This window comes from Pseudomonas fluorescens, assembly GCF_005938625.1.
Taxonomy (GTDB): domain Bacteria; phylum Pseudomonadota; class Gammaproteobacteria; order Pseudomonadales; family Pseudomonadaceae; genus Aquipseudomonas; species Aquipseudomonas fluorescens_BD.
Genome location: NZ_VCNJ01000049.1, coordinates 113,261 through 170,931, shown reverse-complemented (window position 1 = coordinate 170,931; position 57,671 = coordinate 113,261). Strand labels below are relative to the sequence as shown.

Sequence of the window (57,671 nt, the reverse complement as noted above, 5' to 3'; positions counted from 1 at the left end):
ACCACCTTGGGTGGGGCCGCCGATGCAGGTCGAGCACTCTTTCGGGCGTTATGACTTGATGCTGAAAAAACTCGATAGCCCTTTACTTAAACAGCTACGACAACTGCCCGGACACTGGATGATCTCGATCAGACTCAGGCTGGCAACGGGTTTCGCCAGCGCCGTGGAAAGCCTCTCGGCGATGGGCTTCGTCTTCACCGGGATTGCCCCGAATGAACGTTGCGCGGGATGGCTGGCGTTGTTTCATCGTGGATATCAGCCGCGTACGCTGGAGTTGCATTGCCCGCACATCCAGCGATTGCATGATCAGGCGCAACAACACATCGCCCCGCGCGCCAGCGAGGCGTCGCCGCTGTCTTGAACCAGAAGTCTTTACCTCGACCAGCCCGTTCAAGCGTTGAACGGGCTACACCGGTTGGGCTCAAGCCTTGGCTTTGACGCCCTCGTCGACCGGTTTCGCGGCATTGCCTTCACCGTAGGTCTTGAGGTTCTGCAGAACATAGATCGCTTTCTTGAACTCGGGAATCAGGTTCTTGCCGTAGGCGTTGCCATTGAGCCCGTTGGTCTGGATGGCATCGAGTTGGGTGGCGAAATATTCCAGCGCATTGAATTTCGCATCGACATCGGTCGTCACGCCGAAACGGTCGAACTTGTCACCGGCGTTCATCAACGTAAACGAAGTGATCTCGGAGATCAGCCCGCGGCCACGCAGAAACGCGCTCAGGTTACCCAGTTGTTTAACCGACACATTCGCAGGATCAAAACCCTTGATCTGCTTGCGCAAACCTTGCTTGTCCATTTCAGCAGTATTCAGTGCGTTGGGATCGTTGCCGACCATGGTCAGCATCTGCTGCACCTTGACACTCTGGGCCACCTGTTTTTTTGCGCCGGTGTTACGAACCAGAACCCCTGCCTTGCTCTCCCAACCACCGACAATACCGATCGTCATGAGAAGACTCCCTGTGAAATGACCATGAAAATATCCGTGCCAGGCACCATTAATGGGCGCGAGTATCGACGGGCGAACTGATGGCACCAACCTCTTTCTGCACTTTTTTACAATTCTTGTACATTCTCGATACAAAAGCCAAACGCCCCCGCAAATCCTGCCCCAGAGCTGTCATGCCAATGAAATGAAAATCGTGGTGACGCGCACTTGGAAGCGCTGAGCTGCGTTTATGTATCGATCCTGATACTGACCAGTCATCGGCACCTGCACTTTTTAGGACGTGAGTACCTAAAGCTTCCCGCCACAACGACGATACGCTGTGGATACCCGCACTGTTTTACCCCGCCCCCTAATAAGAAACGCTGCTCAAGGACCGGTCTCCATGCCCGCATTCCGCACTATTCAGGCTCGCTACACGCTGTTTCTGGTTCTGTTCATCCTGCTGTTGTCGGTGTTGACCGTGGTCGGCATCAGCCAACTGGTCGCCCCGAAACTGCGCCATACCGAAGAACAGGTAGTCCTCAACCGCATCGCCGAAGTGGCCGAGCAGATTCAGGGCGAGTTGAACAAAGTGCAGGCGCAACAGCGCAGCATCACCCAGACCATCCCGCTGCTCGACAGCGCCGCCATCGACACGGTGCTGCCAGGCCTGGTCGATCAGTACGGTGAGTTGAAGGTATTCGGTGGCGGGATCTGGCCGCTGCCGGGGCAGCGTGAGGCCGGGCGCAACAAATTCAGTACGTTCTGGCACCGCGACGCGTCGGGCAAACTGGCCGTGAACACCTTCTGGAACAGTGACGCGGCCCCCAACTATTACGACCAGAGCTGGTACAAGGGCGGCATGGCCACACCGCGCGGCCAATGCGCGTGGGCGGCAGCGTATAAAGATGACGCCAGCGCCGAACCGCGTACCAACTGCGCCATGGCCATCCAGAAAAACGGCAGCGCCTGGGGCGTTTCGACCATCGACGTGACCCTCGGCTTCTTCAACGATCTGGTGGCGCGCAAGGAAAAAGACCTCAACGCCGAGATGCTGATCATTGAGGCCGACGGCAAGATCATCAGTAACAGCTCGCGCATCAGTGGCCCGATCGTGCTGAAGAACATCAGCGAACTGGCCGGCACGTCGACTTTCGCCAGCCAGGTCAAAGCCGCGTTGCAGAACCGCGATCAGGCGCAACGCATCGAGTTCGACAACAACGGTGAAGCCAGCACCTTCTTCATGCGCCCGATAGAAGGCACGCCGTGGTTCCTCGCCAGCGCCCTGCCAACGAAAATGCTCACCGCCCAGCGTGATGACGTCCTCAGCACCTTGAGTCTGTTGCAGATTCCGCTGGTGATCCTGCTGGTGCTGTTGCAGGTCTATGCGATTCGCCAGTTGGTGCAGCGCATGAAAGCCTTGAAAGCCAACATCGATTTGCTGTCCAGCGGCGATGCCGACCTGACCCGCCGCATCACCATTCGCGCCGAAGATGAACTCGGCGCCATCGGTCATTCAATCAACACCTTTATTGCCTACTTGCAAAACATGATCGGCGAAGTCACTCAGGCCACCGGCGCCATGGCATCGAGCCTCGACAACCTGCAGCGCACTTCGGCGCACACCAGCCAGATCCTGCTGCGCCACGCCTCGGAAACCGATCAGACCGTCACCGCCATCACCGAGATGAGTTCGACGGCAGAAAGCGTGGCGCAGAATGCCGCTGAAACCGCCGCTTTCACCCAGCGCGCCAACGAAAACGCCGACCGTTCGCGTGTGGTGGTGGGCGAAGCCACCAACAGTGTCGTGGCGCTGATCGATGAAGTGGCCAGCGCGACGCACAAAGTCGAAAACATGCAACAGGATGCCCAGCGCATCACCGAGATTCTCGGGGTGATCGGTGCGATTGCCGGGCAGACCAACCTGCTGGCGCTCAACGCCGCCATTGAAGCAGCGCGCGCTGGTGAACAGGGGCGCGGTTTTGCCGTAGTCGCCGATGAAGTCCGCGCCCTCGCCGCACGCACCCAGGCCAGCACTTCGGAAATCAACGAGATGTTGACGCGTCTGACGCAAGGCGTGAGCTCGTCGGTCAGCGCCATGGAGAACACTCAGGCCAGTTGCCAATCGGCTGCCGACGCGACTGCACGGGTCAACTCCGGTCTGGACGAAATGGCCGGCTCGGTCAGCCACATCAACAGCCTCAGCACCCAGATCGCCACCGCCGCCGAACAGCAAAGCGCCGTGACCGAAGAGATCAACCGCAGCATGGTGCAGATCCGCCACATGGTGGATGAGCTGGTGCAAAGTGGCAAAGCCAGCGAACTGAATACCCATCAGTTGCTTGAAGCCAATAGCCGCGTCAGCGCGATCATGGGACGTTTCAAAGTCCGCTGATCTCTGATTCCCACAAGGGTTTTCTGCCCGACAGATACCCCTTGTGGGAGCGAGCTTGCTCGCGAAAGTAACCTGCCAGTCGCTGCTTCAGTGGCTGAATGACCGCATTCGCGAGCAAGCTCGCTCCCACAGGGCCATACCATCGCCAGATGTGGCCACCTGACAACTTTGTCATCTCGCGCTCAGCAACCTGACAGCCTTGATCTACGATCATCCTGCCAGCCTGCCTTGCAACAACTGGAAACATTGCGTTGATGCCTGGCGGAAAAAACCGTTCAAAATGCGTTCTTTTCTGATCGTCAGCCGAGCCGAGAATCCGTTATGCGAACCCATCTGCGTCTGGTCGCCCTGAGCGCCCTGTTCATTTCTTCCATGGCGCAAGCCGCCGACCTGATCCCGATCGAAGTGCACCGCGACGCCAATTGCGGTTGCTGCAAAAAATGGATCAGCCACCTCGAAGCCAACGGTTTCAAAGTCGAAGACCACGTCGAAAGCGACATGAGCAGCTTCAAGCAACAACATGGCGTACCGCCGCGTCTGGCGTCGTGCCACACCGCGATCATCAACGGCAAATTCGTCGAAGGCCACGTGCCGGCGGAGCAGGTCCTGGCCCTGAGCAAGCGTGACGATCTGCTCGGCGTCGCCGCACCGGGTATGCCGATGGGTTCGCCGGGCATGGAAATGGACGGCATGAGCGATGCTTATCAAGTGATCGGCCTGAAAAAGGACGGCGCTGAGGTTGTCGTGGCGGACTACCCGGCCCATTGATCGGCGCCGCTTACTTCGGGCTGTTCTTTGCCGCGTTCGGTGCGGCCACCTTGTTGCCGTTGCAGTCCGAGGCAGTGCTGGTCGGTTTGATCGTCAGCGAGCGTTACTGGCTGTGGGGCCTGCTTGCGGTGGCAACGCTGGGCAATGTACTCGGCTCGCTGGTCAACTGGTGGCTGGGCCGTGGCATCGAGCGTTTTCAGGATCGACGCTGGTTTCCTGTCAACCCCGCGCAAATGGCCAAGGCGCGCAAACACTATGAGCGCTACGGGCATTGGTCATTGCTTCTGAGCTGGTTGCCGATCATTGGCGACCCGCTGACGCTGATTGCTGGCGTCATGCGCGAACCACTCGGGCGCTTTCTATTGATCGTCACCCTGGCCAAAGGCGCCCGTTACGGCGTGCTGGCCATGCTGACGCTGGGCTGGCTGGGTTGAACGCTCGGCCGCGCGCATTGCCTATGTTTAACGTCGGCATAATCCAGCCGTTCCAGCATCGGCCGATTTCAAACGGAGTTTGACCTAATGTCTGTCACGTTTTCCCGTTGGCTCCCCTCCCTGCTCCTCTGCGCCGCCTTGCCCCTGTCAGCTCAGGCTGTCACGACCGGCGAAGCCGCGCCGGAAGGCCCGGCATACGGCCCGGAACTGCAAGGTTTCGAGTACCCCTACACGCTTAAACACTTTGCGTTTCAGTCTCAGGGCAAATCCCTGCAAATGGGTTACATGGACGTCGCCGCCCACGGCAAGGCCAATGGCCGCACCGTGGTGCTGATGCACGGCAAGAATTTTTGCGCGGCCACCTGGGACAGTTCGGTCAAGGCCTTGAGCGAGTCCGGTTACCGGGTGATCGCGCCGGATCAGATCGGCTTCTGCACCTCCAGCAAACCTGACAACTATCAGTACAGCTTTCAGCAACTGGCGACCAACACTCAGCAGTTGCTCAAAGCGCTGGGCATTCAGAAAGCCACGTTGCTCGGCCATTCCACCGGCGGCATGCTCGCCACTCGTTATGCCTTGCTGTTCCCGGAACAGGTCGAGCAGTTGGCACTGGTCAACCCGATCGGTCTGGAAGACTGGAAAGCCCTCGGCGTACCGTATCGCACCGTGGATCAGTGGTATCAGCGTGAGTTGAAAGTCAGCGCCCAAGGCATTCGTGATTACGAACGCACCACCTATTACGACGGCCGCTGGAAACCGGAATTCGACCGTTGGGTGGACATGCTCGCCGGCCTGAGCAAAGGCCCGGGCAAAACCCAGGTGGCGTGGAACTCGGCGCTGATCTACGACATGATTTTCACCCAACCGGTGTACTACGAGTTCAAGGACTTGAAGATGCCGACCCTGCTGCTGATCGGCACCTCCGACACCACAGCCATCGGCAAGGATCTCGCGCCACCTGAGGTGAAAGCGAAAATCGGCCACTATGAGGTGCTCGGCAAACAAGTGGCCAAGCTGATCCCGCAGTCGACGCTGGTGGAGTTTCCCGGCATGGGCCACGCCCCGCAAATGGAAGAACCGGCGCAGTTCCACAAGGCCCTGCTCGACTGGCTCAATACATCCAATTCCGTTCGTTGAAGAGGTAAGGCTGATGGCGGTGCAGATTGCAGTGATCGATGACTGGCAGGACGTGGCCCGCGATGTGGTCGACTGGTCGGTGCTCGATAGCCTCGGGGAAGTGACGTTCGAGCATGATTACCCCGCCGACAACGCGACACTGGCCGAGCGGCTGGGCCGCTACCAGGTGATTTGCGTGATGCGCGAACGCACGCGGTTCGACGAAGACCTGCTCAAGCGCCTGCCCAACCTTGAACTGCTGGTCACCGGCGGCATGCGCAATGCCGCGCTGGACATGCAGGCGGCGGCAAAACTCGGGATCAAGGTCTGCGGCACCGACAGTTACAAGCACGCCGCGCCGGAATTGACCTGGGCGCTGATCATGGCGGCGACACGCAATCTGGTGAAAGAAGCCAACGCCCTGCGCGCCGGCCAGTGGCAGCAAGGGCTGGGCGGTGATTTGCATGGCAAGACCCTTGGCATTCTCGGTCTGGGCAGCATCGGCCAGCGCGTCGCCCAGTTCGGCCAGGTGTTCGGCATGAAGGTGATCGCCTGGAGCGAAAACCTCACGGCCGAACGGGCGGAACAGGTTGGCGTTACGTACGTGAGCAAACAGGCACTGTTCGAGCAGGCCGATGTATTGTCGGTGCATCTGGTCCTCAGCGAGCGCAGTCGCGGCCTGGTCGATGCGCAGGCGCTGGGCTGGATGAAGCCGACCGCACTGCTGGTCAACACCGCGCGCGGGCCGATTGTCGATGAAGCGGCGCTGATCAAGGCGTTGCAGAAACAGCACATCGCCGGGGCAGCGCTGGATGTGTTCGAGCAGGAACCACTGCCGGCGATGCACCCGTTTCGCACACTCGACAATGTGTTGGCGACGCCGCATGTGGGCTATGTCAGTCGGCAGAACTATGAGCAGTTCTTTTCGCAGATGATCGAGGATGTTCAACAATGGGCTGCCGGGGAGCCGGTTCGCCTGTTGAACTGAGAACTCCCATCATTGCGCTGGTGTAGCGACCAGCGCCTTCGCGAGCAAGCTCGCTCCCACATTGGATCTGTGCCAGGAACAGATTTCCCGTCCACTGAAGATCCCCTGTCGGAGCGAGCTTGCTCGCGAAGGGGCATTCACTGTCTCCCCATCAACAAACTGACCGCACCACAACAGTGCAGTCGCGCTCAGCACTAGCACAAAATCGTGACTACCCAGTCACCGTTTTAGCCCTTCCCTACAGAAAAACCTGCACTTCGTCGGTGCGTTTACCCTTCCAGACCACGATTTCCGTTAACGGCAAACCGATTGTCGAACAATTTACCCATTTGCTCTGGCCCGCTCTAGGATCTGGCCTAGACTGACTTTCGCGGGGTAAAACCGACCCGTCACATTGCGCAAAAAAACTCGAAACTTTTGCTCCGCGTGACGGGTCATCTGAAAGACAGGGCCAAAGCGACTGGTGCAATCCTTGCAACGGCCCGATCACCCATTCTGCTTGCGCGTGTTGGGTAGCGTTTGCTCACCGATGCGTGGCGCGTTTGCGCCCGGCCACAGGACTTGGCCATGGACATCGCTTGTTCAAGACAAGAATCAGATCAACGAGACGGGAGATTCATATGATCAGTGCGGCATTGGATATTCAGGGAGAGCGTGCTCAGCAGGCGGTTGGAGAATCGAGCACCGTCAGTGTTCCCGGCAGCCGACAGATCAACGTCCCCGGCACCAAAACGCTGACTCCGGTAGCGAGCCAGAACCCCAACAAGAAAAAAGTGTTGTTCGTCACCTCGGAAATCGCCGATCTGGTCAAGACCGGTGGGCTGGGTGACGTGTCAGCCGCCCTGCCCCGGGCGATGGCCCATCTGCACGACGTGCGCGTGTTGATCCCCGGTTACCCGCAAGTGATGCACAGCGAAAACCCGATCCACATCATCGGCGAACTCGGCGGCCATGCCGCACTGCCACCGTGCAAGATCGGGCGTATGGACATGCCGGACGGTTTGGTGATCTACGTGTTGATCTGCCCCGAGCTCTACGAGCGCGAAGGCTCGCCCTACGGCGCCAATAACGGCCGCGACTGGCCGGACAACCACATTCGTTTCGCCCGTCTCGGTCTGGCTGCTGCCGATATCGCCGCCAACCTCGCACAAATTCACTGGTGCCCGGATCTGGTGCACGCCCACGACTGGCCGGCCGGACTGGCTCCGGCTTATATGCACTGGCGCGGGCAGCGCACGCCGACCCTGTTCACCATTCACAACCTTGCGTATCAAGGCGTGACCAGCCTCGGTTCCTGCCCTGAACTGGGGATTCCCACCCATGCCCTGCAACAGGAAGGCATGGAGTTCTACGGCAAGATGTCGTTCCTCAAGGCCGGCATGGCCTATTCGAGTCATATCACCACGGTCAGCGCCACTTACGCGCAGGAAATCACCACACCGGATTTCGGCTGCGGCCTCGACGGTTTTCTCGCCGCCAAGACCCAGCAAGGCTTGCTCAGCGGCATTCCCAACGGCATCGACGAGAGCTGGGACGCCGCCACCGATCCGCACCTGTTCGCGCCGTTTGCCATTGGTGACTGGGAAGGCAAAGCGGTCAACGCCGCGCACGTGCGTGAGCTATTTGAATTGAATGACTCAGAAGGCCCGCTGTTCGCCGTGGTGTCGCGACTGGTCTATCAGAAAGGTCTGGACCTGACGATCGCGGTATCCGAGTACATCGTAAAAAACGGCGGCCAGATCGCAATCATCGGTCGCGGCGAACCGGAAGAAGAACAAGCCATGCGCGAGCTGGCGCTGCGCTTCCCAGGCCAGATCGGTGTGCGCATCGGCTTCAACGAAACCGACGCCCGCAGGATGTTCGCCGGCAGCGACTTCCTGCTGATGCCCTCGCGCTACGAGCCTTGCGGTTTGAGCCAGATGTACGCCCAGCGTTTCGGCTCGCTGCCGGTGGCGCGCAATACCGGCGGGCTGGCCGACACTATTGAAAATGGCGTCACCGGTTTTCTCTTCGACGAATCCACCGCTGAAAGCTATCAGGAAGCCCTGAGCCGCGCGTTCAAGGTGTTCGCCTTTCCGGAACTGCTCAATGCCATGCGTTGCCGGGCAATGGCGGCGCCGTTCAACTGGTGCAAAGCGGTTGAACCGTACGCCGAACTCTACGAACAACTGGTCGCCAAGGCGCTGGGTAAAGCTCACCACAAATAACCAGGGAGGTTCACCACGATGCCGTTACGGTCTACTGAAACCTGGCCCCACGGCGCGATCATGCTGGACGCCGAACACACGCAGTTTGCGCTATGGGCGCCGGATGCGTTTTACGTCAGTGTCGAGCTTGAAAACGGCCAGTCGCTGCCGATGTTGCCTCAGACAGACGGCTGGTTCGTGATCAAGACCCGCTGTCCGGCGGGCACGCGTTACCGCTACAACATCGACGGCGAACTGGAGGTGCCCGACCCGGCCTCCAGAGCGCAGGATGGCGACCTTGACCGCCACAGCGTGGTGGTCGATCCGCTGGCCTATCAATGGCGCCACACTGCCTGGCACGGTCGGCCGTGGAGCGAAGCGGTGATCTACGAGTTGCACGTCGGTGCGCTCGGCGGTTTCGCTGAAGTCGAACAACATCTGGCGCGCCTCGCGGGCCTGGGCATCACCGCCATCGAACTGATGCCGCTGGCGCAGTTCCCCGGCGAACGCAATTGGGGCTACGACGGTGTTTTGCCCTACGCACCGCAAGCTTCCTACGGTACCCCGGAACAACTCAAACACCTGATCGACAGCGCCCACGGCCACGGTCTGGCGGTGATTCTCGATGTGGTCTACAACCACTTCGGCCCGGACGGCAATTACCTGCATCGTTACGCCAAAGGCTTTTTCCGCGAGGACAAACACACGCCGTGGGGCGCCGCGATCGATTTTCGTCGCGACGAAGTGCGCGAGTTTTTTATCGAAAACGCCCTGATGTGGCTGCTCGAATACCGCTTCGACGGTTTGCGCCTGGATGCGGTGCATGCCATCGAAGACCCGGATTTTCTCACCGAGATGGCCCAGCGTATCCGCGCGCAGATCGACCCGAGTCGACATGTCTGGCTGACCGTGGAAAACGAACTCAACCAGTCGAGCCTGCTCGAATACGACTATGACGCGCAGTGGAACGACGACGGCCATAACGCCCTGCACGTGCTGCTCACCGGCGAAACCGACGCCTATTACGCCGACTACGCCGCGCAACCCACCGAACAATTGGTGCGCTGCCTCAGTCAGGGGTTTGTCTTCCAGGGTCACATCACCCGCCACGGCGAACCTCGCGGCGAGCCCAGCGAACACCTGCCTTCCACAGCGTTTGTGCTGTTCCTGCAGAACCACGATCAGATCGGCAACCGCGCGTTCGGCGAGCGTCTGCATCATCTGGCCGATCCGCGTGCCGTGCAGGCAGCGACTGTGTTGTTGCTGCTATCACCGATGATTCCGCTGATGTTCATGGGCGATGAATTCGCCGCCGAGCAGCCTTTCCTGTTTTTCACCAGTCACCACGGCGAACTGGCGAAACTGGTGCGTGAGGGTCGACGCAATGAATTCGCCGCGTTCAGCGCCTTCGCCGATCCGCACAAACGTGAGCAGATTCCCGATCCGAATGGCGAAAAAACCTTCCACGCCTCACAGCCAAGGCTGATCGGCCATGGCAGCGAAAAACAGCAGGAAACCCTCGCGCTGTACCAGAAGCTGCTGCAATTTCGCCATCAATACATCATTCCCCATCTGTCCGGCACGCAAGCGCTCGGTGCCCATATGCTCGGTTATGGCGCGGTCAGTGCACGCTGGCGTCTGGGCAATGGCAGCGAGCTGCGAATTGACCTGAACCTCAGCGACACGCCAGTGGTCAACCCTCCACAGACGGAGGCCGTGTGGTTGTTTCAACAGCCACCCACCGTCGATCTATCGGAATCGGGCGTACTGCCCGCGTATTGCGCGCTTGTCAGCCTCACGGCCGCAACCCCTTTGCAACCTCTGAATGGAGAGCGCCTATGAGCGATGCGCAACTGGAAATCCTTGCAAGCCGCGCCGGCCTTGCCGTCGACTGGATCGACGCCAACGGCCGCCCGCAGAAAGTCGCCCCGGCGGTGCTGCGCAATGTCCTCATCGGACTCGGCCACCCGGCCAGCACGGCGCAGGAAATCGACGCCAGCCTGTTGGAACTGCAAGCCGTACAACAAGACCGCCACTTGCCGCCGCTGTTGACCGCCGATGTCGGTGTCGGCGTCGATCTGGCGCGGTACTTCGCCCCGGAAACGCCGTGTGAAATCCACCTTGAAGACGGCTCGCGGCTGAACCTGAAACTTGATTCCGAAGCGATATTGCCCGGGCTGATCCCGGTCGGTTATCAACAGGTGCACATCAGCGATCAGTATTTCACCCTGGCCGTGGCGCCGGAGCGCTGCTTCAGCGTCGGCGATGCGGTGGATAATCCGATTCCCCGCGTGTGGGGCCTGAGTGCGCAACTGTATGCCTTGCGCCGCGCTGGCGACGGTGGCTTCGGCGACACTCAAGCACTGGAAGACTTGGTCCGCGTGGCCGGTGAACGCGGCGCCGATGCCTTGGCGATCAGCCCGCTGCACGCCATGTTTAGCGCTGATACCGGGCGCTATAGCCCTTATTCGCCATCCAGTCGGTTGTTCCTCAACTCTCTTTACGCAGCACCCGGGGCAATTCTCGGTGAGCGCGCCTTGCGAGATGCTATTGACGCGGCTGGCCTGGCCGAGCAGTTCGCGCAACTGGAAGACCTGACACTGATCGACTGGCCGAGCGCCGCCGACGCCAAGCAAAAACTCCTGCAAGCGTTGTACGAAGGTTTTATCGCCGGTGACCATCCGCTGCACCCGGATTTCGCCAGTTTCCGCCACGCCGGTGGCGAAGCACTGGAAAATCACTGCCGTTTCGAAGCCATTCAGGAAATGCGCGCCGCCCGTGGCGAAAACCTCGACTGGCGGCAATGGCCGGAACACTGGCACGACCCACGCGGCGCGGCGCTGGAAGCCTTTGCCGAGGAGTACGCCGAGCGCATCGGCTATTTCGCTTTTTGCCAATGGCTGATCCACCGTTGCCTGGAACGTGCGCAAACCGCCGCTCGCAGCGCCGGCATGGGCATTGGCCTGATCGCCGATCTGGCGGTGGGTGCCGACGGCGCCGGCAGTCAGGCCTGGAGTTTTCAGGATGAATTGCTCGCCTCGCTGACCGTCGGCGCACCGCCGGACATTCTCAATCGCTCGGGCCAGGGCTGGGGCATTTCCGCGTTCTCGCCCGAAGGCCTGATCCGCAATGGCTTTCGCGCCTTCATCGACATGCTGCGCGCCAACTTTGCCCACGCTGGCGGACTGCGCATCGACCATGTCATGGGCCTGCAACGTTTGTGGGTGATCCCCAACGGCGCCGCGCCGGCCGATGGTGCGTACCTGTATTACCCGGTCGATGACTTGCTGCGCTTGCTGACCCTCGAATCCCATCGTCATCAGGCGATCGTCCTCGGCGAAGACCTTGGCACGGTGCCCGATGGCTTGCGCGAAAAGCTCATCGCCCGCTCGATGCTCGGCATGCGCGTGCTCTTGTTCGAACAGGACAACACCCATTTCAAACCAATCCTCGACTGGCCGGACAACGCACTGGCAACCACCAGCACCCACGATCTGCCGACGCTCAACGGCTGGTGGCATGGCCGCGACATCGACTGGAATGCGCGGTTGGGTTTTGTCGATGCCAACGGTGAAATCGAATGGCGCCACCATCGTCAGCGTGAACGTGAAGGCCTGCGCAGTGCCTTGAGTCAGGACCCGCAGAATTTCCGCGAGGAATCCCACGAGGCCGATCAAGTGGTCGATGCCGCTGTGCGTTTCCTTGGCCACACCCGCGCGCCGTTGGTGCTGTTGCCGCTGGAAGATGCGCTGGGCATCAACGAACAAGCGAATCTGCCGGGCACCATCGACACTCATCCGAACTGGTCAAGGCGTTTGCCCGGCACCAGTGAGGCGCTGCTCGACGGCGCGGATGCGGCGCGACGTCTGGAGTTACTCGCCTGCGCGCGTCTTCAGGCTGCCGAGCGTGACCAATGAATCAAGCGCTCATTCAGCCCCTGCGCGCGACGTTGCGCCTGCAATTTCATAAAGGCTTTACCCTTGAACAAGCCGTGCCACTGGTGCCGTACTTTGCCCGGCTCGGCATCAGCCATATTTACGCCTCGCCATTGCTCGCGGCGCGGGCCGGTTCCATGCACGGTTACGACGTGGTCGACCCGACCCAAGTCAACCCGGAACTCGGTGGCGAGCCAGCGTTAAGGCGCTTGGTCAATACCCTGCGCGAACACGACATGGGGCTGATCCTCGACATCGTCTCCAACCACATGGCCGTCGGTGGCAGCGACAACCCGTGGTGGCTCGACCTGCTGGAATGGGGGCGACTCAGTCCGTACGGCGAATTCTTCGATATTCAGTGGCACTCGCCCGATCCGTTGATGGAGGGTCAGTTACTGCTGCCATTTCTCGGCAGTGATTACGGCGTGGCGTTGCAGGAAGGCACGCTGAAGCTGCTGTTCAAGGCAAACACCGGCAGCTTTTACGTCGAGCACTACGATCATCATTTCCCGATCTGCCCAAGTAATTACGGTGAGATCCTCAAACATCAAGAGACGCTGAAATCCCTCGCTGACCGGTTCAGCACGCTCAGTTATCAGACCGATGCACATTCGCTGGCGATGCCACTGAAGGAAGAGCTGCGCGAACTGGCGAACGATCCGCAGACGCTTGAAGCGATTCAAAGCAACCTGCAGCATTTCGACTCAACGACCGAAGCAGGCTTCCAGGCGCTGCATCAATTGCTCGAGCGCCAAAGCTATCGCCTCGCCAGTTGGCGCACCGCAGCGGATGACATCAACTGGCGGCGCTTTTTCGACATCAACGAACTTGGCGGCTTGCGTGTCGAACGTCCGGCGGTGTTTGAAGCCACCCACGGTAAAATCTTTCAGTTGATCGCCGAAGGCCTCGTCGACGGTTTGCGCATCGATCACATCGACGGCCTCGCCGACCCGCGTGGTTATTGCCGCAAGCTGCGCCGGCGAGTTGATCTGCTGGCTCCGGGCAGGCACTTGCCGATCTACGTCGAGAAGATCCTCGGCGCCGGCGAAACCCTGCACCGCGACTGGGCGGTGGACGGCACCACCGGTTATGAATTCATGAACCAGTTGTCGCTGCTGCAACACGACCCGGACGGCGAATACGTCCTCGGTGATCTCTGGCAACGGCGTACCGAACGCCCCGCCGCGTTCATCGAAGAAGCGCAACTGGCGCGTCAGCAGATCCTCAACGGCTCGCTGGCCAGTGATTGCGAAAGCGTCGCCCAGGCCCTGCTGCAAGTGGCTCGCGATGACCTGATGACCCGCGATTTGACCCTTGGCGCCATCCGCCGGGTATTGCAGGCGCTGATCGTGCACTTCCCGGTGTACCGCACTTACATCAGCGCGATGGGTCGCTCGGCGCAGGACGAGGTGTTTTTCCAGCAGGCCATGGACGGCGCCCGGCAAACGCTGAGCGAAGCTGATTGGCCGGTGCTCGACTGCGTCGCCGCCTGGCTCGGCGGCACGCCATGGCGACGCAAACCGCGCGGGCGCTCACGCAAGATTCTCAAGCATGCTTGCGTACGCTTTCAGCAACTGACCTCACCGGCAGCGGCCAAAGCCGTGGAAGACACCGCGCTGTATCGCTCGGCGGTGCTGCTGTCGCGCAACGACGTCGGCTACAACACCGAGCAGTTCAGCGCCCCGGTCAGCGACTTTCATGCAGTCAATCAGCAACGGCTTGACGAGTTCCCCGACAACTTGCTCGCCACCGCCACCCACGACCACAAACGCGGTGAAGACACCCGCGCGCGTCTGGCGGTGCTCAGTGAGCGCAGCCATTGGTACGCCGAGCAGATCGAGTTGTGGCGCGCCCTCGCCCGCCCCGTTCGGGTTGACGAGCAGATGCCGTCGAGCGGCGATGAGCTGATCCTCTATCAAGCGTTGCTCGGCAGTTGGCCGCTGCAACTGCGCGATGACGATCAGGCCGGGTTCGTCGACTACGCCAAACGTATCTGGCAGTGGCAGCAGAAAGCCCTGCGTGAGGCCAAGCTGCAAAGCAGCTGGAGTGCGCCGAACGAAGCCTATGAAAACGCCGCACAGGCGTTCACCGAAAAACTCCTCACCGGTGAAGAAGGCGAACTGCTGCGCGCGGCGCTGAGCAAGACCGTCAACAGCATCGCCGCCGCCGGCGCCCTCAACGGCTTGGCGCAAACCTTGCTGCGCATGACCGTGCCGGGGGTGCCGGATCTGTATCAGGGCAATGAGTTCTGGGACTTCAGCCTGGTCGATCCGGACAATCGCCGGCCGGTGGATTACGCCGCACGTGAACACGCTTTGCAGGAGCCATTGCCACCTGTGGCGTTGCTGGCGAACTGGCGTGACGGGCGCATCAAGCAAGCCTTGATCGCCGAAGTGCTGAACCTGCGTGTCGAGCATGCCGAGCTGTTTCGCCGGGGCAGCTACCAGGCCCTGGAAGTGCTCGGCAGTCAGGCGCACAACGTGCTCGCGTTTGCCCGTGAGCACGAGGGGAAGCAGGCCATCGTGATCGTGCCGATCCGTTGCGCAACCCTGCTGGAAAACGGTGCTGTACCTCAGGTCGATGCGCTGCGCTGGGGCGATACGCGGGTGGTTTTACCGTTCGCCGCCTCTGCGACAAACCTGAAGGGACTTTTTTCAAGCGCAGCAGTCACAAAAAACAGGGAGCTGAATATCAGCGACGCGCTGGGGGATGTCCCGGTCAATCTCTTTATCCAACACTTAACACAAGCATGAGTTCAGTTCAGGAGCATTGCGATGAGTACCGACGATAAACGCATCCGCGAATTCGCCTATCAAATCTGGGAATCGGAAGGCCAACCGGAAGGTCAGGACGCGCGCCACTGGGAGATGGCGCGCAAACTGGCCGAAGCTGAGGCGCTGGCGCCGAAGAAGCCACCGAAAGCGGCCGGCAGCAAAAACGCTGGCAAGGCTACTGAGGCCAAGGCCCCAGCCGCCAAACCGAAACCGGCGGCCAAAGCCAAACCGGCCAGCGCCGCCAAAGTGATTCCACCGGGCGAAAAAGCCCCCGAGAAAAAGCCTAAAGCGCCGCGAAAGCCTTCGGCGATCTGACGCTCTAACCGGATTATTGAACTGACTGAACGTGTGGCGGGTTCGCTCGCCACCGAGGGCTAACTCGCCCTGAAGAAATACACAAATCCCTTGTGGGAGCGAGCTTGCTCGCGAATGCGATCTGCCATTCAACATTGAAGTCGACTGACACTCCGCCTTCGCGAGCAAGCTCGCTCCCACAGGGGATTGGTGTTAACCGAACCATCCCGATTTTTGCAGGAGCAATCATGACCCGTCCAAAGAAAGCCGAGCCCACCGCGCACGCCGAGCCGTCGAGAATCCGTGAAGGCCTGCCCTTCCCGCTCGGTGCGACCTGGGATGGGCTGGGGGTGAACTTTGCCCTGTTCTCCGCCAACGCCACCAAAGTCGAATTGTGCATCTTCGACGATGCCGGCGAAGTTGAACTCGAACGCATCGAACTGCCGGAATACACCGACGAGATTTACCACGGCTACCTGCCCGATGCGCATCCGGGGCTGATCTACGGCTACCGTGTCTACGGCCCGTACGACCCGGCCAACGGTCACCGCTTCAACCACAACAAATTGCTCATCGACCCGTACGCCAAGCAACTGGTCGGCGAACTGAAATGGTCGGAAGCGCTGTTCGGCTACACCATTGGCCACCCCGACGCCGACCTCAGTTTCGATGAACGCGACAGCGCGCCGTTCGTGCCCAAATGCAAGGTCATCGACCCGGCGCATACCTGGGGCAACGACCATCGCGTCAGCGTGCCGTGGGACAAAACCATCATTTACGAAACCCACGTACGCGGCATCAGCATGCGTCACCCGTCGGTGCCGGAGAACGTCCGCGGCACTTTCGCCGGGCTGATGGTCGATGACGTGCTCGAACACATTCGCAAGCTCGGCGTGTCCACCGTCGAATTGCTGCCGATTCACGCCTTCGTCAACGACCAGCATCTGCTGCACAAAGGCATGACCAATTACTGGGGCTACAACAGCATTGCGTTTTTCGCCCCGGACCCGCGCTATCTGGCCAGCGGCAAAATCGCCGAGTTCAAGGAGATGGTTGCGCACTTGCACGAAGCCAATCTCGAAGTGATCCTCGACGTGGTCTACAACCACACCGCCGAGGGCAACGAGCAAGGCCCGACCCTGTCGATGCGCGGCATCGACAACGCCTCGTACTACCGCTTGATGCCCGACGACAAGCGCTTCTACATCAACGATTCCGGCACCGGCAACACCCTCGACCTGAGCCACCCGTGCGTGCTGCAGATGGTCACCGACTCGTTGCGCTACTGGGCCAGCGAAATGCACGTCGACGGCTTCCGCTTCGACCTGGCGACCATTCTCGGCCGTTATCACGACGGTTTCGACGAACGTCACAGCTTCCTCGTCGCCTGCCGTCAGGACCCGGTGCTGCGTCAGGTGAAAATGATCGCCGAGCCGTGGGACTGCGGCCCCGGTGGCTACCAGGTGGGCAACTTCCCGCCGGGCTGGGTCGAGTGGAACGACAAGTTCCGCGACACCGTGCGCGCCTTCTGGAAAGGTGACGACGGTCAGGTTGCCGACTTCGCCAGTCGCATGACCGCTTCCGGCGAGATGTTCAACCAGCGCGGGCGGCGGCCCTATTCGTCGGTGAACTTCATCACCGCCCACGACGGTTTCACCCTCAACGATCTGGTCTCGTACAACGACAAGCATAACGAAGCCAACGACGAGAACAATCAGGACGGCAGTAACAACAATCTGTCGTGGAACCACGGCGTCGAAGGCCCGACCGACGATCCCGAGATCAACGCGCTGCGCCATCGGCAGATGCGCAATTTCTTCGCCACCCTGCTGCTCGCCCAGGGCACGCCGATGATCGTCGCCGGCGATGAATTCGCCCGCACCCAGGACGGCAACAACAACGCTTATTGCCAGGACAGCGACATCGGTTGGGTCAACTGGGACCTGAGCGAAGACGGCAAGGCGCTGCTCAAGTTCGTCAAACGTCTGATCAAGTTGCGCCTGACCTATCCGATCCTGCGTCGCGGCCGTTTTCTGGTCGGCGAGTACAACGAGGACATCGGCGTCAAGGACGTCACCTGGCTGGCACCTGACGCCACCGAGATGACCACCGAACATTGGCACGATGCACACAACCGCTGCCTGGGCATGTTGCTCGACGGCCGCGCGCAGGAAACCGGGATTCGCCGCAAAGGTGCGGATGCGACCTTGCTGCTGGTGGTCAACGCCCATCACGACATCGTCAATTTCACCTTGCCGGAAGTACCGGAAGGCAGCTTCTGGACGTGCATGATCGACACTAACCAGCCGTCGATCCGTGGCCAGGAACGCTTCGATTTCGGCCACGAATACTCGGTGACCGGTCGCTCGTTGCTGCTGTTCGAACTGCAACGTGATGAAGAAGATTGATATGGACCTGCACAGTTATCTCGCCCGACGCCCAGCGGACTATCCGCACACCGTAGCCCTCGGCAATTGCCTGCGGGCGCTGGTCGAGGCCGGGCTGGATCGGTTGCCGTTGCCGGGCAGCGGCCACACGCTGGAACGCTTTCAGCGATTGGCGGAAGTCGGCGGGCATGATCTGGGTTTGTGCAAACTGTTCGAAGGCCACACCGACGCACTGGCGATCATCGAGCAACTGGGCGGCACGCCGACGCCGGGCAGCACGTGGGGCATGTGGGCGGCGGAACCGCCACAGGCGCGGGTCAAGGTCAGCCCCGCCGGGCACATGGTCGCGCTGCACGGGCGCAAGGCTTGGTGCTCCGGGGCCGCCGTGCTCAGCCATGCCTTGCTCACCGCGTGGGATGGCGATGACCAGCAACAACTGGTCGCCGTCGCCCTCGATCAACCGGGCGTCACCGTCACCGAACAAGGCTGGAAAGCGGTGGGCATGGCCGCCACTGGCAGCGTGGAGGTGCTGTTCGACGGCGCCGAAGCGCAGGCCATCGGCAACCCCGGCGACTATCTGCAACGCCCGGGTTTCTGGCAAGGCGGGATCGGTATTGCCGCGTGCTGGTTCGGTGCTGCGCGGCAAATTGCCGAGGCGTTGCGCACGCAATGTGAGCAACGCCCGGAACCGCACGCCCTCGCCCATCTCGGCGCGGTCGACAGCGCCTTGCAGGCAGCGGCCGATGTACTGCGCTTCAGCGCTTTGCACATCGATGCCCATCCCGAGGACGACGCCGAATTGCTCGCTCGCCGTGCCCGCGCGGTGGTCGAGCAATCGGCCGAACAGGTGATACGTGAGGTCGGTCGCGCCCTCGGCGCGGGGCCGTTTTGCAAGGATCGACAGTTCGCCCGGCTCAGCGCTGACCTGCCGGTGTTTCTGCGCCAGAGTCATGCCGAACGTGATCTGGCTGCACTCGGTCAGTTGATTGCCAAACAAAGCGGCGAGGCATGGACGTTATGAAAACCAACCCGATTGTCGGCCAAGGCACGAGTCTGCATCAGTGGCAGGCTTCGCGGCATCTGGCGGAGCTGGATAGCATCGACATCCTCAGCCTGGTGCCTCCCGGCGCACGGGCAGTGATTATCGCGCCACACCCGGACGACGAAGTGCTCGGTTGTGGTGGCCTGCTGCAATTGCTCGCCGCCGCAGGCCGGCCTCTGCAATTGATTTCGGTGACCGACGGCAGCGCCAGTCACCCCGGTTCCAGTCGTTGGCCGGTGGAACGGCTGAGCGTGGTGCGTCCGCAGGAGTCTGCCGAAGCGCTGCGCCGACTCGGTTTGCCAATGCATCGTATGAAGTGGCTGCGCGGTGGTTTCAGCGACACGCAGGTCGCCGCTCATGAAGATGAACTGGTCGATTTCATCGCGCGTCATCTGCGTCCCGACGACGTGCTCTTCACCACCTGGAGCGAGGACGGTCACTGCGACCACGAAGCTGTCGGCCGCGCCAGTACCGAAGCTGCGCGCCGGATCGGTGCAAGCTGCCATGAGCTGCCGGTGTGGACGTGGCACTGGGCAACCCCGGAAGACGCTTTCGTACCATGGCAACGAGCACGCAAGATTCTCCTGACGCCGGCGCAAGTCGCGCGCAAGCGCCACGCGGTGCACGCCTTCGCCAGTCAACTGGAGGGCGATCCTGACGCCGGACTCGGCCCGGTACTGGCGCCCTATGTGCTCGATCGCCTGCTGCAGCCTTTCGAAGTGGTGTTTCTATGAGTGTCGAAGACCGCTATTTCGATGGCCTGTTTGCCGGCAACGACGACCCGTGGGCCTTCCGCGAGCGCTGGTACGAACAGCGTAAACGCGCGATCACCCTCGCTGCCCTGCCGCGTCCGCACTATCGGGCAATCTTCGAACCGGGCTGCGCCAACGGCGAATTGAGCGCCGAACTCGCCGCGCGTTGTGATCGCTTGCTGTGCTGCGACACAGCCAGTGCCGCAGTGGCGTTGGCGCGCACCCGTTTGAGCCTGTTCGATCACGCCGAAGTGCGGCAAAACCGTCTTCCCGGCGACTGGCCGGAGGAAAAATTCGACCTGATCGTATTTAGCGAGATCGGCTACTACCTCGATGGCCAGGATCTGACAGAAGTGATCCGTCGGGCCAGTGATTGCCTGACTGCCGACGGCCAGTTCCTCGCCTGCCATTGGCGTCCGCCCATCGACGGCTGCCCGCTGAATGCGCGGCAGGTGCACGACCTGATCCACGAAAAACTGCATCTGCCGCGCCTGGTTTTGCACCAGGAAGCGGACTTCATCCTTGAGGTGTGGAGCCGCGAACCGCGCTCGGTAGCGGCGCTGGAGGGCTTGCGATGATCGGCATTCTGATCCCGGCCCACAACGAGGAAGATTTGCTCGACGAATGCCTGAACGCGGCCGTGCGTGCCAGCCGCCACGGTTTGCTGGCGGGCGAAAAGGTTGAAGTGTTGGTGGTGCTCGACAGTTGCACCGACCGCTCGGCGCAGATTGTCAGTCGCTATCCGGTGCTGAGCCTGCACATCGACGCGCGCAACGTTGGCCAGGCGCGGGCGGCCGGCGCACAGCTGTTGCTGGAACGCGGGGCACGCTGGATCTCCTGTTCGGACGCCGACAGCCGCGTGGCCGACGACTGGCTGGTGGCACAACTGGGGTTGGGTGCAGATGCAGTCTGCGGTACCGTCACCGTCGAACGCTGGCATGAGTCGTTCGATGCAGCGGCGCAAATCCGCTACCACCGGCATTACCGTGCCTGCGATGGCCATCGGCACATTCACGGCGCTAATCTGGGCATCAGCGCCGACGCTTATCGCTGGGCCGGAGGCTTTAAACCGCTGGCGTGCGACGAAGATGTGCAACTGGTGCGGGAGCTGGAACGGGACGGTGCCAACATCGCCTGGAGTCATCGCCCGCAAGTGCTTACCAGTGCTCGATTCGACAGCCGTGCGCGCGGTGGCTTTGGTGACTATCTGCGAAATCTGGCACAGATAGAGCAAAAAAAAGCGGATCAGATTGATCTGTGACGCGACGAAGTTCACTTCATGAGCAATACTCTGCTGCGCGGCAATCCAGGGTTCGGAGCGTCGCAGGGCAATCAACCAGCCTTCACGGGTCGGTAGCGTCTGACAATCACTGTCACGCGCACGACTGAGGGCGAGACAACACAAGGACGTCATACCATGAAACCGTTATCCCTCAGCGACAGCAGTCTGCCGGCGCAGATCTGGAACAGCGCCGCGCAACTGGACAACATCCCCGTCATCAATACCCGCAGTCTGGTGCCCGACGGTGCCCGCGCCGTGGTCATCGCACCGCATCCGGGTGATGAAGTGGTCACTTGCGGCGGTCTGCTGCAATTGCTCTCCAGCCTCGGTCATCCGCTGCAATTGCTCTCGATCACCGATGGCAGCGCCAGCCATCCGGGTTCGCGGCAGTGGTCGGAAAAACGCCTGAGCGTGTTTCGCCCACAAGAAAGCGTCGAAGCCTTGCGCCGCCTCGGCCTGCCGATGCACAGCCTGAAATGGGTGCGTGGCGGCTTTACTGACAACGCGCTATGCGACCAGCAAGCGCAAGTGACCGAATTCATCAGCCGCTACCTGCGCCCCGGCGACGTGGTGTTCAGCACCTGGCGCGGCGATGGCAATGATGACCACGAAGCAGTGGGTCGGGCCAGTGCGCAAGCAGCGGAACAGGCCGGCGCGATCTTCCATGATGTACCGGTCTGGGCCTGGCATTGGCCTGAGCGCGACCAGCAAATGATCCCTTGGGAACGCGCGCGCAAACTGCGCCTCGACACGTGGACCGTGGCGCGCAAGAGCCACGCCACTCATGCTTACGCCAGCCAGCTCAAGGGTGAACCGGCGATCGGCATCGCACCGATGCTGCCGCCGGTGATTCTCGAAAGAATGCGTTTGCCCTATGAAATCGTGTTTGTCTGAATCCCTGATTCCCTGTGGGAGCGAGCTTGCTCGCGAAGAGGCCGTCACATTCAATATTCGTATCGACTGTACCGACGCCTTCGCGAGCAAGCTCGCTCCCCCAGGGTTTGATGTGCAATCGAAATTATCCAGAAGGAACTGCCGCCCCTCCCCATCAGTCGCATGAATAAGCGGCCCGCAATCCAGAGGAGTGAACGTGTCCAGCGATCCCAAGCGTCATGTTGTCGACGCGCCCGTCATTCATCGTCTCCGGGTGTTGACGGTCAACACCCACAAAGGCTTCACCGCGCTCAACCGGCGCTTCATCCTGCCGGAACTGCGTGAAGCGGTGCGCAGCACCTCCGCTGACCTGGTGTTTCTGCAGGAAGTAGTGGGCGAACACGAACGGCATTCGAACCGTTACAACGAATGGCCGCAAACCTCGCAATACGAATTTCTTGCCGACAGCATGTGGAGTGATTTCGCCTACGGGCGCAATGCCGTCTACCCCGACGGCCATCATGGTAATGCGCTGCTGTCGAAATATCCGATCCGTGAATACCGCAACCTCGACGTCTCGATCACTGGCCCCGAGCGCCGTGGACTGCTGCATTGTGTGCTGGACGTGCCGGGGCATGCCGAGGTGCATGCGATCTGCGTGCATTTGAGTCTGCTCGAAAGTCATCGGCAATTGCAGTTGCAACTGCTCTGCCAATTGCTCGAATCGCTACCCGAGGACGCCCCGGTGATCATCGCCGGCGACTTCAATGACTGGCAGTTGCAGGGCAACGCTGCCCTCGCCCGTCGCGATTATTTGCACGAAGCCTTCGAGCGTCATCACGGGCGCCCGGCCAAGACCTATCCGGCACGTTTTCCGTTACTGCGGCTGGACCGGATCTACCTGCGCAATGCCAGCAGCCATGACCCGCAAATCCTCGGCAACAAGCCGTGGACGCATTTGTCAGATCATCTGCCGCTCGCTGTAGAGGTGCACTTGTAGCCGTAATAGTGACAGCAATACAGGACGGAATGGGGCAGCTCATTCGGCGTTTAAAAATTACCGGCAGACCATCTGTCGGTAACTGAATACCTCTGGACCGGGGGTTTCGCTGCGTTTTTCCATACAAACAACCACTTAGTTATGTGCAGAAAAACAAACGCTTGCGAAGCCTGATTTACCACTACCGCTCATCGTTCAATTTCTTGACGGGTTGCCCCCGCTCTTCTTATCTCTACCTTACTACCCCCGGAATCACTACCCGGGACGAGCCTTCGGACACTCGCGAAATCGAGCGGCCACGGTTCGCCCCGCTCCATTCGGTCGCCCCTCGTTCGGGGTAGGAGAGACGCCACACAGAGAGAATGCATGCGCCTGCAAGGTAGACCTCCATGAAAATTTCCATCAGCCCACACGAGATCAAAATCACTTTCTGCACAGTGTCGAGCTCTATCTTGCTGTGCTCATCCATGGAGGCGCAGGCCGGTCCTGCGGCGGATGAAACCACCCCGTGGTATCGCGCGGATGTGCCTGTCATGACCTTGCCTGCCACCGTCATCACCCCCGGCCCGCAACGTTTCAGCCCACGGCCGGACCTGAGTGGCGCCAACCTGATCACTGAAGACCTCGCACCCAACGCCTGGGATCAGCTCTACGGCCGTGCTGCCCGGCAAGCGCAAAGCGACGTGTTGTCTTCGGGGTTTGCCACACCCGGCAGCGGCGGGTTCAAAGGTCCGGCCGTGCTGACCCTGCAAAGCGGCGGCGGACATACCCAGACTATCGGCCTGATTGGCGGGCTCAACCAGATTCAGGCCAACGGCAATGGCTTGCTCACCAGCCGCGCCCTCGACGACCCGACCACCGACACCCTTAACCTGCAAGGCCAAAGTCTCGGCGCCTATTACAGCCTCAAAGGCGCACAGGGCTGGCATGTTGATCTGTCGGCCAGCGGCGGTCGGGTCAGCGGCTTCAGCCGCAACGAACAAGGCGCGCGACAAGCCACCGAAGGCAGCGCCATGACGTTCTCGGTGGAAGGCGGTTATCCGATTGGCTTGAGCGAAAACTGGGTGGTCGAACCGCAGGCGCAATTGATCAATCAGCGCATCACCCTCGACACGCCATACGCCGGTTCCGGCAATGCCTCATCAACGGATCTGAGCGCGTGGAGCGGTCGCGTCGGCGCACGTTTGAAAGGCAGTTACGACTTGAACGGTCTGCCGGTTGAACCTTACGTGCGCACCAACCTCTGGCACACGGTGTACACCGGCAACACGGTGACTCTGGATCAGGTCGACAAAATCAGCAGCAGCCGCAAGTCATCGACCGTGGAATTGGGACTGGGCCTGGTGGCGCGGGTGACGCCGGCGGTGAGTCTTTATGTGAGCGCGGATTACAGCAGTGATGTCGATGACAATGATCTGAACGGGATCATTGGCAGCCTTGGGGTGCGGATGCGCTGGTGAGCGTCAGGTCACCGAAGACCCCTGTGGGAGCGAGCTTGCTCGCGAAAGCGGTTGAGCATTCAACATCATCGTTGACTGACAAACCGCCTTCGCGAGCAAGCTCGCTCCCACAGGTTTTACTGTGCCTTGGATCAGTCCTCAGGTTTGAGGATCAACACCGCCAGCGGCGGCAGGTTCAATTCCAGCGACAATGACTGGCCATGGCTCGGCACTTCCTCGGTAAACGCCCCGCCACCATTGCCATAATTGGAACCGGCATAGGTGTCGGCATCGCTGTTGAGCAGTTCAGTCCAGCGCCCGGCAAACGGTACACCGACGCGATAAGCCTGACGTGGCACTGGCGTAAAGTTGGCCACCACCAGCACCGGTTTACCGTCCTTGCTCCAGCGCAGCCAGGCATAAACGCTGTTGATCGCATCGTCGCCGATCAACCACTGAAACCCCTGCGGCGCGTCGTCCTGATCGTGCAGCGCCGGTTCTTCGCGGTACAGCCGATTCAGGTCACCCACCAGTTTCTGCACGCCTTTGTGCTCGGAATACTGCAGCAGGTACCAATCGAGCTGTTGATCGTGATTCCACTCGCGCCACTGACCAAACTCGCAGCCCATGAACAACAGCTTTTTGCCCGGATGCGTCCACATGAAGCTCAGATAAGCGCGCAGGTTGGCGAATTTCTGCCAGCGATCGCCGGGCATCTTGTCGATCAGCGAATGCTTGCCGTGCACCACTTCGTCGTGGGAGATCGGCAGGATGAAACGCTCGGACCAGGCGTACACCAGACCAAAACTCAACTCGTTGTGATGGTGTGCGCGGTACACCGGATCCTGCTGAATGTAATGCAGCGAATCGTGCATCCAGCCCATGTTCCATTTGTAGGCAAAGCCGAGTCCGCCCTGCTGCGTGCTCTGGCTGACGCCGGGCCACGCGGTGGATTCTTCGGCGATGACCAGCGCGCCCGGCGCTTCCAGTTCGACCACGTCGTTCAAGTGCCGGAGGAAGTCGATGGCTTCGAGATTCTCGCGGCCGCCGTGGCGGTTTGGCACCCATTCGCCGGCCTTGCGTGAATAGTCGCGATAGAGCATCGAAGCCACCGCGTCGACGCGCAGGCCGTCGACGTGGAAATGCTTCAACCAGTGCAGTCCGGAGGCAAGCATGTAGCCGTGCACTTCGGTGCGGCCGAGGTTGTAGATCAGCGTGTCCCAATCCTGATGGAAGCCTTCCAGCGGGTTGCCGTACTCGTACAGTGCGGTGCCGTCGAATTGCGCCAGACCGTGGGTATCGGTAGGGAAATGCGCCGGCACCCAGTCGAGAATCACGCCGATCTCGGCCCGGTGGCAGGCGTCGACAAATTCAGCGAACTGCGCCGGCGAGCCATACCGCGCGCTCGGTGCAAATTGCGAGAGCAACTGATAACCCCAGGAACCACCGAACGGGTGTTCCATGATCGGCATCAGTTCGATGTGGGTGAAACCCAGTTCCTTGACGTAAGGAATCAAGCGTTCAGCGAGTTCGGGCCAGGTGTATTGGCGGGCGACTTCGCCGAGATCATCCAGCTCGCACTGCCACGAACCGGCATGCAGTTCGTAGATCGACAGCGGTGCCGAATGCTTGTGGCGGTCACGGCGGCTGTTCATCCAGTCGTGATCCTGCCAGTCGATTTGCAGCGGTTCGGCGACTTTCGACGCGGTGTCCGGCGGCAGACTGGTGGCCAGCGCCATCGGATCGGCCTTGAGCGGCAAAATCCCGTGGGCGCCAAGAATTTCGTATTTGTACAACTCCCCCGCTTGCAGGCGCGGAATGAACAACTCCCAGACCCCGGACGGATGACGCAAGCGCATTGGATGCCGACGCCCGTCCCAGACGTTGAAGTCGCCAACCACCGACACGCGTCGGGCATTCGGCGCCCACACGGCGAAACGCACGCCGTCGACTCCGTCCACGGTTTTCAGCTGCGCGCCGAGGCACGCGCTGAGGTCACGGTGATTGCCTTCGGCGAACAGATACAAATCCATTTCACCGAGTAACTGGCCGAAGCTATACGGGTCTTCTGCAACCTGCTCGCCACCGGCCCAACGCGTGCGCAACTGGTACGGCCGCGCCTGCTCGAAATGGCCGACAAACAACCCCGGCGTTTCGGTTTGCTCCAGCGCACCGCGTTCTTCACCGCTGTCCTTGTCCAGCACCACAACGCTCAACGCACCGGGCAGATAAGCGCGAATGAATTGCCCGCCAGCGCCATCGCCATGCGGGCCAAGAATGGAAAAAGGATCGTGATGTTCAGCACGCACCAAGGCATCGATATCTTTTGCCGAGGGCAATAATGCTTCTTTGACCAGACCCTGTTCCTTGTTCGAGAAACTCATGACTACTCTCCACCAAGATCGGAAAAGGGTTTAAGCCCCGTCAATAACCCGTACAAACCGTGCAACGGCACGGGCAGCCACGTGGGGCGATTTTCGGCTTCATAGGCCACTTCATAGGCCGCCTTCTCCAGACCGAACAACGCCAGCGCGGCGTCGGCACCTTCAGGATCTTGCCAGGCATGATCAAGACTAGCTGCCGCGCGGCGATATGCCTGCACAAATGCCTCACGGGCTTCACGCAGATAGCGCTCGGCGACCAGACGCCGTGCGGTTTCAGACTCGGCGCTGTGGTCAACGTTGTGCACGTTGATCGTCATCGCCGCTGCGTAATCGAAGGAGCGCAGCACACCGCTGACATCCTTGTAAGGACTGTGTTTGCCACGCCGCTCGCTCAATGGCCGCGCCGGTTCACCCTCGAAGTCGATCAGATAGGCATCGCCCTTGATCACCAGCACCTGGCCCAAATGCAGGTCTCCGTGAACGCGAATGCGCAAACCACCCGTGGCTTTTTTCGCCAGATCCTGCACATGCGCAAGAATGGTTTTTTTCTCGTCGATCAATCGCTTGACCAGTTTCTGATCCGCTGCACTGAGTTCGCCCTGATGCTGCTTGAGCAGCTTCAAAGCGTGCTCGACCTGAGCCACGACATCCTTGCCCGTCGCCTGCATGTCCTTGGCCGTCGACACCTGCGGCGCGAAGTCGGCGTTGTCGGTCGGTGCGGCGAGCACCTCGTGCATTTCGCCCAAGCGCTGGCCGAGCATGCCGGCAAAATCCTTCAACTCACCGAGGGCGTTGTAATGCTGCTCCTGCTCGGACATGGCATCGGCCAGCTCATCGCGCAGCGCCCGTTCGAGGTTGTTCTGCGTCCATTCCCAGGCGTCGCCCTGATTGCTCAGATAGCCTTGGGCAATCATCAGCAAGTTGTCTTCGCCCTTGGCATCGCGACGGATTACCGAGCCGAGCAGCGGAGAGATATTGGCAAATCCGGCCTCGGTCAGGTAAGCGCTCATCTCCAGTTCGGGGTGTACGCCAGAAGCGACTTTACGTATCAGCTTGAGCACCAGGCTGTTGCCGATCACCACCGAACTGTTCGATTGCTCGGCAGACAGATAGCGCACTTCCGACTCGGCACCGAGGCCGAGTTTTTCCAGCTGCGGCGTCGGCGCAAAGCGTATTTCGCCGTCGGTCGACTCCAATACCGTGTTGTTCTGCATGCCTTGCAGCACCGCACGAATAAACGCTTCGAGGCTGAACGCATCGGTGATCAGACCGACCTGTCGTACACGGCGTACACGCGACAAGGCCAATTGCTGCGGCAATGCCGGGCCAACCTGATCTTCGGCAATAAAGCCGAATGGCAGTTGATAGCGACTGGTCTGCCCGCCGCTGGTGACCTCGATTTCGCTGAGCAGCACCGGATGCTGCGCATCGCCGAAGCGCACGCCGTAGGCCAGATGCACCTTGTCGATGGCCGCATCCTTGCCGGCGAACCAGCGCCGGTTCTGCAGCCAGCTCGGCAGGATGCTCTGCTCCAGCGTCGTGCGCGACGGCGCTTCGAGCAGTTCTTCCATGCGTTTTTTCAGCACCAGCGTGGTGAAATCCGGCAGGCTCTGCGCGGGTTCCACGTGCCAGCTCGGCATCTGGTTTTCGGTGGCCAAGGCGAACCAGTAGAAACCGTACGGCGCCAGGGTCAGGAGGAAATTCAACTGGCCGATCGGCGGGAACGCATTACCGCCGAGCATTTCCACCGGCACCATGCCGACGTAAGCCGACAGGTCCAGTTCCACCGCTTGCGCACTGCGCGAGACGTTGGCAACACAGAGGATGATTTCGTGTTTGCCGTCGGCATCGGTGAATTCGCGGGTGTAGGCCAGCACGCGACGGTTGTTCGGCGAGAGCATTTTCAAGGTGCCACGGCCGAAGGCCTTGGACTGCTTGCGCACCGCGAGCAAGCGTCGGGTCCAGTTCAACAGCGAATGCGGGTCGCCCGACTGGGTTTCGACGTTGACCGACAGATAACCGTACTGCGGGTCCATGATCGGCGGCAGCACCAGACTCGCCGGATCGGCGCGAGAGAAGCCGCCGTTGCGGTCGATCGACCATTGCATCGGCGTGCGCACACCGTCGCGGTCGCCGAGGTAGATGTTGTCGCCCATGCCGATTTCATCGCCGTAATACAACGTCGGCGTCCCCGGCATCGACAGCAGCAGACTGTTGAGCAACTCGATGCGGCGGCGATCACGCTCCATCAACGGTGCCAAGCGACGGCGAATACCGAGGTTGATCCGTGCGCGACGATCAGCGGCGTAGTAATTCCACAGATAGTCACGTTCTTTGTCGGTGACCATCTCCAGCGTCAGCTCATCATGGTTGCGCAGGAAAATCGCCCATTGGCAGTTTGCGGGGATTTCCGGGGTCTGGCGCAAAATGTCGGTGATCGGGAAGCGATCTTCCTGGGCCAGCGCCATGTACATGCGCGGCATCAGCGGGAAGTGAAACGCCATGTGGCATTCGTCACCGTTGAGGCCGGCCGCGTCGGTGTCACCGAAATACAGCTGGGTGTCTTCCGGCCATTGGTTGGCCTCGGCGAGCAGCATGCGGTCGGGATAATTGGCGTCGATCTCGGCGCGGATCTGCTTGAGAACATCGTGGGTCTCGGGCAGGTTTTCGTTGTTGGTGCCGTCGCGCTCGATCAGGTAAGGGATCGCGTCAAGGCGCAGACCGTCGATGCCCATGTCCAGCCAGTAGCGCATCACCGAGAGCACGGCTTTCATCACTTGCGGGTTGTCGAAGTTCAGGTCGGGCTGGTGCGAATAGAATCGATGCCAGAAGTATTGGCCGGCGACCGGATCCCAGGTCCAGTTGGATTTTTCCGTGTCGAGAAAAATGATCCGCGTGCCGTCGTATTTCTGATCGTCATCCGACCACACATAGAAGTCACGCGCCGCCGAGCCGGGTTTGGCCTTGCGCGCACGCTGGAACCACGGGTGCTGGTCAGAGGTGTGGTTGATGACCAGCTCGGTGATCACTCGCAAACCGCGCTTGTGCGCCTCGGCAATAAAGCGCTTGGCGTCGGCCATGGTCCCGTAATCGCTGTGTACGCCACGGTATTCGGCAATGTCATAGCCGTCGTCGCGACGTGGCGAGGGATAGAACGGCAATAGCCAGATGGTATTCACGCCGAGGTCGGCGATGTAATCGAGTTTGGCGATCAGGCCGGGAAAGTCGCCGATCCCGTCGTTGTTGGAGTCGAAAAACGATTTGACGTGAACTTGATAGATCACCGCGTCCTTGTACCAGAGCGGGTCTTTGATGAAGGTGGCTGCCTTGGGTTTCTTCGCCATGTGAAACTCCTGCTGAATGCTTTAAAAGCGCCCCACGATGATCGTTCCCCTGCTCTGCGTGGGAATGCCGCCATGGACGCTCTGCGTCCGTTTCTGGAACGCGGAGCGTCCCGGGATGCATTCCCACGCAGACGGTTCGACGCCTCGACGTGGGTACGATCATTACGTAGCGGTGATTCGCCAGATGCCGAACGGCTGATAAGCCGGGTCCAGGCGCATGAACTGGTATTTGCCATGCCAGTCCCAGCGATGCCCGTTCATCAAGTCTTCGCCGTGGGTCGTCGCATCGTCGGACAGGCCCATTTCCCACAACGGCAGTTCGAAGTTCGCCTCCTGCACGTTGTGCGGATCAAGACTGACCGCGACCAGAATAAAATTGCTGCCGTCGAAACTGCGCTTGCCGAAGTACAGAATGTTGTCGTTCCAGGCGTTGTAGACCTTCAGCCCCAGGTGCGTGTGCAACGCCGGGTTCTGCCGACGAATGCGGTTGAGCTGGGCGATCTCGGCAATGATGTTGCCCGGTGCCGTGAAATCGCGGACGCGGATTTCGTACTTCTCCGAGTCGAGGTATTCCTCTTTGCCCGGCACTGGCGCCGACTCGCACAGTTCGAACCCCGAGTACATACCCCACAAGCCCGAACCCATGGTTGCCAGCGCCGCGCGGATCAGAAACCCCGCACGCCCGGATTCGTGCAGGAACGCCGGGTTGATGTCCGGCGTATTGACGAAGAAATTCGGCCGGTAGCATTCGCGCCATGGCGATTCATTCAGTTCAGTGAAATACGTCGCCAGCTCAGCCTTGGTGTTGCGCCAGGTGAAATAGGTGTAGCTCTGGGTGTATCCGACCTTGCCTAGCCGCGCCATCATTGCTGGCGTGGTGAAGGCCTCGGCGAGGAAGATCACTTCCGGGTACAGCGCGCGCACATCGGCGATCAGCCATTGCCAGAACGGCAGCGGTTTGGTGTGCGGGTTGTCGACGCGAAAGATCTTCACGCCCTCCTCGACCCAGCCAATGACAATATCGCGCAGCTCAACCCACAAACTTGGAATCGCGTCCGGCGCATAGAAGTCGACGTTGACGATGTCCTGATATTTTTTCGGTGGGTTCTCCGCGTATTTGATCGTGCCGTCGGGGCGCCAGTTGAACCAGCCCGGATGCTGCTTGAGCCACGGGTGGTCCTGAGAACACTGGATGGCGAAGTCGAGGGCGATTTCCAGGCCATGCTCGGCGGCAGCGGCCACCAGTCGGCGGAAGTCTTCACGGGTGCCCAGTTGCGAGTGAATCGCCTCGTGGCCACCCTCCTCACTGCCGATGGCGTATGGACTGCCGGGATCATCGGGGCCGGCGGTCAGGGAATTGTTGCGGCCCTTGCGATGGGCGCGGCCAATCGGGTGGATCGGCGTGAAATACAGCACGTCGAAACCCATGTCCTGAATCATTGGCAGACGTGAGTGCACATCGTTAAAAGTGCCGTGACGGTGCGGATCGTCGGTCATCGAGCGCGGAAACAATTCGTACCAACTGGCAAATTCTGCCAGCTCACGCTCGACGTCCATGGGGAATTCGGCGCTTACGCTCAAGTAGGCGCGGTGATCGGCTTCAGCCATCAATTGCGCACTGCGCGAGTGCAGAAACAGTGCGACCTGCTCGGTTTCGAGCAACCCGGACAATTCGTGGTGCAACGCCGCGAGCTGCTCACTGAGTAGGCCTTCGCTGCGTTCAGCGGCCTGCTGCACCATCGTGCGGCCTTCTTGCAACTCGAGCGAAACGGGTACGGCGGCGGTATGCTTTTTCTCCAGTTCGTACTGGAAACTGGCGAAGTGATCGATCCAAGCTTCTATGCAATAGAGAAAACGACCCTGATGTTCAGGGCGGAACTGGCCTTGCCAGCCATTGTTGCCCTGATCGGCCATGACTTCGCTTTGCCAGGTCTCCTGGCCTTCCTCGCGCCAGCGGATGCGCACCGCGAGCTTGTCGTGACCGTCGGCAAATACCTTGCTGGTGACCACCACTTCGCGGCCGGCAATCGACTTCACGGCAAACTGCCCGCCATCGAGCGTCGGCATGGTGTTTTCAATGACAATGCGCGGCAGCAGCAGCGCCTGCGACAGCGGCATGTGCGGGTTGTAGCTTTGTTCAGAGGGTTTTTCAGCAGTCATTGAGCATCTCTCCTTAACGCCCAAAGGACGCTCTTGTGCCGGTTCGGCGTTCACAATCGAGCGCCTGCCCGGAATGAACTCACTTAGGTTCCGAGCGACTGACGCCGGGAAAAGTTCAGATGAAATTACCGTGTCAGAAAAGCGGATCGAATTACGTGCAGGGTGGTCAATCCACTTAAGCACTTCTCACGCCATGTGCCACACGGAGGTCCACCGATGAACATCCCGATCCCGGCCGAAACACCTGATCCGAACATCGACAAACCCACCCTGCCCGAGACCGAGCCGCAGCCGATTCCGGAGCAGGAACCGCCCGGCACCACGCCACCACCCAAGGAAGAACCACCAACGACCATGCCGCCAGTCATCGTCTAACTGATCGTGATTGATCGTTGATTGATCGTTGATTGATCGTTGATTGATCGTTGATTGATCGTTCCCACGCTCCGCGTGGGAATGCAGCCCGGGACGCTCCGCGTCCCAAAGCGGACGCGGAGCGTCCATTGAGACATTCCCACGCGGAGCGTGGGATCGATCATCCGGCGCAGGAATGATCAGTGGTCATCAGTCTTTTCTTCGTCCTTTTCGAAAAGCTTCACGATTCGTGGCATCACGCTGAAAATCCCCAGCGCCAAAAAGGTACTGAGCAGCGCCGTCGCTTCCTTACCCAACCCGGCGGCCACACCAATGGCCGCGGTCATCCACAGCCCGGCAGCCGTGGTCAGTCCTTTGACGTGACCTTCATCGCCTTCCTTGTTTTTCAGGATAGTCCCGGCACCAAGAAAGCCGATTCCGGCAATCACCCCTTGCACCACGCGACTCATCGCATCCGATTCCGCCCCTGACGTCTGCGGCACCAGCACAAACAGCGCGGCGCCGAGCGCCACCAGCATGTGCGTACGCACCCCTGCAGCCTTGCCCTTGTGCTCACGCTCGAAGCCGAGAATGCCGCCCAGAATCGCCGCCATCAGCAGGCGCACGGTAATCCGCGTCAATTGCGAAGCATCGCCAACGTCGGCGAATTCCGCTTGCAGGGTTGCCCACACTTCATGCCACCACGCGTTCATCGTGCAGTCCTTGTTATTGGCTCGTAGACGATGGACAGCGGCGACCATTAATCAGTTGCGCAGAACGATCAGCGCAGCGTGCGCCCTAACCTTGCAGACCTCCCTGAAAAAAGGACTGCTCCCATGCCTCTTCGAGTCGATGAATCCAATCCCGAACAAAAAGTGTGTTTTTTCACTGTCGAGAATGGCGAGGAAATTCGCATTTGCGACACCCTGGAAGTTCGCACGGATAGCGACAAGGCCATGTCGTTCGTGGAAATCGAAGGTCGCCGCGTCTATGTGACCGAATCAGAAGCCGACGCCCTCACCGTTGCCGGTGCCAGGGACGGTCGCAAACACCTGAAAGCCGACGAGAGTGATTCGGTGATTTGACTGACCTTGATCAACACCCCGCGCAAACGTCTGCGATAGGCGTTTGCGCCTTTGTCTGCGGGCTGCTTCAAGTTGTCGCAGGCGTTGCGCAAAACCTCATCTGATCCGCTTTTTATTGAAATACCTGAGTCTGTTATGCAAACAGATCGGCGCTCATAGTGCTCTGGCCTGATGGAGGCTGATGAGCGAATAACCATGAGCGAACAAATCCCCGTCCGAACCGTAGAAGCAACTCCCACTATCAAGAGTGTGCCCGCGCGCCCAATGAAGGCGACGGCCAAATCCAGCGACAACCAGATCCACACCCGCAGCTTCACCGGCCTGTTCCGCACCCTGCGCATGAGTGGCGCGGGATTTCTGTTCGTGTTGTTTTTCGGCACGGTGTGGCTCAACTGGGGCGGACGTCAGGCGGTGCTCTGGGATCTTTCCGAAAGCAAATTCCACATCTTCGGCGCGACGTTCTGGCCGCAGGATTTCATTCTGCTCTCGGCACTGCTGATCATCGCCGCGTTCGGCCTGTTCGCCATTACCGTATTCGCCGGCCGGGTCTGGTGCGGCTACACCTGCCCGCAGAGTTCGTGGACGTGGATCTTCATGTGGTGCGAGAAGATCACCGAAGGCGAGCGCAACCAGCGGATCAAATTGCAAGCCGCGCCGTGGAGCCTGAACAAACTGGCCCGGCGCGCGGCCAAGCACACCTTGTGGCTGGCGATCAGCGTGCTGACCGGCCTGACCTTCGTCGGTTACTTCACGCCGATCCGGCCATTGGCCGAAGAACTGCTGACCCTGCAGATCGGCGGTGTCAGCCTGTTCTGGGTGCTGTTTTTCACCGCCGCCACGTACATCAACGCCGGTTGGCTGCGCGAGGCGGTGTGCATGCACATGTGCCCGTATGCACGCTTCCAGAGTGTGATGTTCGACAAAGACACCCTGGCGATTTCCTACGACGTCGCCCGTGGCGAAAACCGTGGCCCGCGCAAACGCGACGTAAAACCGCTCGAGGCCGGCCTGGGTGATTGCATTGACTGCCAGTTGTGCGTGCAGGTCTGCCCGACCGGCATCGACATCCGCGACGGCTTGCAGATGGAATGCATCGGCTGCGCCGCGTGCATCGACGCCTGTGACTCGATCATGGACAAGATGAACTACCCGCGCGGCCTGATCCGCTACAGTTCCGAGCGCGAATTGCAGGGTGGCAAAACCCACCTGCTGCGCCCTCGCTTGATCGGTTACACCGTGGTGCTGGTGGCGATGATCGGCGCATTGGCGCTGGCGTTGGTCGAGCGGCCGATGGTCTCGCTGGACGTGACCAAGGATCGCGGGTTGTTCCGTGAAAACGGTCGGGGCCAGATTGAGAACATCTATAGCCTGAAAGTCATCAACAAGACCCAGCAACGCCAGGACTACAACCTGACGCTGGTGGATGGCGATGGCTTCCAGCTGCAAGGCAAGACCGAACTGAGCCTGGCGCCGGGGGAAATTGTCGATGTGCCGGTGTCGGTGGCGATGACCACGGAGCGCCCGGCCAGCAGCTCGCAGACCTTGAGCTTCAAGATTGCCGACAGCGATGAGCCTGAGGTTTACAGCGTGGCGAAGAGCAGGTTTGTTGCGCCGATGAATCGTTGAGCCGTTAGAATCCGCTCCCTCACCCCAGCCCTCTCCCAGGGGTAGAGGGGGCCGACCGAGGTGTCTGTCGCTATACATCGACCTGACAGACCGAGTCGATTATGGATTCAGCAAAGCACTTTCAGGTCGAGTCGATTATGGATTCAGCAAAGCACTTTCAAGCCGAGTCTATTGTGGATTCAGCAAAGCACTTCAGGCCGAGTCGATTGTGGATTCAACAAAGCACTTTCAGGTCGGTGTAGTTCACAAGCATCCCCCAATCAGTCCCCTCTCCCTCTGGGAGAGGGTTAGGGTGAGGGGCAGTTCTCCTGACACACCTCATCATCAACCAGCACCAAGGCTCCTCGATGAAACGCTACGAAAAATTCGCCGACGACATCGCTGAACTGATCCGCTCCGGCGTCCTTGGCCCCGGCCAGCGCGTGCCTTCGGTGCGCTACGCCAGCCAGACTTACGGGGTCAGCCCGTCCACAGTGTTCCAGGCCTATTACCTGCTCGAACGCCGCGGCCTGATCCGTGCGCGGCCGCGCTCAGGCTACTTCGTCAACACCCACGCGCCGAGCCCGTTTTCCGAGCCGGTGATCAGTAGCCACGTCAACGACTCCACCGAAGTCGACGTCAGCGAACTGGTGTTCTCGGTCCTCGAGTCGATCAAGGACCCGAGCACCGTCCCGTTCGGCTCGGCATTCCCCAGCCCCACCCTGTTCCCGCTACAGCGCCTGTCGCGCTCACTGGCCAGCGCCGCCCGCGAGATGGACCCGCGCATGGTCGTCACCGACATGTCGCCGGGCAATCCGCAACTGCGTCGACAAATCGCCCTGCGCTACATGGTCGGCGGCCTGATGCTGCCGATGGAAGAATTGCTGATCACCAACGGCGCGCTCGAAGCGCTGAACCTGTGCCTGCAAGCCGTGACCGAACCCGGCGATCTGGTGGCCATCGAGGCCCCGGCCTTCTACGCCAGCCTGCAAGTACTGGAACGGCTGAAACTCAAAGCCGTGGAAATCCCCGTGCACCCGCGCGACGGCATCGACCTCGGCGTCCTCGCGCAAACCCTCGAACGTCACCCGATCAAGGCCTGCTGGTGCATGACCAGTTTCCAGAACCCGATGGGCGCAACCATGCCCGAGGCGAAGAAACAGGAATTGGTCGAACTGTTGCGTCGTCATCAGGTGCCGCTGATCGAGGACGACGTTTACGCCGAACTTTATTACGGCCAACAGGCACCGAAACCGGCCAAGGCCTTCGACACCGAAGGTCTGGTGATGCACTGCGGTTCGTTTGCCAAGAGTCTGGCCCCCGGTTATCGCATCGGCTGGGTCGCCGCAGGGCGCTACGCGCAGAAAATCGAACGATTGAAATTGATGACCTCGCTGTGCGCCTCGATGCCGGCGCAAGCGGCGATTGCCGATTATCTGCAACACGGCGGCTACGATCGGCACCTGCGCAAACTGCGCTACGCACTGGAAGAACAGCAGAGCGCGATGTTAGCGGCCATCGCCCGTTACTTCCCGGCACAGACGCGGGTCAGCCAACCGGCGGGCGGCTACTTTCTGTGGCTGGAATTACCGCCGCAGATGGATTCGCTGAAGTTGTTTCAGATGGCACTGGCGCAAGGCATCAGCATCGCCCCGGGGCCGATTTTCTCGCCGACGCAGCGGTTCAGGAATTGTATTCGGTTGAACTATGGCAGCCCGTGGACCGAGGATTCGGAGAAAGCGATGGAGACGTTGGGGCGGATTGTGCGGTCGTTCTGACAGATAGATGGTGTTTATTTTGGCCTCTTCGCGAGCAAGCTCGCTCCCACATGGGTTCTGTGCCATTCACACATCCAATGTGGGAGCGAGCTTGCTCGCGAAGGGGGCGGTGCTATCGAAACAAATCCGGGCGATTAACGCCCGCCACCCAAATCAACAAACGTCCCGGTCGCATAAGAAGCCTTGTCCGACAACAGCCAGACAATCGCCTCCGCCACCTCATCCGGCCGCCCCCCACGGGCCATCGGAATCGCCGACTCCAGCTTGCTGACCCGATCCGGGTCGCCGCTCAGCGCGTGGAAATCGGTATAGATAAACCCCGGGCGCACCGCGTTCACCCGAATCCCCTCGCCCGCCACTTCCTTGGACAAGCCGATAGTGAAGGTATCAAGCGCGCCTTTGGACGCGGCGTAATCGACGTATTCGTTCGGCGAGCCAAGACGCGAGGCTACCGACGACACGTTGACGATACTGCCGCCCTGCCCGCCGTGCTTGGGCGACATGCGCAGGATTGCGTGCTTGGCGCAGAGGATCGGCGCCAGGACATTGGTTTTCATGATTTTCAGAATGCGGAATTCGGACATTTCATCGACCCGCGACTTTTGCCCGACGGTGCCAGCGTTGTTCACCAGAGCGGTGACGCGGCCCAATTCAGTATCGACGCGATGGAACAGCGCGATCACTTCGTCTTCGATGCTGACGTCGGCACGTACGGCGATGGCTTGGGCGCCCAGTGCACGGACTTGCTCCAGCACACTTTGCGCAGCCTGCTCGTCTTGCTGATAGTTGATGCAGATCCGATAGCCTTGCTCGGCAGCCAACAACGCCGTAGCGGCGCCAATCCCGCGCCCGCCACCGGTGATCACAATGACTTTATCCATGCTGGCCTTTCCCCCAAATGCACACGTAACAGTCGGGGGGAAGAATAACCGCCATTGACGGGTTTTGCATGGAGTCTGTGGAGTCTGGGCAGACGCCTTCGCGAGCAAGCTCGCTCCCACAGGGTTCTGTGTTGTTTACACAGTCAATGTGGGAGCGAGCCTGCTCGCGAAGAACGATAACGCAGTCGATCAGACCGCCGCTAACTGCTCACCCCGCGCAATATCCTGCATGAATTTGTCCGCCGGCATCGGATACCCCAGCAGATAACCCTGCAACGAATCACAGCCCAGCTCAGTCAGAAACGCCTGCTGCACGCCGGTTTCGACACCCTCGGCAACAATCCGCAACCCAAGCGCCTGCCCCAACGCAACGATCGCCGAGACAATCGCCGCATCATCACTGTCATGCTCAAGATCGCGCACAAAACCACGGTCGATCTTCAGCTCATTGGCCGGCAAACGCTTGAGGTACATAAGGCTGGAATAACCCGTGCCGAAGTCATCGATCGACAGATCGACGCCCATGTCCGACAACTCCTGCAATACCGTCATGCTCGCATCGGCATCGCTCATGGCCGTGGTTTCAGTGATTTCCAGAGTCAGGCTGTTCGCCGGCAAGTGGTGAGTGGCCAGCGCCTTGGCTACGCTGCGCACCAGCCCGGTGTGGCAGAACTGCAACGCCGACAGGTTCACCGCAATCCGCCAATCGGTGTAACCGAGCACGTACCACTCGCGCATCTGCCGGCAGGCTTCATTGAGCACCCATTCACCGATCGGAATGATCAGCCCGGATTTCTCCGCCAGCTCGATGAACTTGTCCGGCATCAGCATGCCGTGAATCGGATGCTGCCAGCGCAACAGCGCTTCAGCGCCGACCGGACGGCCATTGGCGGCGTCGAACTTCGGCTGGTAATACAGACTGAACTGGCTGTGTTCCAGCGCCGCGCGCAGGTCTTGCAACAACTGCAACTGCTTGCGCGCGTTGTTGTTCATCGACGCGTCGAAAAAGCTGTAACCATTTTTGCCGCCGCCCTTGGCGTGGTACATCGCCGCGTCAGCGTTCATCAGCAGTTCCTGCGCGTTCTGGCCATTGCCCGGGTACAGGGCGATGCCGACACTGGCGGAGATCTGCAAGTCATGTTCGGCGACGCGGAAGGATTGCGCGATCAGACCGACCTGACGTGCCGCCAACCCCAGTGCGTCATTGGGTTCGGTCAGGCGCACCAGCAACACGAATTCATCGCCACCGATGCGCGCCAGTGTGTCGGGGCCGCGCAAGTCTTCACGCAGACGCAACCCCACTTCACGCAACAACTGGTCGCCCATGTGGTGACCGAACGCATCGTTGACCGGTTTGAAGCCGTCCAGATCGATGAACATCAAGGCAAAACAGCCGCCCTGCTCGTGGACCTTCTTCATTGCCTGATTGATGCGGTCGTCCAGCAACATGCGGTTCGGCAGGCCGGTCAAGGTGTCGTGCAGGGCCAGTTGCGTGAGTTCGCGATTGGCCACAGTCAATGAGTGTGCCAGGTCGGCCGTGCGCGCTTCGAGGCGTGCGTCGAGAATCGAGGTCAGCAAGGCAATCGACAGCACTGCCAACGTGGTGATCAGCACCAGGCTGTCGAGGCCATTGCCCTTCAAGCCATTGACGGTGGCGCCACAGAAACTGCCGTCAGGGAACTGCGCGGCGGCCATGCCGGTGTAATGCATGCCGACAATCGCGATGCCCATGATGATCGCCGCCCCGCCCCGGATCAGCCGCACATAAGGCGAGTGCTGACGCAGGCGGAAAGCGATCCACAGTGCCGCCGCCGAGGCGCCGACGGCAATCAGCAACGAAGCGCCAAACAGCGTCGGGTCGTAGTCGATACCCGGGGTCATGCGCATCGCCGCCATGCCGGTGTAATGCATGGCACTGATCCCGGTGCCCATGATCAGCGCACCGAACGCCAGCTGCAGAATCGGCAGTTTCGGCTGGCTGACCAGCCACAAGGCGAACCCGCAGGACAACACGGCAATCAGCAGCGACAGCGCGGTCAGGGTGATGTCGTAGCCCAGATCGATCGGCAACTTGAAGGCCAGCATGCCAATGAAGTGCATCGACCACACGCCGACACCCATGGCAAATGCACCTCCGGCCGTCCAGAAATGCACCGCACGACCCTTGGCCGTGGCAATGCGACCGGTGAGGTCGAGGGCAGTGTACGAAGCGAGAATCGCCACACACAACGAAATGAAAACCAGCGTGGAGGAATAACTACCGATGAGCATGAGAATTCTCGTGGCCACCCAACGCGGATTGCGTCCGTTCCCGGTCGGGCAAATGCGGCGATTGTACTGATTGCACCGAAGAACGCACTGACAAAGTAAGCAATTGGCCATCAAGCCGATGAAACGCTTGTTCGATCGTCCGACAAGGCTCTGGCGCGGCGCTCACGGCTTTACCCGATCGTTCCCACGCTCTGCGTGGGAATGCCTCAGCGGATGCTCTGCGTTCGGCTCTGGATGGGACGCGGAGCGTCCCGGACTGCATTCCCACGCGGAGCGTGGGAACGATCAACAATCAGTGACTGCACGGACGCCTTCGCGAGCAAGCTCGCTCCCACAGGTTCTGGACCATGGATTGATTTATTGGGCGTCACTGACATCCAGTTGCCCGTCCCAGCCACCGCCCAGCGCAGCGATCAATTGCACGCTGGCGATCAAGCGGCTTTGCAGGATATTCAGCACGCTGCGCTCGTTGCTCAACGCCGTGGCTTGCACCACCACAACATCGATGTAAGCAATCAGACCGGCCTTGTACTGGTTTTCCGTCAGGCGCAATGAGTCGCGGGCGGCATCGAGGGCTTCCTGGCGCACCGCCGCTTCGTCCTCATACACCTTCAACTGCACCAGATAGTTTTCCACTTCGCGGAAACCGTCGAGCACGGTTTGCCGGTACTTGGCCACGGTCTGGTCGTAAACCGCTTCAGTGCGGTCGACTTCGGCCGAACGGATGCCGCCATCAAAAATCGGCAACGACAGTTTCGGCCCGACCGACCAGAAACGGTTCGGCAGGCTGATCAGGTTCTGCGACGTACTGCTGCTGTAGCCGCCGCTCAGACTCAAGCTCAGGTCCGGGTAATACGCGGCTTTGGCCACGCCAATGTTGGCGTTGGCGGCTATCACCGAACGCTCCGCCGAGGCGATGTCCGGGCGCCGTTCCAGCAACTGCGAAGGCAAGCTCAATGGCACCTGCGGCAGCTTGGGAATGGTCTGCACTTCGGCAATATTGAAATCTGCCGGCGCTTGCCCGGTCAGCACGGCAATCGCATTTTCGAACTGCGCACGCTGCCAGATCAGGTCGACCAGATCGGCCTGGGTGCTTTTCAGTTGCGTCTGCGCCTGTGCTACCGCATCGCGCCCGGAAACCCCGGCGCGGTACTGGTTCTGAGTCATTTTCAGCGAGCGTTCGTAAGCGGCAACCGTGGCTTCGAGCAGACGTTTCTGCTGATCGATCACCCGCAATTGCAGGTAGTTCTGTACCAGCTCCGACTGCTGACTCAGGCGCATCGCCGCCAGATCGGCAAAACTGGCCTGGGCGCTGGCCTCATCGGCTTCCAGTCCACGGCGCAGCTTGCCCCACACGTCCGCTTCCCAACTGACGCCCAGTTCGGCGTTATAGGTGTCGCGGATACCGCTGGACGAACTGCTCAGACTCGAACTGCTGCTGCCGGTGCCCTGGCTGGAGCGGGTCTTGCCCAGGCTCAGGTCAACGCTGGGATAGAACGCCCCGCGAGCACTGCGCACCAAGGCCTGGGCCTGACGGTACTGGGCTTCCGATTGCGCGACTGTCTGGTTGGCGTTGTTGAGCTTTTCGATCAACCCGTTGAGCTGCTGATCGCCATACAGTTCCCACCAGGCACCACGGGCCAGCGAATCGCTCGGGTTGGCCTGGGTCCAGCCTTCGGCTTGCTTGTACTGAGCGATTTCAGCGGTTTGCGGACGTTGGTAATCCGGGCCGACAGCGCAGGCACTGAGCATCGCCACACACAGCGACAGGCTCAGCAGACGCGAGCCTCGAACAGTGGCCAGATTGAAAAGCGAACGGTCAGTCATAGCGGAGTTTCCAGAGCGGCGTCAGTACGCACGCCACGCCATTTGTTGAAACGATGGCGCAGCTTGTCGAGATAGAGGTAAACCACAGGGGTGGTGTAAAGCGTCAGCACCTGGCTGAAAATCAGCCCGCCGATGATCGTCAAACCGAGCGGCTGGCGCATTTCCGCACCTTCGGCCCGGCTGAGCAGCAACGGCAAGGCACCGAGAATCGCCGCCAGCGTGGTCATCAGAATCGGGCGCAGACGTTGCAGGCAGGCGCTGCGGATCGATTCCAGTGGCGACAGGCCCTGATGCCGTTCCAGTTGCAGCGCAAGGTCGATCATCAGAATGGCGTTTTTCTTCACCACGCCAATCAGCAGGAACAACCCGAGCAACGAGATCAGGCTGAACTCGCCGCCCAGCGCATAGATCGACAGCAACGCGCCGACACCGGCCGACGGTAGGGTCGACAGGATCGTCAGCGGATGGATGTAGCTTTCATACAGCACGCCCAACACCAGATACACCGCCAGCAACGCCCCGAGAATCATGAACGGCTGGCTCTTCTGCGTCGCGGCAAAAGCGTCAGCAGTGCCGGCCATTTTCGCGATCACGTCTTCCGGCAGGCCGAGTTTGGCAATCGCCCGCTCGATGGCGGCACTGCCCTGCTCCACCGTCACGCCTTCGGCCATGTCGAAGGAAATGTCTTCGGAGGCGAACTGGCCTTCGTGGCTGACGCGGTCATCTTCCAGGCTGCTCTCATAATGAGCGATCGTCGACAGCGGCACCCGCGCACCGTCAGCGGTGATCACCTGCACTTGCTTGAGCGTCACCGGGTCCTGGGCGTATTTCGGATTGACCTCCATGACCACCTGATACTGGTTGAGGCTGTCATAGATCGTCGAAATCTGCCGCTGGCTGTAGGCGTTGTTCAGCACGGCGGTGACCATGTTCATGTCGATCCCCAAACGCTTGGCCTGATCGCGGTCGACAATCAGTGTCACTTGCTGGGCCCCCTTGCCTTCACGCGCGTCGATCGCGGTCAGCTCAGGCAACGCGCGCAGCGCCGCCACAACTTTCGGGTACCACTCGCGCAGTGAGCCGAGGTCGCCACTTTGCAGGATGTAGCTGTATTGCGACGTGGTCTGCTCGCGACCACCGCCAAATTGCAGGTCCTGATCCGCCATCAACATCAGTTGCGCACCGGGCACCTTGGGCATTTCCTTGCGCAGGCGCTCGATGACTTTCTGTGCGTTGAGTTGACGCTCTTTGATCGGCTTCAGACGCACCAGCATGAAAGCGTTGTTGGTACCGTTGGTGCCACCGATGAAACCGGCGACACTTTCCACCGCTTCGTCCTTGAGCACGGCGCGGCGGAAGATTTCCATTTTCGGTTGCATCACACTGAACGACAGACCGTCGTCACCGCGCACAAAACCGATCAACTGGCCGGTGTCCTGCTGGGGCATGAAGGTTTTTGGCACCACGACATACAACGCAACGTTGACGCCAACAGTGATGAGCAAGCTGAGCAGCGTCAGACGCCGATGGCGCAACACCCAGTCGAGGCTGGTCGCGTACTTTCCGACCATCCAGTCGTTGGTGCGGCGGCTCCAGCGTTGCAGGCGGTTTTCCTGCCCGGGTGTGTGCGGTTTCAGCCAACGGGCGCAAAGCATCGGCGTCAACGTCAGCGAAACCACCAGCGACACGACGATGGCTGCGGCCAAGGTGATCGAGAACTCGCGAAACAGGCTCTCGACGATCCCGCCCATAAACAGGATCGAGAGGAACACCGCCACCAGCGAGACGTTCATCGACAGCAAGGTAAAACCGACTTCCTTGGCCCCGAGGTACGCGGCCTGCATCGGTTTGACGCCTTCGTCGATGTGCCGGGAAATGTTCTCCAGCACCACGATGGCGTCGTCCACCACCAGGCCGGTGGCCAGAATCAGCGCCATCAGCGACAGGTTGTTCAGTGAGAAGCCATAGAGGTACATCACCGCAAAGGTGCCGACCAGCGACACCGGCACGGCCAATGTCGGAATCAGCGAGGCACGGAAGTTACCGAGGAACAGGAACACCACCAGAATCACCAGCGCCACGGCAATCAGCAGGGTCATCTCTGCTTCGTGCAGCGTCGCCTTGATCACCGGCGAGCGGTCCATGGCCAGATTCAGCTTCACGCTGGCGGGCAACACCGCTTGCAGGGCCGGCAACTGCGCCTTGATCTCGTTGACCGTCTCGATGATGTTGGCGCCGGCCTGGCGGTTGATCACCAGCAGCACCGCCGCGTCATCGTTGAAGAAACCGCTGTTGTAACGGTCCTCGACACCGTCACTGACCTTGGCCACATCCTTGAGGCGCAACGCGGCACCGTCGGCGTAGTGGATGATCAGCGATTCGTAATCCTTGGCTTTTTCCAGCTGGTCATTGGCCTGGATCTGCCACAACCGTTGGCCGTCTTCGACCGAACCCTTCGGCCGGCGCACGTTGGCATCGGCGATGGTCTTGCGCACATCGTCGAGCGCCACGCCGTACTGGTTCAGCGCCTGCGGTTCGAGTTCGATACGCACCGCCGGCAGCGAACTGCCGCCGATCTGCACTTCACCGACGCCCTGCACCTGTGAAAGGCTCTGGGACAAAATGGTCGAAGCCAAATCGTAGAGCTGGCCTTTTTCCAGCACGTCCGAAGTCAGCGACAACACCATGATCGGCGCCTGCGACGGGTTGACCTTCTTATAGGTCGGCATGCTGCGCATACCGCTCGGCAACAAGTTGCGCGAGGCGTTGATCGCCGCCTGCACCTCCCGCGCGGCGCCGTTGATGTCGCGGTCGAGATCAAATTGCAGAATGACCCGGGTCGAACCCTGACTGGAGCGGCTGCTCATGGTGTTGACGCCAGCGATCGCGCCGAACGAGCGCTCCAGCGGCGTCGCCACGGTAGAGGCCATGACCTCCGGGCTGGCACCGGGCAGGCTCGCCTGCACGACGATCACCGGGAAATCCATTTGCGGCAGCGGCGAAACCGGTAACAGACCGAAGCTGACACCGCCGAGCAACATGATCGCCAGGCTCAGCAGCATCGTCGCCACCGGGCGCTTGATGAAAGGACCGGAGAGGTTCATCGAACGCAATCCCCAACGTCACACCAATCCCCTGTAGGAGTGAGCCTGCTCGCGATAGCGGTGTGTCTGTTTACGTTGATGTTGCAGGTGCCGGCCTCATCGCGAGCAGGCTCACTCCTACAGGGGTTATGTGTTCGGACAGTCATACCGACACCTCTTCGCTATCGGTATTAGTCTTGCCAAAGCGCCGACCGAGGCGGTCGAAATACAGGTAGATTACCGGCGTGGTGAACAGCGTCAGCACTTGGCTCACCAGCAGCCCGCCGACCATCACCAGACCCAGCGGCTGGCGCAATTCAGCCCCGGAACCGGTGGCGAGCATCAACGGCACCGCACCAAACAGCGCTGCCAGCGTGGTCATGAGGATTGGCCGGAAGCGCAGCAGCGCGGCCTGATAGATCGCCTGTTCCGGTGCCATGCCTTGGGTGCGTTCAGCATCGAGGGCGAAGTCGATCATCATGATCGCGTTCTTTTTCACGATACCGATCAGCAGGATGATGCCTATGATCGCGATCATGCCCAGGTCATTGCCACTGAGCAACAACGCCAGCAAAGCGCCGACCGCAGCCGACGGCAAGGTCGACAGAATAGTGATCGGGTGGATGTAGCTCTCGTACAGCACGCCAAGCACGATGTACATGGTCACCACCGCCGCCAGAATCAGCAGCAAGGTACTCGACAGCGACGCCTGGAAGGCTTCGGCAGCACCCTGGAATTGAGTCTGCACGCCGACCGGCATGCCGATGTCTTTCTGCACCTGTTCGATAATGTCGACCGCATGCCCAAGCGCCACACCGGGTGCGAGGTTGAACGACATCATCACTGCCGGGAACTGGCCAATGTGGGTGATCGCCAGTTGCGCCTGACGCTCTTCCACGTGGGCCAGACTCGACAGACGTACTTGCGCGTCATCGGTGGTCTTGACGTGAATCTGGTCCAGCGCCTGCGGGCCGATTTTCTCACCGGCCTGGGCCTGCAGCACCACGCGGTACTGGCTGGCCTGGGTGTAAATGGTCGAGATCTGCCGCTGACCGAAGGCGTCGTAGAGCGCATCGGTGATGTTCGCCACCGAGACGCCCAGGCGTGAAGCCGCATCGCGGTCGATCACCAGATAGACCTGCAAGCCCTTGTCCTGCAAATCACTGGCGACGTCGGTCAGTTCCGGACGCTGCGCCAGTGCCTCGACCAATCGCCCGCTCCACTGACTGAGCAGTTCGGAATCCGGCGAAGACATGCTGAACTGATACTGAGTGCGGCTGACGCGGTCTTCGATGGTCAGGTCCTGCACCGGCTGCATGAACAGGCGGATGCCGACCAGTTTGTCGAGTTGCGGTTGCAGGCGCGCAATCACTTCAGTGGCACTCAGATCGCGATCGCCATGAGGCTTGAGGTTGATCAGCAAGCGCCCGCTGTTGAGTGTGGCGTTATCGCCGTCGACACCGATGTAGGACGACAGGCTTTGCACCGCTGGATCTTCGAGAATGATTTTCGCCAGTTCCTGTTGGCGCTCGCCCATGGCTGCGAAGGAAATCGACTGCGGCGCTTCGGAAATGCCCTGAATCACCCCGGTGTCCTGGACCGGGAAGAAGCCTTTCGGCACGACCATATAGAGGAACACGGTCAACGCCAGCGTGCCGATGGCCACCAGCAACGTCAGCGGCTGATGCTTGAGCACCCACTGCAACTTGCGCCCGTAAGCGGCGATCATCCAGTCGATGACCGCGCCACTGGCCCGATAAAAACGGCCCTGCTCGTGTTCTTCGGGTTCACGCTTGAGCAGACGCGCGCACATCATTGGCGTCAGGGTCAGCGAGACCACCAGCGAAATCAGGATGGCCACGGCCAGCGTGATGGCGAATTCGCGGAACAGGCGCCCGACCACGTCGGCCATGAACAACAGCGGAATCAGTACTGCGATCAGCGACAGGGTCAGGGAAATCAGGGTGAAGCCGATCTGTTTGGCGCCTTTGAGCGCCGCTTGCATCGGGCTGTCGCCCTCTTCGATGAAGCGCGAAATGTTTTCCAACATGACGATGGCGTCGTCGACCACGAAACCGGTGGCAATGGTCAGGGCCATCAGGGTCAGGTTGTTGACCGAGAAGCCGGCGAGGTACATCACGCCAAAGGTGCCGATCAGCGACAGCGGCACGGCCACCGATGGAATGATCGTCGCACTGGCACGACGCAGGAACAGAAACGTCACCATTACCACCAGAGCGATGGCGATGAGCAATTCGTGCTGCACGTCAGTGACCGAGGCGCGAATGGTCTGGGTGCGATCCGTCAGCACCGTCACTTCGAGGCCGGCCGGCAGGTTGTCGGTGATGCTCGGCAGCAGCGCTTTGATGCGGTCGACCACCTCGATCACGTTGGCACCCGGCTGACGCTGGATGTTCAGCAATACCGCCTGATTCTGGTTGGCCCACGCGGCGAGGCGTTCGTTTTCGGCACCATCGACGATTTCCGCCACGTCCTTGAGCCGCAACGGCGCGCCGTTCTTGTAGGCGAGGATCAGATTGGCGTAATCCTTGGGCGACGTCAGTTGGTCGTTGGCGTCGAGCATCGACACCCGCGTCGGACCGTCAAAGTTGCCTTTCGGCTGGTTGACGTTGGAAGCGCTGATCAAGGTGCGCACGTCCGACAGGTTCAGACTGTTGGCCGCCAGCGCTTCCGGGTTGACCTTGATGCGCACGGCCTGACGCTGACCGCCGGCAATGCTGACCATGCCGACGCCGCTGATCTGGGCGATTTTCTGCGCCATGCGCGTATCGACCAGGTCATTGAGTTTGGGCAGCAACATGGTTTTCGAGGTGATCGCCAGGGTCAGCACCGGGGTGTCCGCCGGGTTGACCTTGTTGTACACCGGCGGTGCCGGCAAATCGGTCGGCAGCAGGTTGGTCGCGGCGTTGATCGCGGCTTGCACCTGCTGTTCGGCGACGTCCATGTTGATGTCGAGGCTGAAACGCAGGGTCAACACCGACGCGCCGCCGGAGCTGGTCGAAGCCATTTGCGTCAGGCCCGGCATCTGCCCGAACTGGCGTTCGAGTGGCGCGGTGACTGCACTGGTCATCACATCCGGACTTGCGCCGGGATACAGGGTCATGACGCGGATGGTCGGGTAATCGACCTGTGGCAGCGCCGACACCGGCAACAGGCGGTAAGCGATCAGACCGGCCAGAACAATGGCCAGCATGCTCAGGGTGGTGGCTACCGGTCGGAGGATGAACAGCCGCGAAATGTTCATGCGCCCTTCTTGGCCTTGTCAGTCACGGCAGCATCCGGTGCGTTGGCGGCGGACTTGCCTTGCAGGTGTTCAGTCGGCGTGGTCGGTACTTGATTGCTGTCGTTGACCACTTCCACTTCACTGCCTTCCTTCAGGCGGTCAGTGCCTTCCAGCACCACGCGATCGCCGGCTGTCAGACCTTCGGTGATGACGGTGTTTTCGCCGTCGCTGGCACCAATCTTCAACTGGCGAATGGTGACTTTCCTGTCGCCTTCCAGCGCATAGACGAAGGTGCCGTTGGTGCCGAACTGGATGGCTGCTGACGGTGCCAGTACCACGCCTTTCAGCGTGTCAGCGAGCAAGTGCACGTTGACGAACTGGTTGGGGAACAGCGCCTGATCGCGGTTTTCGTAGCGGGCCTTGAACTTCAGGGTGCCGGTGGCAACGTCGATCTGGTTGTCGAGGCTTTGCAATACACCGGTGGCTTGCAGCTTGGTGTCGCCGCGATCCCAGGCTTCGGCTGGCAGTTTGGCGCCGCTGCGATAGCGGGCCAGCACGGTTTCGAGGCTGTTTTCCGGCAAAGTGAACGCCACGCTGATCGGTTGCGTCTGGGTGATCACCGCGAGGAACGTGGTGTCGTTGGCGGTGACGAGGTTACCGACGTCAACCTGGCGCAGACCAACACGGCCGGCAATCGGCGCGCGGATTTTGGTGAATTCGAGATTGAGCTTGGCGTCGTTGACTGCGGCCTGGTTGGTCTTGACCGTGCCCAGATACTGGCCGACCAGTGCTTCGGCGGTGTCCAGCGTCTGTTTGGCGATGCTGTCCTCTTTGTACAGACCGCGATAACGCTCGACGTCGACCTGAGCGTTCTTCAGTTGTGCCTGATTCTGCAGCAAGGTGCCTTCGGCCTGCAGCAAAGCGTTCTGGTATGGGCGCGGGTCGATCTCCGCCAACAGGTCGCCGGCCTTGACCATCTGACCTTCTTCGAAATTGATCTTGACCAGCTCACCGCCCACCCGGCTGCGCACATTGATAGTGTTGAGCGCCGTCACCGTGCCCAGCGCCTTGTAATACAGCGGGAAGTCACCGGTGACCGCCGGCGCCACGCGCACCGGAATCGGCCCGGTGCCGCCACCGAAGCCCGGCCGCATCATCCCCGAACGCCCGGTGTGCCCGGCCGCCGCCTTGTCAGCGCCCTCTTTGTGGGCCGAACCGGCGGGCCAGAATTTCCAGCACAGGACGGCGATCACCAACAAGACAAGCAGGCTGATCAGCCAGCGACGGGAGTTACGAGGGGACGATTGCATGGAGTCATTAACCATTGGGCGCGTGGGCTTCTTTTACGGGAGGCTGAACGATAAGCACTGGTGGGGAAATAGCAAAGCAGCTTTACCGGCAATTTACCTTCAACTTACGTTTCAAGGTGTGAGGCAAAACACTGATACACAAATGAAAACGGCCTGGACAGGGCCAGGCCGTTAACAATTGTAAAAGCGCTTACTTGAGAACGGACAGCGCCGCTTCGTAGTTAGGCTCTTCAGCGATTTCCTTGACCAGTTCGCTGTGCAGGACGTTGTCGTTTTCGTCCAGAACCACAACGGCGCGAGCGGTCAGGCCTTTCAGCGGGCCGTCAGCGATGGCCACGCCGTAGTTCTCGATGAACTCGGTGCCGCGCAGGGTCGACAAGTTCTGTACGTTTTCCAGGCCTTCGGCGCCGCAGAAGCGTGCTTGGGCGAACGGCAGGTCAGCGGAGATGCACAGCACCACGGTGTTGCTGATGTCGTTGGCCTGAGCGTTGAACTTGCGCACCGAGGTGGCGCAGGTCGGGGTGTCGACGCTTGGGAAGATGTTGAGCACTTTGCGCTTGCCGGCGAAGTCTTTCAGGGTGACGTCGGACAGATTGCCGGCAACCAGAGAAAAGGCTGGCGCCTTGGAACCGGCTTGTGGCAACTGGCCGTTGACTTGAACCGGATTGCCTTTAAGGGTGACTTGAGCCATGACTTGAGTCCTTCTGATGTTTTGATTGGAAAGCATGCAAGAGGCCGAAGTTAACCACGAAATTGTCCGACGACCTATGCCCTGTTTGGAAATTGTTGGGTGCCTGCCTGAAAAATTGTATACAAAACCATCGCCGTTCCCTTGTAGGAGTGAGCCTGCTCGCGATGGCGTTGTGTCAGTCAACATCTGCGTACATGACACACCGCCATCGCGAGCAGGCTCACTCCTACAATTGGATTTGAGGCGTTACTGGTCTTTTATTCAGAGACCTTGTCGATTCACCGCTGGCTCGTTCGACTAAACAACGAATCCCCACAATCCACGGAGTAACCACCATGCGCTTCATGATCCTTGTAAAAGCCAACGCCGAATCGGAAGCCGGCATCATGCCCAGCGAAGAACTGATCACCGCCATGGGCAACTTCAACGAAGAACTGGTCAAGGCCGGCATCCTGATCGATTGCGATGGCCTGCACCCGAGCAGCAAAGGCGCTCGCGTGCATTTCTCCGGTGAGAAACGCACGGTCATCGACGGGCCGTTCATCGAGACCAAAGAGCTGGTAGCGGGTTACTGGATCTGGGAAGTGAAATCAAAAGAAGAAGCCATCGAATGGGTCAAGCGTTGCCCTAATCCAATGTCAGGCGATTCTGATATTGAAATCCGCCAGATATTTTCTGCCGAAGACTTCGGCGCCGAATTCACCCCCGAAGCGCGGGAACAGGAAGAGCGTATCCGCGAACAAGCCAAGAAAAACAGCTGAACCGGAAATCCCATGTAGGAGCTGCCGAAGGCTGCGATCTTTTGATCTTGAAAAGCAAAGTCAAAAGATCACTGCCTCGTTTCACTCGACATTTACAGAATCGGTCAGTCGGGCATCGATCGGATGATGTCGGCCAGATCATCCTTGGTTATTTCATTGGCCTTGATAGCTGCGGCGACATCTGCTTTGGAAAGCGGAAAACGTTTGAAAATTTCTTTCAAGGTTTCCTCATTAACATTGGCCAGCCAGAGCGGATCGATAAATGAGCCGCCATACTCAGGCTTCATGGGTACTTCTTCGTGTGCAATTGCACCTTTATGGTTGAGATACACGACATAACGGTCGTGCCCTTCAGGAAAGCTTTTATCGTGATAAAGCGTGGTACCCAAAGGCAGGACATAGTAGTTCTCGTCGCCATTTGGACCTTCAATCAGTAATGGTTCTTTCGTTTTGATCATTTTCATATCGTGCCCCTTCCCCATATCGCCAAAAATCAGAAAAGCCAAAAAAATCGCATTGACGGATAAAACTGCCACCAGCCATAGGCCCATCCGCCTATTTGTAAACATTTTTCTTATCATAGGGGGCCTCGGTATTCGCTTCGAGCATGGCTTGTAAATCCGCCGGCATGAAAATCCCGTCCTTCGGACTACTTTGTGTACGCGCAGCCTGTCTCTCGATGAAAGAGAGACCTCGCATCTCATTAAATTTCGCAGGGTTCTGCACAATTGACTTCCCCGAAACCTTCGCTCCTGCAATGGTCACGGTTGTGCAGTTATTCGTAGTCGGATGATAGTTGGATGGCAACACATACCGTGCTGATGACGCAGTCTTTTTTCGCTGCTCTTTTTGCTGGGCGACGATACCGTCGAAATGAGCGATCACAGCCTCAGCTTTTGCATTTTCCAGAAAATAAACAAAACCTGTTGTTGTACGCCCCAAACTGTTTTCACCAGAGATATACGCTTTGAAGGACGTCCAGACGTTCAGCACGCCTTCCCCCTCGCTATCGAACGTGCCCCAGGTTTTCCCATAGCGACCAAAGTCATAAGTAATGTCTTTGCTACCGACCACTACATGTAAAGCCGCGTGCCCGAAAGGATGCTCTTCTTTATCGCGAGTGTAGGGACCACCCACCAGCACTTCCATATACGCACCGGACACGACCACCTGATTGGTTTTTGTGGTTTTCCCTGATGTGCCCGTATTTTTTGCTGCCTGGGTTGTGCTGGTAACTTTAGTAGACTGAACCATTAAAGATGTTCCGTATCTTCAAGTTTCGGAAACTTTATGCTGCAATTCCCCCTAGGAATATTTGCAACATGCACAAAGCCATTTTCGTCGAGAACGCCAGTTATCAAAGTTCCATCGGGAAGCGTCAATTCATACGCCTCGTTGGGGACAGGTTCATCTCTTTCGTTAAGCAACTGAAACTCGACAAAAGTCGTTTCTTTCAGAAACTGCGAGAAGAAGCTGGCGGGAGCACTACCAGAATCACCGACGAAGGTGTCAGGTGATCCAGCAGTAATCGTCGCTCCGCATGCCGTTTGGGAACCAACATGAGCAACGTCTTTTCCCAACCCAAAAACATGGGGAGCGCCCGTTGTTATGGGATTACTGCCGTGAACTGGGCAGGAATAGATATCTCCTACCAAAGCTACGGGAGTTGAGTTAACAAAAATAGGACTTGATCCAGTGGTGATATTTCCACCGTGACTCCCTGGATCTCCGAGCCTTGCGACTGGCTTTCCTGCCATCGTTTCTCTCCATTGAATATCACGACATGCGGATGTTACCCGATCTTGTTGTGGAAAACAGGGTATCCATGGCGCCTCCGGACTGGATAAAAAATGCGATCGGGTTGAGTCTTTTTTGGTTGTTCGTTGACCATTCCAACGCGCGGCAAAGGGATGCCTCAAGGGACGCTCTGCGTTCCAGCTTGCAAATTTGACGCAGAGCGTCAAGGGCTGCATTCCCACGCAGAGCGTGGGAACGATCATTCAAGAGCTGATCACCGCCATGGGCAATTTCAACGAAGAACTGGTCAAGGCCGGCATCCTGATCGATTGCGATGGCCTCCATCCGAGCAGCAAAGGCGCTCGCGTGCATTTCTCCGGTGACAAACGCACGGTCATCGACGGGCCGTTCATCGAGACCAAAGAACTGGTGGCGGGTTACTGGATCTGGGAAGTGAAATCAAAAGAAGAAGCCATTGAATGGGTCAAGCGCTGCCCTAATCCAATGCCGGGCGATTCTGATATTGAAATCCGCCAGATATTTTCTGCCGAAGACTTCGGCGCCGAATTCACCCCCGAAGCGCGGGAACAGGAAGAGCGTATCCGCGAACAAGCAAAGAAAAACAGCTAAACCGGATATCCGGTGTAGGAGTTGCCGAAGGCTGCGTTCTTTTGATGTTGATCGTTCCCACGCTTCGCTCGGGAACGATCATTCAACAGAGATCAGTTCTTGAGTTCGACGTGATCCAAGGCTTGATTCACCGCCAGTTCACCCAGCATGACAACTTGTGCAATACCCAGAGCAGTCTTGCGCTGCGAGGTTTCCAGCGACGCGGCGAAGTTGATCAGCATTTCGCTAGCCGAACCGAGGGTTTCGCTGGCGTTGGCTAGAAGAGATTCGGTGTTGTACCTGGGATTGGCGAGGTACATGGGTTCCGGCTCGTTGGCGCTGGACATGATGCCGGCGGCGGGATTGAGGTAGTAGTCGAGGGCGCGGTCGGCCGCTTCGTGGAGTTTTTTGCTGTCGACCGAGGCGTAGGGGGATGTGGTGTCGGCGTCTGCTTCTGGGGGGTTGGGTGTTGGTTTTTTCATGGTGTTTTCTCTATCCAAGCGGTGGAGCTGGTCCATTCGGCTTCCGGTCGAATGGGTGGCAGCTGTACGCAGGCTGGAAACCCGGGGGACAGAGAAACCCGGACGACCCGAAGGTCCCCCACGCACAGCCGCCATAACAAAGTACGCACCAAAAAAGGTGCGCAAGCATACGTCATGAACGGTGCTGTTGCGTTCAGTTTTCCCCCGGGGTTTCCAGTCCCGGTCGCTGATTTGGCAGCGACGAACACAGGCTAGAGACCCGACGTCCGACGGACAACCTGAAAACCTTGTGGGAACGTTCCGCAAATTCCAAACAACGTTTAAACATCCCGAATTGAAATACGCATATGTAGCAGCAGCCCCATTTCACCCGACAGCGCCTACACCGTAAGCAATGGAATAGTTAGTACACAATAAGCTGTGAACCCGTACACAAAACCAAAGAATTAATCCATTCGGCTGGCTAACTCCCGATTAGATGCTAGCGTCATTCAGACGTGTCCTACAGGCTTGATAAGAAAGGGATTACGCCGTAACGGCCGAGATGTGCCGAGTTGTCCATAGGCCACCAGGGAATCCGGGATGATGTTCAATCGAGTGGGGAAGACTCTTTTTCTGGCTAGTTCGCTGGCGGCTGCGTGTGGCGCGCAGGCGGATAACGCCGAGGACTCCAACAAGAGTAACAACCCGCTGAACGTCGCACCGGGCGCGAATCTGCAGGACTACTACACCCCCAAACTCTACGACAGCAATGCGCACAGCAATGACGTGTTGCTGCGCGGCACCCTGCCGATCGCCCCGAACGATTTCATCGGCGTGCCACAACTGGTCCGCGCCACCCTGCCGATCAGCACCCGTCCCGATCCGCACCACGGTTACAGCACCGGCATCGGCGATCTGAACCTGTTCGATATCTTCATTCTGAAAACCGACGGCGTGCAGTTGGGCATTGGCCCGCTGATCACTGCACCGACCGCCGAACAGGACGAACTCGGTACCGGCAAATGGCAAGGTGGCCTTGCCGCCGTAGCCATCGACGCCTCGCCGCGCGGTTTGCTCGGCGCCCTTGTGCAATATCAAAGCTCGTTTGCCGGCGACAACGATCGTCAGCACGTCGAGAGCGCCACGATGCAGCCGTTCATCATCCATAACCTGGAAAAAGGCTGGTACCTGCGCTCCACCGGCACCTGGACGTTCGACCTGAAAAACGACACGCACTACATCCCGATCGGCCTCGGTGTCGGCAAGGCCTGGAAGTCCGGCAGCAACATTCTCAACACCTTCGTCGAACCGCAGTGGACGGTTGATCGCAAGGGCGACGGGCTGCCGCAGTTCGTCGTGTACACCGGCATCAACGTGACATTCGGCAAATAAGGAAAACGCCATGCAAGCTGCCCTCAAAGTCGCCGGTTACTGCCTGATGATCATGTTTGTCAGCTGTGGCGTTGGCGCCCAGAGTTTCAGCGCCAGCCCTGAAGGAGCCCTCGGCATCGCCAAGCGCACGGGTGTCGAGGCGCCCTGCAACCGGATCGGCACTGCGGCGCCGATGCTCAACCCGATCAATTCAAAACAATAAGCGGAGATGGTGATGATCAAGCCCAACGTTGTGCGCCCGCTGTTGGCGCTGTGCATGATCGGTAGTCCTCTGCTTTACGCAGCTGAGGGTGGCGTCGGCCGACCGATCACCGGCCAGCAGGTGTTTTCCAACGCCGGGATCGTCCCGCCCGAACCGGGCTGGGTCATGTCGCTGACCAGCATCTGGTACGACGGTTCGCTCAAGGGCAGTAACGGTGCTCCGATTTCCGGCGCAGTCAGCGGCGGGATCGATATGAAAGTCTCCTACACCATGGGCAACTTCACCCATGTCTGGGACACCGGCAAAGGCCCGTGGAATTACGCTTCGGCGATCGGCGTGCCGGTGCAATACACCGACATCAAAGCCAGCATCACCGGCCCGCGCGGACGCACCCTGGGGGACAGCGATTCCGGCACGCAATTCGCCGACGCCTTGATCACGCCGATTGCCGTCGGCTACCACTTCGATGAGCTGAACCACATCTCGTTTTCGCTGCCGATCTACGTGCCCACTGGTGCCTATAACAAGGATCGCCTGGCCAACCCGGGACAGAACAATTACACCTTCATGCCAACGGTGGCGTTCACGCATCTGGATGGCAAGGGTGGCGAATTCAGCCTGATGAGCGCGTTCGAGCGCTATACCGAAAACGACGCCACTGATTACCGCAACGGCAACATCTTCCGCCTCGATGCCCTCTGGACCCACGGTTTTGGCAACGGCTGGAACGCCGGTGTCGCCGCCGGCTACATCCAGCAACTGACCGACGATAAAGGCCAGACCGCCGACACCTTCAATGGCTATCGCGGACGCTCTGTAGGCGCCGGTCCGGTTGTGGGCTGGACCGGTAAATTTGCCGACGCCCAAGCCAATATCAGTGCGCGCTGGGTGCCGGAGTTCGACACCAAAAATCGCCCTGAAGGCAACGGCTTCAGCGTCAACCTGACCCTGGCCTTTTTCTAGATCGGACACAAAGGACTGCTCCCATGACTGCGCTTACCGACCTCAACGCCCTGCAAGCCAGCATCGCCGAAGCCGTACTCGGTCAGGATCAGGTGATCCGCCAGATCCTCCTCGGCCTGTTGGCCAACGGCCACTTGTTGCTGGAAAGTCTGCCGGGGCTGGCCAAGACCCGCACGGTCAAGGCACTGGCCAAACACCTCGACGCGAAGATGAGCCGCATCCAGTTCACCCCGGATCTACTGCCGTCGGACATCACCGGGGCCGAGGTGCTGCATCAGGTCGAAGGCAAGAACGAAATCCGCTTCCAGCCGGGTCCGCTGTTCGGCAATCTGATTCTCGCCGACGAGATCAACCGCGCGCCGGCCAAGGTACAAGCGGCGTTGCTTGAGGCCATGGAAGAACGCCAGATCACCGTGGCCGGCAACAGCCATGCGCTGCCGGAACTGTTCATCGTGGTGGCGACGCAAAACCCGATCGAACAGGAAGGCACTTATCCGCTGCCGGAAGCGCAGATGGACCGTTTTCTGATGAAGGTGCTGCTCGACTATCCGAGTGCCGAGAACGAAAGTCAGGTGCTGCGGCTGCTGCGCAACGAAGAATTCGCCCAAGGCGCCAACACCACGTCCGCCAAGGGTTTCAGCCTGGCGCAGGACGTGATCTTCGCCGCCCGCAAGGAAGTCAGCGCGGTACACGTGTCTCCGGCCATCGACAGCTATCTGATCGACCTGATCAACGCCACCCGCCACCCCGCCGATTACGACGAAGACCTGGCGCGCTGGATCGCTATCGGCGCCAGCCCGCGCGGCGGCATCGGCCTGGACCGCTGCGCGCGCGCGGATGCGTGGTTGCAGGGTCAGGACTTTGTTTCGCCGGACAACGTGCGCGCGGTGGTGCATCCGGTGCTGCGCCATCGCCTGCAATTGAGCTACGACG

45 protein-coding genes (2 of these 45 running past the window's edge) are annotated in these 57,671 nt (G+C 59.8%); 29 read left to right on the top strand and 16 right to left on the bottom strand.

The features are described from left to right. Nucleotides 1-361, top strand: the 3' end of a protein-coding gene (locus tag FGA82_RS26080; protein ID WP_141129314.1) for a GNAT family N-acetyltransferase. 578 nt of this gene lie to the left of the window's left edge; only the last 361 of its 939 coding nucleotides appear in the window; its start codon lies beyond the left edge, outside the window; the stop codon is at nt 359-361. 60 nt (nt 362-421) lie between these two features. Here FGA82_RS26080 and FGA82_RS26075 read toward each other — a convergent pair whose 3' ends face one another. Then, complete coding sequence (locus FGA82_RS26075) at nt 422-949, bottom strand: hypothetical protein (protein ID WP_141129313.1); 528 nt, start codon at nt 947-949, stop codon at nt 422-424. Nucleotides 950-1,331: 382 nt separating this feature from the next. Here FGA82_RS26075 and FGA82_RS26070 point away from each other — a divergent pair, with 382 nt between their 5' ends. From FGA82_RS26070 to FGA82_RS25975, 18 genes are all read left to right on the top strand, one after another. Next, a complete protein-coding gene (locus FGA82_RS26070) occupies nt 1,332-3,323 on the top strand; it encodes a methyl-accepting chemotaxis protein (RefSeq protein WP_141129312.1) in 1,992 nt (663 codons plus the stop codon). Nucleotides 3,324-3,644: 321 nt separating this feature from the next. Further along, entirely contained in the window at nt 3,645-4,091 is a 447-nt protein-coding gene (locus tag FGA82_RS26065; protein WP_141129311.1) for a DUF411 domain-containing protein, read from the top strand. After that, nucleotides 4,091-4,525 carry a YqaA family protein gene (locus tag FGA82_RS26060; RefSeq protein WP_141129325.1) on the top strand — a complete coding sequence of 145 codons (435 nt, stop codon included), beginning with the start codon at nt 4,091-4,093 and terminating at the stop codon, nt 4,523-4,525. The genes FGA82_RS26065 and FGA82_RS26060 overlap by 1 nt, the downstream gene beginning before the upstream one ends. Nucleotides 4,526-4,612: 87 nt before the next feature. Further along, the gene (locus FGA82_RS26055; protein WP_141129310.1) at nt 4,613-5,662 is read left to right on the top strand and encodes an alpha/beta fold hydrolase; all 1,050 of its coding nucleotides are present in this window, start codon (nt 4,613-4,615) and stop codon (nt 5,660-5,662) included. Nucleotides 5,663-5,675: 13 nt separating this feature from the next. Beyond that, complete coding sequence (locus FGA82_RS26050; protein ID WP_141129309.1) at nt 5,676-6,629, top strand: D-2-hydroxyacid dehydrogenase family protein; 954 nt, start codon at nt 5,676-5,678, stop codon at nt 6,627-6,629. 620 nt (nt 6,630-7,249) lie between these two features. Next, nucleotides 7,250-8,836 (top strand): glycogen synthase GlgA, encoded by a 1,587-nt coding sequence (glgA, locus tag FGA82_RS26045; RefSeq protein ID WP_007918141.1) that lies wholly within the window; start codon nt 7,250-7,252, stop codon nt 8,834-8,836. 18 nt (nt 8,837-8,854) lie between these two features. Further along, entirely contained in the window at nt 8,855-10,657 is a 1,803-nt protein-coding gene (gene treZ / locus FGA82_RS26040; protein WP_141129308.1) for a malto-oligosyltrehalose trehalohydrolase, read from the top strand. Then, nucleotides 10,654-12,732 carry a 4-alpha-glucanotransferase gene (gene malQ, locus FGA82_RS26035; protein WP_116032960.1) on the top strand — a complete coding sequence of 693 codons (2,079 nt, stop codon included), beginning with the start codon at nt 10,654-10,656 and terminating at the stop codon, nt 12,730-12,732. Before treZ ends, malQ begins: the two co-directional genes overlap by 4 nt. Continuing rightward, entirely contained in the window at nt 12,729-15,503 is a 2,775-nt protein-coding gene (locus FGA82_RS26030; RefSeq protein WP_141129307.1) for a malto-oligosyltrehalose synthase, read from the top strand. Before malQ ends, FGA82_RS26030 begins: the two co-directional genes overlap by 4 nt. Before the next feature lie 21 nt (nt 15,504-15,524). After that, nucleotides 15,525-15,839 (top strand): DUF2934 domain-containing protein, encoded by a 315-nt coding sequence (locus FGA82_RS26025; RefSeq protein WP_141129306.1) that lies wholly within the window; start codon nt 15,525-15,527, stop codon nt 15,837-15,839. 227 nt (nt 15,840-16,066) lie between these two features. Further along, complete coding sequence (glgX, locus tag FGA82_RS26015) at nt 16,067-18,226, top strand: glycogen debranching protein GlgX (protein ID WP_141129305.1); 2,160 nt, start codon at nt 16,067-16,069, stop codon at nt 18,224-18,226. Nucleotide 18,227: 1 nt separating this feature from the next. Then, on the top strand, nt 18,228-19,226 hold the full coding sequence (locus FGA82_RS26010; RefSeq protein WP_141129324.1) for an acyl-CoA dehydrogenase family protein: 999 nt from the start codon (nt 18,228-18,230) through the stop codon (nt 19,224-19,226). Beyond that, nucleotides 19,223-19,981: a PIG-L deacetylase family protein gene (locus tag FGA82_RS26005; protein ID WP_141129323.1), complete on the top strand. Its 759-nt coding sequence runs from the start codon at nt 19,223-19,225 to the stop codon at nt 19,979-19,981. Before FGA82_RS26010 ends, FGA82_RS26005 begins: the two co-directional genes overlap by 4 nt. Then, nucleotides 19,978-20,577, top strand: coding sequence for an SAM-dependent methyltransferase (locus FGA82_RS26000; protein ID WP_141129304.1), 600 nt, complete (start codon nt 19,978-19,980; stop codon nt 20,575-20,577). Before FGA82_RS26005 ends, FGA82_RS26000 begins: the two co-directional genes overlap by 4 nt. Then, a complete protein-coding gene (locus tag FGA82_RS25995) occupies nt 20,574-21,260 on the top strand; it encodes a glycosyltransferase (protein ID WP_141129303.1) in 687 nt (228 codons plus the stop codon). Before FGA82_RS26000 ends, FGA82_RS25995 begins: the two co-directional genes overlap by 4 nt. Before the next feature lie 156 nt (nt 21,261-21,416). Further along, nucleotides 21,417-22,175: a PIG-L deacetylase family protein gene (locus FGA82_RS25990; protein WP_141129302.1), complete on the top strand. Its 759-nt coding sequence runs from the start codon at nt 21,417-21,419 to the stop codon at nt 22,173-22,175. Nucleotides 22,176-22,371: 196 nt separating this feature from the next. Next, nucleotides 22,372-23,154: an endonuclease/exonuclease/phosphatase family protein gene (locus FGA82_RS25980; protein WP_141129301.1), complete on the top strand. Its 783-nt coding sequence runs from the start codon at nt 22,372-22,374 to the stop codon at nt 23,152-23,154. Nucleotides 23,155-23,543: 389 nt separating this feature from the next. Further along, nucleotides 23,544-24,614 carry an autotransporter outer membrane beta-barrel domain-containing protein gene (locus FGA82_RS25975; RefSeq protein WP_141129300.1) on the top strand — a complete coding sequence of 357 codons (1,071 nt, stop codon included), beginning with the start codon at nt 23,544-23,546 and terminating at the stop codon, nt 24,612-24,614. A gap of 131 nt (nt 24,615-24,745) precedes the next feature. Here FGA82_RS25975 and glgB read toward each other — a convergent pair whose 3' ends face one another. From glgB to FGA82_RS25960, 3 genes are all read right to left on the bottom strand, one after another. Next, nucleotides 24,746-26,977: a 1,4-alpha-glucan branching protein GlgB gene (gene glgB / locus FGA82_RS25970; protein ID WP_141129299.1), complete on the bottom strand. Its 2,232-nt coding sequence runs from the start codon at nt 26,975-26,977 to the stop codon at nt 24,746-24,748. Nucleotides 26,978-26,979: 2 nt separating this feature from the next. Further along, nucleotides 26,980-30,321, bottom strand: a complete 3,342-nt coding sequence (gene treS, locus FGA82_RS25965) for a maltose alpha-D-glucosyltransferase (protein ID WP_141129298.1) — start codon at nt 30,319-30,321, stop codon at nt 26,980-26,982. 162 nt (nt 30,322-30,483) lie between these two features. Further along, complete coding sequence (locus FGA82_RS25960) at nt 30,484-32,481, bottom strand: alpha-1,4-glucan--maltose-1-phosphate maltosyltransferase (protein WP_141129297.1); 1,998 nt, start codon at nt 32,479-32,481, stop codon at nt 30,484-30,486. Nucleotides 32,482-32,697: 216 nt separating this feature from the next. Between FGA82_RS25960 and FGA82_RS32195 the strand changes: the two genes are divergently transcribed. Further along, nucleotides 32,698-32,856: a hypothetical protein gene (locus FGA82_RS32195; protein WP_003224520.1), complete on the top strand. Its 159-nt coding sequence runs from the start codon at nt 32,698-32,700 to the stop codon at nt 32,854-32,856. A 179-nt stretch (nt 32,857-33,035) separates the two neighbouring features. On the opposite strand, the gene FGA82_RS25955 is transcribed toward FGA82_RS32195, so the two are convergent. Continuing rightward, nucleotides 33,036-33,548: an MgtC/SapB family protein gene (locus FGA82_RS25955; protein WP_141129296.1), complete on the bottom strand. Its 513-nt coding sequence runs from the start codon at nt 33,546-33,548 to the stop codon at nt 33,036-33,038. A 123-nt stretch (nt 33,549-33,671) separates the two neighbouring features. On the opposite strand from FGA82_RS25955, the gene FGA82_RS25950 reads away from it, so the two are divergent. The 3 genes from FGA82_RS25950 (at nt 33,672) to mapR (ending at nt 37,303) form a co-directional block, all read left to right on the top strand. Next, on the top strand, nt 33,672-33,920 hold the full coding sequence (locus FGA82_RS25950) for a DUF3203 family protein (RefSeq protein ID WP_141129295.1): 249 nt from the start codon (nt 33,672-33,674) through the stop codon (nt 33,918-33,920). Between the two features lie 195 nt (nt 33,921-34,115). Next, on the top strand, nt 34,116-35,546 hold the full coding sequence (gene ccoG / locus FGA82_RS25945) for a cytochrome c oxidase accessory protein CcoG (protein ID WP_141129294.1): 1,431 nt from the start codon (nt 34,116-34,118) through the stop codon (nt 35,544-35,546). A 347-nt stretch (nt 35,547-35,893) separates the two neighbouring features. Further along, the gene (gene mapR / locus FGA82_RS25940) at nt 35,894-37,303 is read left to right on the top strand and encodes a GntR family transcriptional regulator MpaR (RefSeq protein ID WP_008087199.1); all 1,410 of its coding nucleotides are present in this window, start codon (nt 35,894-35,896) and stop codon (nt 37,301-37,303) included. 134 nt (nt 37,304-37,437) lie between these two features. Here mapR and FGA82_RS25935 read toward each other — a convergent pair whose 3' ends face one another. The 7 genes from FGA82_RS25935 to tpx form a co-directional block, all read right to left on the bottom strand. Beyond that, nucleotides 37,438-38,184: an SDR family oxidoreductase gene (locus FGA82_RS25935; RefSeq protein WP_141129293.1), complete on the bottom strand. Its 747-nt coding sequence runs from the start codon at nt 38,182-38,184 to the stop codon at nt 37,438-37,440. Nucleotides 38,185-38,373: 189 nt separating this feature from the next. Continuing rightward, a complete protein-coding gene (locus tag FGA82_RS25930; RefSeq protein ID WP_141129292.1) occupies nt 38,374-40,455 on the bottom strand; it encodes a putative bifunctional diguanylate cyclase/phosphodiesterase in 2,082 nt (693 codons plus the stop codon). Between the two features lie 357 nt (nt 40,456-40,812). Then, nucleotides 40,813-42,282 carry an efflux transporter outer membrane subunit gene (locus FGA82_RS25925; RefSeq protein ID WP_141129291.1) on the bottom strand — a complete coding sequence of 490 codons (1,470 nt, stop codon included), beginning with the start codon at nt 42,280-42,282 and terminating at the stop codon, nt 40,813-40,815. Continuing rightward, nucleotides 42,279-45,386: an efflux RND transporter permease subunit gene (locus FGA82_RS25920; protein ID WP_141129290.1), complete on the bottom strand. Its 3,108-nt coding sequence runs from the start codon at nt 45,384-45,386 to the stop codon at nt 42,279-42,281. Before FGA82_RS25920 ends, FGA82_RS25925 begins: the two co-directional genes overlap by 4 nt. Nucleotides 45,387-45,528: 142 nt before the next feature. After that, nucleotides 45,529-48,630: an MdtB/MuxB family multidrug efflux RND transporter permease subunit gene (locus tag FGA82_RS25915; protein ID WP_141129289.1), complete on the bottom strand. Its 3,102-nt coding sequence runs from the start codon at nt 48,628-48,630 to the stop codon at nt 45,529-45,531. After that, entirely contained in the window at nt 48,627-49,934 is a 1,308-nt protein-coding gene (locus FGA82_RS25910) for an MdtA/MuxA family multidrug efflux RND transporter periplasmic adaptor subunit (protein ID WP_141129288.1), read from the bottom strand. Before FGA82_RS25910 ends, FGA82_RS25915 begins: the two co-directional genes overlap by 4 nt. A 175-nt stretch (nt 49,935-50,109) precedes the next feature. Continuing rightward, the gene (gene tpx / locus FGA82_RS25905) at nt 50,110-50,610 is read right to left on the bottom strand and encodes a thiol peroxidase (RefSeq protein WP_141129287.1); all 501 of its coding nucleotides are present in this window, start codon (nt 50,608-50,610) and stop codon (nt 50,110-50,112) included. A 335-nt stretch (nt 50,611-50,945) separates the two neighbouring features. Here tpx and FGA82_RS25900 point away from each other — a divergent pair, with 335 nt between their 5' ends. Continuing rightward, nucleotides 50,946-51,371, top strand: a complete 426-nt coding sequence (locus FGA82_RS25900) for a YciI family protein (protein WP_141129286.1) — start codon at nt 50,946-50,948, stop codon at nt 51,369-51,371. 104 nt (nt 51,372-51,475) lie between these two features. On the opposite strand, the gene FGA82_RS25895 is transcribed toward FGA82_RS25900, so the two are convergent. The 3 genes from FGA82_RS25895 to FGA82_RS25885 all read right to left on the bottom strand — a co-directional run bounded on the left by FGA82_RS25895 (nt 51,476) and on the right by FGA82_RS25885 (nt 53,128). Continuing rightward, nucleotides 51,476-51,835, bottom strand: coding sequence for a hypothetical protein (locus FGA82_RS25895; RefSeq protein WP_249384289.1), 360 nt, complete (start codon nt 51,833-51,835; stop codon nt 51,476-51,478). A gap of 91 nt (nt 51,836-51,926) precedes the next feature. Next, a complete protein-coding gene (locus FGA82_RS25890) occupies nt 51,927-52,625 on the bottom strand; it encodes a hypothetical protein (protein WP_141129284.1) in 699 nt (232 codons plus the stop codon). Further along, nucleotides 52,625-53,128, bottom strand: a complete 504-nt coding sequence (locus tag FGA82_RS25885; protein ID WP_141129283.1) for a PAAR domain-containing protein — start codon at nt 53,126-53,128, stop codon at nt 52,625-52,627. Before FGA82_RS25885 ends, FGA82_RS25890 begins: the two co-directional genes overlap by 1 nt. 229 nt (nt 53,129-53,357) lie before the next feature. Between FGA82_RS25885 and FGA82_RS25880 the strand changes: the two genes are divergently transcribed. After that, nucleotides 53,358-53,738, top strand: coding sequence for a YciI family protein (locus FGA82_RS25880; RefSeq protein ID WP_249384288.1), 381 nt, complete (start codon nt 53,358-53,360; stop codon nt 53,736-53,738). A gap of 92 nt (nt 53,739-53,830) precedes the next feature. On the opposite strand, the gene FGA82_RS25875 is transcribed toward FGA82_RS25880, so the two are convergent. After that, nucleotides 53,831-54,199: a DUF6124 family protein gene (locus FGA82_RS25875; protein ID WP_141129281.1), complete on the bottom strand. Its 369-nt coding sequence runs from the start codon at nt 54,197-54,199 to the stop codon at nt 53,831-53,833. Nucleotides 54,200-54,784: 585 nt separating this feature from the next. Here FGA82_RS25875 and FGA82_RS25870 point away from each other — a divergent pair. The 4 genes in view from FGA82_RS25870 to FGA82_RS25855 are tightly spaced (at most 23 nt apart) and all read left to right on the top strand, a layout consistent with a single transcriptional unit that may run on beyond the window. Next, nucleotides 54,785-55,573, top strand: coding sequence for a hypothetical protein (locus FGA82_RS25870; protein WP_141129322.1), 789 nt, complete (start codon nt 54,785-54,787; stop codon nt 55,571-55,573). Nucleotides 55,574-55,583: 10 nt separating this feature from the next. After that, entirely contained in the window at nt 55,584-55,775 is a 192-nt protein-coding gene (locus tag FGA82_RS25865) for a hypothetical protein (protein WP_141129280.1), read from the top strand. A gap of 12 nt (nt 55,776-55,787) precedes the next feature. Beyond that, a complete protein-coding gene (locus FGA82_RS25860; protein ID WP_141129279.1) occupies nt 55,788-56,738 on the top strand; it encodes a SphA family protein in 951 nt (316 codons plus the stop codon). A gap of 23 nt (nt 56,739-56,761) precedes the next feature. Continuing rightward, on the top strand, nt 56,762-57,671 hold the 5' portion of the coding sequence (locus FGA82_RS25855) for an AAA family ATPase (protein ID WP_141129278.1). Its footprint extends 71 nt past the window's final position; only the first 910 of its 981 coding nucleotides appear in the window; the start codon lies at nt 56,762-56,764; the stop codon falls past the right edge of the window.

Coding starts and splice junctions, on each gene's coding strand:
- malQ (WP_116032960.1), top strand. CDS start 10,654: ATGAGCGATGCGCAACTGGAAATCCTTGCAAGCCGCGCCGGCCTTGCC.
- treZ (WP_141129308.1), top strand. CDS start 8,855: ATGCCGTTACGGTCTACTGAAACCTGGCCCCACGGCGCGATCATGCTG.
- glgA (WP_007918141.1), top strand. CDS start 7,250: ATGATCAGTGCGGCATTGGATATTCAGGGAGAGCGTGCTCAGCAGGCG.
- FGA82_RS26005 (WP_141129323.1), top strand. CDS start 19,223: ATGAAAACCAACCCGATTGTCGGCCAAGGCACGAGTCTGCATCAGTGG.
- treS (WP_141129298.1), bottom strand. CDS start 30,321: ATGGCGAAGAAACCCAAGGCAGCCACCTTCATCAAAGACCCGCTCTGG.
- FGA82_RS25885 (WP_141129283.1), bottom strand. CDS start 53,128: ATGGCAGGAAAGCCAGTCGCAAGGCTCGGAGATCCAGGGAGTCACGGT.
- FGA82_RS25915 (WP_141129289.1), bottom strand. CDS start 48,630: ATGAACATTTCGCGGCTGTTCATCCTCCGACCGGTAGCCACCACCCTG.
- FGA82_RS26065 (WP_141129311.1), top strand. CDS start 3,645: ATGCGAACCCATCTGCGTCTGGTCGCCCTGAGCGCCCTGTTCATTTCT.
- FGA82_RS25960 (WP_141129297.1), bottom strand. CDS start 32,481: ATGACTGCTGAAAAACCCTCTGAACAAAGCTACAACCCGCACATGCCG.
- FGA82_RS26050 (WP_141129309.1), top strand. CDS start 5,676: ATGGCGGTGCAGATTGCAGTGATCGATGACTGGCAGGACGTGGCCCGC.
- FGA82_RS25910 (WP_141129288.1), bottom strand. CDS start 49,934: ATGGTTAATGACTCCATGCAATCGTCCCCTCGTAACTCCCGTCGCTGG.
- FGA82_RS25950 (WP_141129295.1), top strand. CDS start 33,672: ATGCCTCTTCGAGTCGATGAATCCAATCCCGAACAAAAAGTGTGTTTT.
- FGA82_RS26070 (WP_141129312.1), top strand. CDS start 1,332: ATGCCCGCATTCCGCACTATTCAGGCTCGCTACACGCTGTTTCTGGTT.
- FGA82_RS26055 (WP_141129310.1), top strand. CDS start 4,613: ATGTCTGTCACGTTTTCCCGTTGGCTCCCCTCCCTGCTCCTCTGCGCC.
- tpx (WP_141129287.1), bottom strand. CDS start 50,610: ATGGCTCAAGTCACCCTTAAAGGCAATCCGGTTCAAGTCAACGGCCAG.
- FGA82_RS26025 (WP_141129306.1), top strand. CDS start 15,525: ATGAGTACCGACGATAAACGCATCCGCGAATTCGCCTATCAAATCTGG.
- FGA82_RS25935 (WP_141129293.1), bottom strand. CDS start 38,184: ATGGATAAAGTCATTGTGATCACCGGTGGCGGGCGCGGGATTGGCGCC.
- FGA82_RS26030 (WP_141129307.1), top strand. CDS start 12,729: ATGAATCAAGCGCTCATTCAGCCCCTGCGCGCGACGTTGCGCCTGCAA.
- FGA82_RS25995 (WP_141129303.1), top strand. CDS start 20,574: ATGATCGGCATTCTGATCCCGGCCCACAACGAGGAAGATTTGCTCGAC.
- FGA82_RS32195 (WP_003224520.1), top strand. CDS start 32,698: ATGAACATCCCGATCCCGGCCGAAACACCTGATCCGAACATCGACAAA.
- FGA82_RS25955 (WP_141129296.1), bottom strand. CDS start 33,548: ATGAACGCGTGGTGGCATGAAGTGTGGGCAACCCTGCAAGCGGAATTC.
- FGA82_RS25860 (WP_141129279.1), top strand. CDS start 55,788: ATGATCAAGCCCAACGTTGTGCGCCCGCTGTTGGCGCTGTGCATGATC.
- glgX (WP_141129305.1), top strand. CDS start 16,067: ATGACCCGTCCAAAGAAAGCCGAGCCCACCGCGCACGCCGAGCCGTCG.
- FGA82_RS25920 (WP_141129290.1), bottom strand. CDS start 45,386: ATGAACCTCTCCGGTCCTTTCATCAAGCGCCCGGTGGCGACGATGCTG.
- FGA82_RS25890 (WP_141129284.1), bottom strand. CDS start 52,625: ATGGTTCAGTCTACTAAAGTTACCAGCACAACCCAGGCAGCAAAAAAT.
- glgB (WP_141129299.1), bottom strand. CDS start 26,977: ATGAGTTTCTCGAACAAGGAACAGGGTCTGGTCAAAGAAGCATTATTG.
- FGA82_RS26075 (WP_141129313.1), bottom strand. CDS start 949: ATGACGATCGGTATTGTCGGTGGTTGGGAGAGCAAGGCAGGGGTTCTG.
- ccoG (WP_141129294.1), top strand. CDS start 34,116: ATGAGCGAACAAATCCCCGTCCGAACCGTAGAAGCAACTCCCACTATC.
- FGA82_RS25990 (WP_141129302.1), top strand. CDS start 21,417: ATGAAACCGTTATCCCTCAGCGACAGCAGTCTGCCGGCGCAGATCTGG.
- mapR (WP_008087199.1), top strand. CDS start 35,894: ATGAAACGCTACGAAAAATTCGCCGACGACATCGCTGAACTGATCCGC.
- FGA82_RS25975 (WP_141129300.1), top strand. CDS start 23,544: ATGAAAATTTCCATCAGCCCACACGAGATCAAAATCACTTTCTGCACA.
- FGA82_RS26000 (WP_141129304.1), top strand. CDS start 19,978: ATGAGTGTCGAAGACCGCTATTTCGATGGCCTGTTTGCCGGCAACGAC.
- FGA82_RS25930 (WP_141129292.1), bottom strand. CDS start 40,455: ATGCTCATCGGTAGTTATTCCTCCACGCTGGTTTTCATTTCGTTGTGT.
- FGA82_RS25895 (WP_249384289.1), bottom strand. CDS start 51,835: ATGAAAATGATCAAAACGAAAGAACCATTACTGATTGAAGGTCCAAAT.
- FGA82_RS25865 (WP_141129280.1), top strand. CDS start 55,584: ATGCAAGCTGCCCTCAAAGTCGCCGGTTACTGCCTGATGATCATGTTT.
- FGA82_RS25870 (WP_141129322.1), top strand. CDS start 54,785: ATGTTCAATCGAGTGGGGAAGACTCTTTTTCTGGCTAGTTCGCTGGCG.
- FGA82_RS25900 (WP_141129286.1), top strand. CDS start 50,946: ATGCGCTTCATGATCCTTGTAAAAGCCAACGCCGAATCGGAAGCCGGC.
- FGA82_RS26010 (WP_141129324.1), top strand. CDS start 18,228: ATGGACCTGCACAGTTATCTCGCCCGACGCCCAGCGGACTATCCGCAC.
- FGA82_RS25875 (WP_141129281.1), bottom strand. CDS start 54,199: ATGAAAAAACCAACACCCAACCCCCCAGAAGCAGACGCCGACACCACA.
- FGA82_RS25925 (WP_141129291.1), bottom strand. CDS start 42,282: ATGACTGACCGTTCGCTTTTCAATCTGGCCACTGTTCGAGGCTCGCGT.